General features: G+C 64.8%; 36 protein-coding genes and 1 pseudogene (1 of these 37 running past the window's edge). 25 read left to right on the top strand and 12 right to left on the bottom strand.

The features are described 5' to 3' along the window. Both U1H99_RS07935 and U1H99_RS07940 read right to left on the bottom strand, forming a co-directional pair. Window positions 1-576, bottom strand: partial view of a beta-L-arabinofuranosidase domain-containing protein gene (locus U1H99_RS07935; RefSeq protein WP_323141149.1) — the 5' portion only. 1,809 nt of this gene lie to the left of the window's left edge; only the first 576 of its 2,385 coding nucleotides appear in the window; it begins with the start codon at window positions 574-576; its stop codon lies beyond the left edge, outside the window. 96 nt (window positions 577-672) lie between these two features. Beyond that, window positions 673-1,416, bottom strand: a complete 744-nt coding sequence (locus U1H99_RS07940; RefSeq protein ID WP_323141150.1) for a helix-turn-helix domain-containing protein — start codon at window positions 1,414-1,416, stop codon at window positions 673-675. A 169-nt stretch (window positions 1,417-1,585) separates the two neighbouring features. Here U1H99_RS07940 and U1H99_RS30100 point away from each other — a divergent pair, with 169 nt between their 5' ends. The 5 genes and pseudogenes from U1H99_RS30100 to U1H99_RS07965 all read left to right on the top strand — a co-directional run bounded on the left by U1H99_RS30100 (window position 1,586) and on the right by U1H99_RS07965 (window position 7,763). After that, complete coding sequence (locus tag U1H99_RS30100; RefSeq protein WP_375341586.1) at window positions 1,586-1,759, top strand: hypothetical protein; 174 nt, start codon at window positions 1,586-1,588, stop codon at window positions 1,757-1,759. Further along, window positions 1,756-3,498 (top strand): DUF885 domain-containing protein, encoded by a 1,743-nt coding sequence (locus tag U1H99_RS07950; protein WP_323141151.1) that lies wholly within the window; start codon window positions 1,756-1,758, stop codon window positions 3,496-3,498. Before U1H99_RS30100 ends, U1H99_RS07950 begins: the two co-directional genes overlap by 4 nt. Window positions 3,499-3,724: 226 nt before the next feature. Then, window positions 3,725-5,287 (top strand): annotated as a pseudogene (locus U1H99_RS07955) (APC family permease); the annotation flags it as partial. Between the two features lie 112 nt (window positions 5,288-5,399). Next, window positions 5,400-6,326 carry a 4-hydroxyproline epimerase gene (locus U1H99_RS07960; RefSeq protein ID WP_323141152.1) on the top strand — a complete coding sequence of 309 codons (927 nt, stop codon included), beginning with the start codon at window positions 5,400-5,402 and terminating at the stop codon, window positions 6,324-6,326. Window positions 6,327-6,392: 66 nt separating this feature from the next. Beyond that, window positions 6,393-7,763, top strand: coding sequence for an NAD(P)/FAD-dependent oxidoreductase (locus tag U1H99_RS07965; RefSeq protein WP_323141153.1), 1,371 nt, complete (start codon window positions 6,393-6,395; stop codon window positions 7,761-7,763). A 156-nt stretch (window positions 7,764-7,919) separates the two neighbouring features. Here the strand turns inward: U1H99_RS07965 and U1H99_RS07970 are convergent, their stop codons facing one another. After that, entirely contained in the window at window positions 7,920-8,870 is a 951-nt protein-coding gene (locus U1H99_RS07970) for a dihydrodipicolinate synthase family protein (RefSeq protein ID WP_323141154.1), read from the bottom strand. 499 nt (window positions 8,871-9,369) lie between these two features. Between U1H99_RS07970 and galB the strand changes: the two genes are divergently transcribed. Together galB and U1H99_RS07980 are read left to right on the top strand one after the other, a co-directional pair. Further along, window positions 9,370-11,931 carry a beta-galactosidase GalB gene (gene galB, locus U1H99_RS07975; RefSeq protein ID WP_323141155.1) on the top strand — a complete coding sequence of 854 codons (2,562 nt, stop codon included), beginning with the start codon at window positions 9,370-9,372 and terminating at the stop codon, window positions 11,929-11,931. A 215-nt stretch (window positions 11,932-12,146) separates the two neighbouring features. Beyond that, the gene (locus tag U1H99_RS07980; RefSeq protein WP_323141156.1) at window positions 12,147-12,881 is read left to right on the top strand and encodes a 3-keto-disaccharide hydrolase; all 735 of its coding nucleotides are present in this window, start codon (window positions 12,147-12,149) and stop codon (window positions 12,879-12,881) included. Window positions 12,882-12,963: 82 nt separating this feature from the next. On the opposite strand, the gene U1H99_RS07985 is transcribed toward U1H99_RS07980, so the two are convergent. Next, on the bottom strand, window positions 12,964-14,325 hold the full coding sequence (locus U1H99_RS07985; protein ID WP_323141157.1) for a Gfo/Idh/MocA family protein: 1,362 nt from the start codon (window positions 14,323-14,325) through the stop codon (window positions 12,964-12,966). A 168-nt stretch (window positions 14,326-14,493) separates the two neighbouring features. Here U1H99_RS07985 and U1H99_RS07990 point away from each other — a divergent pair, with 168 nt between their 5' ends. Both U1H99_RS07990 and U1H99_RS07995 read left to right on the top strand, forming a co-directional pair. Further along, a complete protein-coding gene (locus U1H99_RS07990; RefSeq protein WP_323141158.1) occupies window positions 14,494-16,029 on the top strand; it encodes a TolB family protein in 1,536 nt (511 codons plus the stop codon). A gap of 391 nt (window positions 16,030-16,420) precedes the next feature. Continuing rightward, the gene (locus tag U1H99_RS07995) at window positions 16,421-17,041 is read left to right on the top strand and encodes an NF038120 family PEP-CTERM protein (protein WP_323141159.1); all 621 of its coding nucleotides are present in this window, start codon (window positions 16,421-16,423) and stop codon (window positions 17,039-17,041) included. 132 nt (window positions 17,042-17,173) lie between these two features. On the opposite strand, the gene U1H99_RS08000 is transcribed toward U1H99_RS07995, so the two are convergent. The 7 genes from U1H99_RS08000 to U1H99_RS08030 form a co-directional block, all read right to left on the bottom strand. Then, window positions 17,174-18,205, bottom strand: coding sequence for a hypothetical protein (locus U1H99_RS08000; RefSeq protein WP_323141160.1), 1,032 nt, complete (start codon window positions 18,203-18,205; stop codon window positions 17,174-17,176). Then, a complete protein-coding gene (locus U1H99_RS08005; protein ID WP_323141161.1) occupies window positions 18,202-20,412 on the bottom strand; it encodes an FAD-binding protein in 2,211 nt (736 codons plus the stop codon). Before U1H99_RS08005 ends, U1H99_RS08000 begins: the two co-directional genes overlap by 4 nt. 6 nt (window positions 20,413-20,418) lie before the next feature. Beyond that, entirely contained in the window at window positions 20,419-20,781 is a 363-nt protein-coding gene (locus U1H99_RS08010; protein ID WP_323141162.1) for a DUF805 domain-containing protein, read from the bottom strand. 88 nt (window positions 20,782-20,869) lie between these two features. Beyond that, window positions 20,870-23,242, bottom strand: coding sequence for a putative bifunctional diguanylate cyclase/phosphodiesterase (locus tag U1H99_RS08015; protein ID WP_323141163.1), 2,373 nt, complete (start codon window positions 23,240-23,242; stop codon window positions 20,870-20,872). After that, window positions 23,229-25,346: a putative bifunctional diguanylate cyclase/phosphodiesterase gene (locus U1H99_RS08020; RefSeq protein WP_323141164.1), complete on the bottom strand. Its 2,118-nt coding sequence runs from the start codon at window positions 25,344-25,346 to the stop codon at window positions 23,229-23,231. The genes U1H99_RS08015 and U1H99_RS08020 overlap by 14 nt, the downstream gene beginning before the upstream one ends. Continuing rightward, a complete protein-coding gene (locus U1H99_RS08025; RefSeq protein ID WP_323141165.1) occupies window positions 25,346-25,897 on the bottom strand; it encodes a YfiR family protein in 552 nt (183 codons plus the stop codon). The genes U1H99_RS08020 and U1H99_RS08025 overlap by 1 nt, the downstream gene beginning before the upstream one ends. An 11-nt stretch (window positions 25,898-25,908) precedes the next feature. Further along, entirely contained in the window at window positions 25,909-27,915 is a 2,007-nt protein-coding gene (locus U1H99_RS08030) for a TonB-dependent receptor plug domain-containing protein (protein ID WP_323141166.1), read from the bottom strand. Window positions 27,916-28,340: 425 nt separating this feature from the next. Here U1H99_RS08030 and U1H99_RS08035 point away from each other — a divergent pair, with 425 nt between their 5' ends. From U1H99_RS08035 to U1H99_RS08090, 12 genes are all read left to right on the top strand, one after another. Beyond that, entirely contained in the window at window positions 28,341-28,715 is a 375-nt protein-coding gene (locus U1H99_RS08035; RefSeq protein ID WP_323141167.1) for a hypothetical protein, read from the top strand. A gap of 138 nt (window positions 28,716-28,853) precedes the next feature. Beyond that, window positions 28,854-29,426 (top strand): hypothetical protein, encoded by a 573-nt coding sequence (locus U1H99_RS08040; RefSeq protein WP_323141168.1) that lies wholly within the window; start codon window positions 28,854-28,856, stop codon window positions 29,424-29,426. 22 nt (window positions 29,427-29,448) lie between these two features. Then, window positions 29,449-30,780 carry an MFS transporter gene (locus tag U1H99_RS08045; protein ID WP_323141169.1) on the top strand — a complete coding sequence of 444 codons (1,332 nt, stop codon included), beginning with the start codon at window positions 29,449-29,451 and terminating at the stop codon, window positions 30,778-30,780. Between the two features lie 5 nt (window positions 30,781-30,785). Beyond that, on the top strand, window positions 30,786-32,039 hold the full coding sequence (locus U1H99_RS08050) for an SLC13 family permease (RefSeq protein WP_323141170.1): 1,254 nt from the start codon (window positions 30,786-30,788) through the stop codon (window positions 32,037-32,039). 122 nt (window positions 32,040-32,161) lie between these two features. Continuing rightward, on the top strand, window positions 32,162-33,619 hold the full coding sequence (locus U1H99_RS08055; protein ID WP_323141171.1) for a sensor histidine kinase: 1,458 nt from the start codon (window positions 32,162-32,164) through the stop codon (window positions 33,617-33,619). Beyond that, window positions 33,604-34,971, top strand: a complete 1,368-nt coding sequence (locus U1H99_RS08060) for a sigma-54-dependent transcriptional regulator (protein ID WP_323141172.1) — start codon at window positions 33,604-33,606, stop codon at window positions 34,969-34,971. Before U1H99_RS08055 ends, U1H99_RS08060 begins: the two co-directional genes overlap by 16 nt. 69 nt (window positions 34,972-35,040) lie before the next feature. Further along, window positions 35,041-35,865 (top strand): ubiquinol oxidase subunit II, encoded by an 825-nt coding sequence (gene cyoA / locus U1H99_RS08065; protein WP_323141173.1) that lies wholly within the window; start codon window positions 35,041-35,043, stop codon window positions 35,863-35,865. Between the two features lie 11 nt (window positions 35,866-35,876). Further along, window positions 35,877-37,853: a cytochrome o ubiquinol oxidase subunit I gene (gene cyoB, locus U1H99_RS08070; RefSeq protein WP_323141174.1), complete on the top strand. Its 1,977-nt coding sequence runs from the start codon at window positions 35,877-35,879 to the stop codon at window positions 37,851-37,853. Then, complete coding sequence (locus U1H99_RS08075) at window positions 37,850-38,479, top strand: cytochrome c oxidase subunit 3 (protein ID WP_323141175.1); 630 nt, start codon at window positions 37,850-37,852, stop codon at window positions 38,477-38,479. The genes cyoB and U1H99_RS08075 overlap by 4 nt, the downstream gene beginning before the upstream one ends. Next, on the top strand, window positions 38,476-38,868 hold the full coding sequence (locus U1H99_RS08080; protein ID WP_323141176.1) for a cytochrome o ubiquinol oxidase subunit IV: 393 nt from the start codon (window positions 38,476-38,478) through the stop codon (window positions 38,866-38,868). The genes U1H99_RS08075 and U1H99_RS08080 overlap by 4 nt, the downstream gene beginning before the upstream one ends. Before the next feature lie 333 nt (window positions 38,869-39,201). After that, window positions 39,202-41,547, top strand: a complete 2,346-nt coding sequence (locus tag U1H99_RS08085; protein ID WP_323141177.1) for a putative bifunctional diguanylate cyclase/phosphodiesterase — start codon at window positions 39,202-39,204, stop codon at window positions 41,545-41,547. Window positions 41,548-41,875: 328 nt separating this feature from the next. Further along, entirely contained in the window at window positions 41,876-43,702 is a 1,827-nt protein-coding gene (locus U1H99_RS08090; RefSeq protein ID WP_323141178.1) for a putative bifunctional diguanylate cyclase/phosphodiesterase, read from the top strand. A gap of 61 nt (window positions 43,703-43,763) precedes the next feature. On the opposite strand, the gene U1H99_RS08095 is transcribed toward U1H99_RS08090, so the two are convergent. Further along, window positions 43,764-45,503, bottom strand: a complete 1,740-nt coding sequence (locus tag U1H99_RS08095; RefSeq protein ID WP_323141179.1) for an extracellular catalytic domain type 1 short-chain-length polyhydroxyalkanoate depolymerase — start codon at window positions 45,501-45,503, stop codon at window positions 43,764-43,766. Between the two features lie 338 nt (window positions 45,504-45,841). On the opposite strand from U1H99_RS08095, the gene U1H99_RS08100 reads away from it, so the two are divergent. The 4 genes from U1H99_RS08100 to U1H99_RS08115 all read left to right on the top strand — a co-directional run. Further along, window positions 45,842-46,411, top strand: coding sequence for an acyl-homoserine-lactone synthase (locus U1H99_RS08100; RefSeq protein ID WP_323141180.1), 570 nt, complete (start codon window positions 45,842-45,844; stop codon window positions 46,409-46,411). A gap of 165 nt (window positions 46,412-46,576) precedes the next feature. Further along, window positions 46,577-48,973: a penicillin acylase family protein gene (locus U1H99_RS08105; protein WP_323141181.1), complete on the top strand. Its 2,397-nt coding sequence runs from the start codon at window positions 46,577-46,579 to the stop codon at window positions 48,971-48,973. Between the two features lie 13 nt (window positions 48,974-48,986). Then, window positions 48,987-50,714: a cyclic peptide export ABC transporter gene (locus U1H99_RS08110; RefSeq protein ID WP_323141182.1), complete on the top strand. Its 1,728-nt coding sequence runs from the start codon at window positions 48,987-48,989 to the stop codon at window positions 50,712-50,714. Then, window positions 50,711-56,830 (top strand): non-ribosomal peptide synthetase (locus U1H99_RS08115; protein ID WP_323141183.1); only part of this gene is annotated, 6,120 nt, incomplete at its 3' end. The genes U1H99_RS08110 and U1H99_RS08115, both read left to right, overlap by 4 nt.

Raw genomic sequence — 56,830 nt, forward strand, 5'->3', positions numbered from 1 at the left:
CTTGTGCCAGTTGTAAAGCGGCACCCAGCAACCGTTGAGGTCGAACCCGGCGGAGCGGATGTCGCCCGCCATGATTTCGGGGAAGATTTCCTTGCCATCGACGATTTTGCCATCGCGACGCTTGCGCATGAAGCCGCCGACGTAGCCGTCGCCCTGCGCTGCCTGCACGCCCGCGAGCTCGTTGACGATGTAGTCCACACGTTCACGGAAGACCGCTTGCCCGGTCTGGGCGTACATCAGCGACAAGGCGGACAAGTAGTGCCCAAGGCCTTCGCCGGCGATGGTATCGGCTTCCCAGCCGCCATACAGTGCGCCCTTCACCGGCAGGCCGGCAAACAGGTGATAGTTGTGCAGGAAGCGGTCGGCGCTGAGGCGCAGCAGGTATGCCCCGTTGGCACGCACGGCGTCGGCGTAGGCCGAGGGCAGCAGGCGAACCGCGGAGAGCGGCACAGGCGTCACGGGCGCCGGTTTCCTGGCGATGGCCGCGGCGCCGCCGGGGCCCCAACCGGACAGCAGTCCAAGGCCCATGGCGCCTTGTTTGAGCGCCCGGCGGCGGGAAAACGAATATGAAGCCACACCTACTCCTCGGCGATTTCGACTCCATAGTTTATGCAGCGCCGGCGCGCTCGTCTTGCGGCCTGCGGGTGCCGGCCCTGCCGAAATCGGCACAAGTCAGGATTCAATGCACTGGGTGCGATATTCGATAGGGCTCATGCCGGTGTGGGCCTTGAACTGACGCGAAAAGGCGCTGTGATCGGAGTAGCCGCATTTGTCCGCAATGCACCCGATGCTGGTGCTGGGACGCGTTTCAATCAGGGTCATCGCCGCGTTCAGTCGCGCGGAAAGCAGGAATTGGCGCGGTGAGCAGTGGAAGACGCGCCGGAACATACGTTCGACGCGTGACAGCGACAGGCCGGCGTCCTCGACCAGGTCGGTGACGCTGATATCCTCGAAACAGTGTTCGCGAATGTGCGTGGCGATCTCGGCGACCTTGCGGTACACCGGGTGCTGATCGTCCGGCAAGCCAAGGTCTTGGGAGGTTCCCATCAGGCCGATGATTCTGCCGCCGATATCACGCAAGGGCGTTTTATTGGTCAAGCACCATCCACGATCGCGTGTTGGATATACGTGCAATTCCAGGTGCGTCTTGATGGGCAGGCCACTGCGAATGACCTGTTGATCTTGTGCGGTGTAGGTCTGTGCCAGCAGTCGGGGCAAGACATCCAGGGCGCGCTTGCCGATCAGATCTTCCTTTTTGCGCAAACCGCAACGACGCACCATGGTGTGGTTGACGGCGACGTAGCAGCCTTCGTTGTCTTTGACGAAAAAAGCAACGTCGTTGAGCGGATCAAACAGCGCCTCTACTGTAGGCAAGTCAACGATGGATGCTGCGGGGCCGACGTATGCAGTTTTCATGTGTGCAATCCTCCTGTCATGATTCTAGAAGAGGATTCGTTGATTGTGGTCAAAATTAAGTGAGCGACAAGTCGACTCGGTCGGCGCCCAATGCACAACGTTGTGCGTGACTCGATCATGTTTCCAGCGAATACGGTACAAGCGCGCCACACGGCGGCATCCTTCCGCCATGATGTCGATTCCCGCCGTCTGCATCATCGTCGCCGTGACACCGTTCCAGCCGGATTGGGCAAGCAATGTAGCGTTGGAGTTTTCCAACACCACGGCGCTGTGGGCCAAGACCGCTGATCGCACAACCAGGAAGAGCCGGCACGGCTTTTTCACCCTATTGGGATTTTCATGAAATTCATGCTCGCGGCCGTGGCCGCCGCCGTCACCTTGTCGGGCAATGCCGCCGCCGCCAGCGCGGACGCGCACTTCAAGTCCATCTACACCCGGGAATGGCAGTGGCGCCTGGCACAGCACATCGAGGACAACGACGACGATAGCGAAGGCATCAGCCCCGACCTGCCGCACGTCGATGCGAAGACCCAGGCCGAGCGTCTCGCGTACTGGCAAAAGGTGATGAAACAGCTCGACGGTATCCGGCCCGCCGACCTGTCCGCGCCCGAACGCGTGAATTTCGCGGTGTACCGGGCGCAGATCGCGGCACTGGCGGAAGCCCAGCGCTTCCGCCAGTACGAACAGCCGGTCGCCGCGGACAACGCGTTCTGGAACAGCTTCACCGACGACGCACGCAGGACGTTCAGCACGGTGGCCGACTACCGCAACTACATCAAGCGAATGAAGGCCATGCCGGTGTTCTTCAGCGAGGAAGTCGCGAACATGCGCGCAGGCCTGGCACGCGGCTTCACGCCGCCGAAAGTGGCCCTGGCCGGACGCGACGTGCCGCTGGCATCGATCGCGGACGCGAAGACGCCGGAGGAGACGGTGTTCTATCTGCCGTTCAAGAACATGCCGGCGACGATCCCGGCCGCCGAGCAGGAGGCGCTGCGGCGGGAGGCGATGGAGGTGATCGGCGAGTCGGTGCAGCCGGCACATGCCAGCGTCCTGCGCTTCATGCGCGACGAGTACCTCCCGCACACGCGCGAGACACTGGCCGCCGAAAGCCTGCCTGACGGGAAGGCCTACTATCAATCGAAAATCGTGGAATTTACGACGACGACGATGACGGCGGCCCAGATCCACCAGGTGGGCTTGAACGAGATGGCCAAGATACGCGCCGAAATGCAGGCCGCGATCGCGCAGTCGCAATTCAAAGGCGATTTCGCGGCCTTCCTGCAGTTCCTGCGCACCGATCCGCGCTTTTATGCGCGCACGCCGGAAGAGCTGCTGATGCGTGCGTCCTACATCGCCAAGAAGTTCGATGGCAAGGCGGACCAGTATTTTGGCTACCTGCCGCGCCGCCGCTTTGCCATCAAGCCGGTGCCGGACGACCAGGCGCCGTTCTACACCGGGGCCAGCGGCGGGCCCGGCATCTACATGCTCAACACCTATATGCTGCCGGCCCGCCCGCTGTACAGCCTTCCCGCGCTGACCTTGCACGAGTCGGCGCCGGGCCATGCGTTCCAGATGCCGATCGCGCTCGAGCAGAAAGGCGCGCCGCCGTTCAGGCGCGCTTACATCTCGGCCTATGGCGAAGGCTGGGCCCTGTATTGCGAGCGGCTGGGCAGCGAAATGGGGATCTACGAGACGCCGTACGAAACGTTCGGCATGTTGAGCTATCAGGCATGGCGGGCGGCGCGCCTGGTCGTCGACACCGGCATCCACGCGCAGGGCTGGACGCGGGCGCAGGCGCAGGCCTACCTGCACGACAATACGGCGCTGGCCGACCATGAAATCGAAACCGAGGTGGACCGCTACATCGCATGGCCAGGCCAGGCACTCTCGTATTACATCGGCGAGATGGCGATCTTCGAGGCGCGCCGGAAAAGCGAAGCGGCGCTGGGGCCCAGATTCGATATCCGGGCCTTCCACGATACCGTGCTGCAAATGGGGGCGGTGCCGCTACCGGTGCTCGCCGAACGCATCGACGCCTTTATTGCCGGCGGCGGCAAGGGGCCGTATCCGGACGTGAAGTGACTTCATTTGGAACCGTCATGGATCACAGGTTCGACGCCGTCACAGGGGGTTGAAACTATGCTGATTTCGTCATGCCGGACATCGAAAAGCATCCATCGATTTCGATGTTTTGCCCGCATCCTATCGCCTTCATGACGCGTTGCAAAAAACGATACAAAACCACCGCGGTGGGCACGCCGCTCGCTCTTGCCTGCATGTGCGCGATCAATCGAACGAGGGAGACACCATGCCAAGTCAAGGCAAGTTCAAGCAGCATCTCTCGCTGCTGGATGTAACATTCATCGGCCTCGGGGCGATCTTCGGATCCGGCTGGCTCTTTGCAGCGAGTCACGTTTCCGCGATCGCCGGTCCAGCCGGTATCCTGTCCTGGGTGCTTGGCGGCGTCGCGGTTCTCTTGCTAGGCATCGTCTACTGTGAACTGGGCGCGGCGCTGCCCCGTGCAGGTGGCGTGATCCGCTATCCGACTTATTCCCATGGCCCTCTGTTCGGCTACCTGATGGGATTCATCACGCTGATTGCATTCTCCAGCCTGGTCGCGATTGAAGTCGTGGCGTCACGGCAGTACGCCGCAGCCTGGATCCCCGGACTGACAAAGACGGGTTCGAGTGATCCGACCTTGCTAGGGTGGGGCTTTCAATTCGCATTGCTGTGCATGTTCTTTGTGCTGAACTATCGCAGTGTCAAGACGTTTGCGGTAGCGAACAACCTGATCAGCATTTTCAAATTCATCGTGCCGCTGCTCGTCATCGGCGTGCTGCTTTCGTTTTTTAAGGCTGAGAATCTCATGGCAGGCGGCTTTGCGCCGTTTGGCCTGTCGGGTGTCGAAATGGCGGTGTCTGGCGGCGGCGTCATCTTTGCCTACCTGGGACTGACGCCCATTATTTCGGTCGCGAGCGAGGTGAAAAACCCCCAGCGCACCATTCCCGTTGCCCTGATCCTGTCGGTGCTGCTCTCGACGGTGCTCTACGTTCTGCTGCAGCTGGCCTTCCTGGGCGGCATTCCCGCAACGATGCTGGCCGGAGGCTGGAGTGCGGTTGCGAAGCAATTGTCGCTGCCGTATCACGATATCGCGCTTGCGCTGGGCGTTGGCTGGCTGGCGTATCTGGTGGTCGCCGACGCGGTCATTTCTCCCAGCGGTTGCGGCAACATCTATATGAATGCGACGCCGCGCATCATCTACGGCTGGGCGAAAACCGGCACGTTCTTCCAGATCTTCACCCGGGTTGACGAAACCTCCGGCATTCCCCGTCCAGCCCTGTGGCTGACCTTCGGTCTGTCCGTCTTCTGGACCCTCCCGTTTCCGTCATGGGAAGCGCTGATCAACGTAGTGTCCGCCGCACTTGTCCTGAGCTATGCGGTGGCGCCCATCTCCGTCGCGGCGCTACGCCGCAATGCGCCGGATCTGGACCGTCCATTCCGGGTCGCATGGATGGCCGTACTGGGACCCGTCTCGTTCATCGTCGCCGCGCTCATCGTCTATTGGTCCGGCTGGAGCACGGTCTCCTGGCTGCTGGGGCTGCAAATCGCCATGTTCGTGGCTTACATCCTGTGCGGCCGTTTTGTGCCTACCTTTCACCTTTCGCTGAAAGAACAGGTCCGGTCTTCCGCATGGTTCATCGGCTTTTATGCGATCACGATGGTTTTGTCCAAGCTGGGCAGCTTCGGCGGCGTCGGCATGTTAGCCCACCCATTCGACACCGTGGTCGTGGCGGTCTGCGCTCTCGGTATCTATTACTGGGGCGTGTACGCCGGCACGCCGGCGCACAAGCTGCGCCTTGAAGATGACGAAGGCGAGGGCGTCCGCACCAATCCGGATGAGACCCCCGTCGTCGCCAGCGCGCGCGCCTGGTCTTGACCCCTTCGTCAGCAATCCTTGAACGGACTATTTGGAGAATTGATTCATGAAGCATCTGCACGTCATCGACTCCCACACCGGCGGTGAACCGACCCGCCTCGTCATGAAGGGCTTCCCGGCGCTCGCCGGGGCGACCATGGCTGAACAGCGCGACGACCTCAGGAAACACCACGACAAGTGGAGAAAAGCGTGCTTGCTGGAGCCGCGTGGTAACGATGTGATCGTCGGCGCCTTGTACTGCGAACCAGTTTCGGAAAATGCAACCTGCGGCGTCATTTTCTTTAATAATGCCGGCTACCTCGGCATGTGTGGTCACGGTACGATCGGCCTGATCGCATCGCTGCACTACCAAGGGCTGATTTCTCCGGGCGAACACCGCATCGATACGCCGGTAGGGCAGGTGGGTACGTTCCTGCACGACGACGGTTCGGTCACCGTGCGCAACGTGCCGGCCTACCGTTATCGCAAGCAGGTCGCAGTGGATGTCCCGGGTCATGGTGTCGTTGTCGGTGACGTCGCATGGGGTGGCAACTGGTTTTTCCTGGTGAGTGAGCACGGCAAGACACTCGAGATGCGCCACGTCGAAGCGTTGACAAGCTTCACATGGACGATATTGCGCGCTCTGGCAGCGCAAGGCATCACCGGCGAAGGCGGCGCACTCATCGACCACGTCGAGTTGTTCGCCGACGACGAGGTCGCCGACAGCCGCAATTTCGTCCTGTGTCCCGGGAAGGCGTATGACCGTTCTCCCTGCGGTACCGGGACCAGCGCCAAGCTGGCCTGCCTGGCCGCCGACGACAAGCTGGCGCCGGGTCAGATCTGGGTCCAGGCCAGCATCACCGGAAGCCAGTTCGTCTGTTGTTATGAGTGGGAAGGAAGCCGTGTCACACCGTTCATCACCGGCAGCGCCTACATGACTGCCGACAGCACCTTCCTGATCGATGATCGGGATCCGTTCGCCTGGGGTATCTGACCTGTCCTCGATGCCGCGGCAGGCGCAGTCGGTTGCAGCGCGGGTAGAAACCACTTGCCCGTTTCAATGCTGCGCCAGATCGCATCGCAGGCGCCGGGGTTTTTTTCAATCACCAAACAGATCTGGATAGCGGCATGCCCGCTGCTCCAGGCGGGAAATAGAAACTTGCAAAAATCTTTTGCCTCCAACGCCGCCGCACATGTCGTTGTCGTCGGTGCCGGGATCATCGGCGTGGCCTGCGCACTGCAGCTTGCGCGCACGGGCCGCAGCGTAACGGTTCTGGACCGGCAGGCGCCGGGATCGGGCGCCTCGTATGGTAATGCGGGGCATCTGGCCACGGAACAGGTCTTCCCCATTGCGGATATGTCGATTCTGAAGCGCATCCCGGCAATGCTGCGCGATCCAATGGGGCCGCTACGGCTGGACTGGCGCTACCTTCCTCGCGCAATGCCATGGTTCGGCCGCTTGCTGCTGAACCTGCAGCCGTCGCAGTATCAACGCACCGTCGCCGGCATCCGTGCCCTGAACGAAGCCAGTTTCGACGCCTGGATGCGGTTGTTGAGAGATATCGACGGCGAGGCGCTGCTGAAGAAAGACGGTTCGCTACTGGTTTACGAGCGTGGTGAATCGTTCGAAGCGCTTGGCGCACTCCAGGCGCGCATGGCGCGACAGGGTATCGATGTCGCGTTCTGGCAGGCGAATACTGTTCGCAACGAGGTCCCGCAACTGAACCATGACATCCGCGGCGGGCTGTTCTTCCCAAAGACAGGGCACTTCATCGACCCGCACCAGGTCGTGTTGAAACTGGTCGATGCCGCCAAGGCATGCGGTGTCCGCTTTGAACAGCGCGACGTGCTCGATGCGAAAGTAACCGGGCATGGCGTGCGCATCTTCACGTCGGACGGTGAACTGGCGGCTGACCGCATACTGGTTGCGTGCGGCGCACATTCCGCTCGGCTCACCACCGCATTGACGAGCAAACGCGTACCGCTGGATACGGAACGAGGGTATCACCTCATGTTGCCGATGGAAGGGGGACGTCTTCCTTTTGCGGTGACATCTTTCGAACGCAAATTCATCATGACGCCCATGAGCGGCGGGCTGCGGCTGGCTGGTACGGTCGAATTCGCGGGCCTGAAGCGCCCGCCGAACATGGAGCGCGCATGGCAACTTCACAGGTTGAGTGAGGGTCTCTTCCACGATTCGCTGAATACGGCGGGGGCGACGCCCTGGATGGGATTCCGGCCGTCCATCGCGGATTCGCTGCCGGTCATCGATTCGGTTTGCGATGGCAAGGTCATGCTGGCGTTCGGGCATCACCATCTCGGGTTGACGCAAGCGGCGGTGACGGCTGAAATGGTTGCCCGGTTTGACGCGCAGGCCTCCCCCGGGAATGGCCTGCCGGAGGCAGCCGCATACAAGCTGTCGCGCTTTTGACGGGCCGATGACGCTTGGCCCGACAAGATGCAGTTTTCGGGCCGGGCATGCGGCGTCGCTATGCCGCCTCGATGACGCCGCCGTCCGGCGGCAACCGTATCAGTCGAGGCGGTCCGGCTTGTCTCCGGTCTGCCTCGAGGATACGGCGTAGGTGCTTCAGCCCCAGTGAGCCACTTCTTTCGACCAGTTGGCGTACCACTTGCGGAATTGCTCATACTGCGTCTCTGCATAACGCCGTTGGCTTGCGCTGAGGACGTCGGTTTCGTTGAAGTGCAAGGTATATTCCTGGTCGCCGTTAAGGACCATCAGGTATTTGTAGTAAAGGACGAGATCAGTGCCTTCGTCGAACGAAGACAGGACCGCGAGTGCCGATTCCAGCTCGAGCGCCTGACGCCGCGCCACCACGTCCCCTTTGACAGCCTTGCGGCACAATTCAACCAGGTGCAGCACTTCGCGCGGCAGTGCGTTACCGATACCGGTGATCGCGCCGGTTGCGCCGCAGTTGACGAACCCATGGAAGACTTGGGTATCCACACCCGCCATCAGGGTGACGTTCTCGTCCTGGCTGGTGATGTGCTCGGCAGCGTAACGCATGTCGGCGGCACCGCCGAATTCCTTGAACCCGATCAGGTTCGGGTACTTGGCGCGCAGTTCGAAGAACAGGTCCGCACGTGTCGCGAAGCCGTAGTACGGGCTGTTGTAGATGACGCTAGGCAGTTCGGGGGCGGCTTCAAGGATGGCGGAGAAGTGCGCCTTTTGTGCGGCTGGCGACGCGCCACGTGACAGGACGCGCGGAATGACCATCAGACCGCTTGCCCCCACCTTGCCTGCGTGAGCAGCGTGTGAAACCGCTTCTTTGGAATTCACCGCACCGGTGCCGACAATCGTTGGAACACCGGCGGCAACCAGCCGCGCCACGCCTTCCTGGCGTTGGGCTTCGCTGAGCAGGGGCCAGTCGCCCATCGAGCCGCAATAGACCACCGCGGACATGCCCACGTCGATCAGCGCGCGGCCTTTGGCGACCAGCGCATCGTAGTCAGGCGCGCGCTCGGCGGTACACGGGGTCATCAAGGCCGGGATAGTACCGGTGAAGATATTGTTGGTCATCGTATTTTCTTTAGATGTACAGTGGGTGGTTGGGGACGTCCAGCATGGGCCCGGTTCCAGCATGGAGGTCACAGGCGTAGCTTCGGTTTACGCAATACGTAACAGGGTAGCTATCTTGTCAGTAAAAGATCGAATGGGATTGATGTTTTTCGATGTTCGGAACGACGAAACTGGCATAGCGCAACGCCGCCAAGGCGGCCTCGATAGCAGCTCCATGTGAGGCGTGCTGTAAGCGGCTGCAGTGCGAATTCAGCATAATGGCCAGGCTGACTTGGGTGCCATGCTACGAGCTCGGCCAGTCGGTAGCTGCGCCGTCGGTGCGCACCAAAGCGCGTTCGGGTTGTTCGTATCAATCGCGGCATCATCAACGCACCAGGTGTCGGCGTGCGGCCGAAATCGGCGTGTTTCCTAGCGTTTCGAGACAAGCCGCGCGGGGCGCGCCGCAGCAAAATGGCGAGGGGAGTCTTCCCCTGCAACTACGCCAGAAACCACACAAAAAATGCCACGCCACTGCCGCTTCTTTCTCTTGTTCTCCGCCGCCGTGCTGGTCATGGCCGGCGCGCAGGCCGCCGACAAGTTCGCCAATCCAGTCCGTGAGCGCCTGCTGTTCGACGCCGACTGGCGCTTCAACAAGGGGGACCCGGTCGGCACCGCCGCCCCGGCGGCGGCCGCGATGGCAAGCTGGAACACGCCAGCCGCAAGCCCGGATTTCGCTGACGCCCGCTGGCGCAAACTGGATCTGCCGCACGACTGGGGCATCGAAGGGCCGTTCAAGCAGGAATATCCCGGCGAGACCGGCAAGCTGCCCTGGTGGGGCGTGGGCTGGTACCGCAAGCATTTCACGCTGCCGGCCGCCGACGCCGGGCGCCGCATCTTCCTCGACGTCGACGGCGCCATGTCGCACGCGGCGGTCTGGATCAATGGCCATTATGTGGGCGGCTGGCCCTACGGCTATGCGTCCTGGCGCGTCGACCTGACGCCGTACGTCAAGGCGGGCGCGCCCAACGTGGTGGCGATCCGCCTCGACAACCCGCCCGATTCCTCGCGCTGGTATCCGGGCGGCGGCATCTACCGCAACGTCTGGCTGGTCAAGACGGCGCCGCTGCACGTGGCGCAGTACGGCACGTTCGTCACCACCCCGCGCGTGAGCGCCGACGCCGCCCTGGTGAACGTGCAGGCGACGCTGCAGAACGACGCCGCCAACGTGGCCGGCGCGCAGGTGGCGACCGCGATCTATGCGCTGGACGGCAACGGCCGCCGCAGCGGCGAGGCGCTGGCGCGCCAGGAAGCATCCAAGGCGGCGAAGGTCGGCGCCGGGCACCAGGCCGAGATCAGCCAGACCTTGCGCCTGCCGCACCCGCGCCTGTGGAGCGTGGACAGTCCGCAGCGCTACGTCGCGGTGACAACCGTCAGCGTCGACGGGCGCACGGTCGACGAAGTCGAGACGCCGTTCGGCATCCGCACCATCGTCTTCGACCCCGAACGTGGCCTGCTGCTCAACGGCCAGCGCGTGACCATCCAGGGCGTCTGCATGCACCACGACCTGGGCGCGCTCGGTGCGGCAATCAACCTGCGCGCACTCGAACGCCAGCTCGAGATCCTGCGCGAGATGGGCGTGAACGCGATCCGCACCAGCCACAATCCGCCGGCGCCGGAACTGCTCGACCTGGCCGACAGCATGGGCTTCCTGGTGCTGGACGAAGCCTTCGACGCCTGGGCCGAGGAAAAGACGCCGAACGACTACCACACGCTGTTCGTGGCCTGGCACGAGAAGGACCTGCGCGCGATGATCCGGCGCGACCGCAACCATCCGAGCGTATTCGCCTGGAGCATCGGCAACGAGATCCCCGAGCAGGACAGTCCGGAAGGCTGGAAGCTGGCCGCCCGCTTGGCCGAGATCGCGCGCGGCGAAGACCGCACCCGCCCCGTCACCTCGGCCAACAACCGTATCGACTCCGGCTACAACGGCTTCCAGGAAGCGGTCGACCTGTTCGGCTACAACTACAAGCCGCAGGAATACGCAAAGCTCCATGCGCACGCGCCGCACATCCCGATGTTCGGCAGCGAGACCGCCTCCACCGTCAGCTCGCGCGGCGAATACATGTTCCCGGTCAGCGACGACAAGTCCAAGGGCCTGGCCGATTTCCAGGTCAGCAGCTATGATTTGTCGGCGCCGCCATGGGCAATGCCGCCCGACGCCGAATTCCGCGGCCAGGACGACAACCCCAACGTGGCAGGCGAATTCGTCTGGACCGGCTTTGACTACCTGGGCGAGCCGACGCCGTACAACAGCGATACCACCAACATCCTGAATTTCACCAACCCGGCCCAGCAGCAGCGCGCCGCCAAGGAACTGGCGGCGCTGAAGCAGATCGCCATCCCGTCGCGTAGCTCTTACTTCGGCATCGTCGACCTGGCCGGCTTCAAGAAGGACCGCTTCTACATCTACCAGGCGCGCTGGCGTCCCGAGCTGCCGATGGCCCACCTGCTGCCGCACTGGAATTGGCCGGAACGCGTGGGCCAGGTCACGCCGGTGCACCTGTACACCTCGGGCGACGAGGCCGAGCTGTTCCTGAACGGGCATTCGCTCGGCCGCAAGAAGCGTGGCCCGCGCGACTATCGCTTGCGCTGGGACGACGTGGTCTATGCGCCGGGTGCCCTGCATGCCGTGGTCTACAAGAACGGCAAGCCATGGACCGAGGATACGGTGCGCACCACCGGCAAGCCGGCGGCATTGCAGCTGGTGGCCGACCGGTCGACCCTCCACGCGGATGGCACCGACCTGGCGTTCGTGACGGTGACGGTGGCCGACAAGGATGGCCGCACCGTGCCGCGCGCCAGTGACCGCGTCACCTTCAGCCTGAACGGTCCGGGCGACATCGTCGCCACCGACAACGGCGATGCGACCAGCCTGGAATCGTTCCAGTCCCCTTCGCGCAATGCCTTCAACGGCATGGCACTGGCGATCGTACGCACGCGCGTGGGACAAGCCGGCAAGTTGATACTGACGGCAAGCGCGCCGGGATTAGGCAGTACCGAGATAACGCTGAATGCCAATTGAGCGTTGGTGCGCGTGTACGCAGTGCGCTGGCAGGGCAGCCGTTGAAGCGCACCGTGACATGGCCGCCGATCGACAGTGGATGGATTGCCTGTGCCGGTAAATGTAGAGATTGCCTTTGCCTGCATCCGTGATTTATGTCATGTTGCGATAAACCCCAAAAAGGAGACTTGCGAATGACCTTCACCTATCGCGCGCGCACAGCCGGCCTGTTGGCCATGTTGCTCTGTTCCGTCAGCGCTCAAGCACAAACCAAACCAGAGGAGACCGAAGTCTGGAGCCCGGAACCGGCGCGTGTGACCCCGGCCACGGCCACGCACGCGCCGTCGGATGCGGTGCTACTGTTCGACGGCGCCAACCTGAACGAGTGGGTGTCGACCGCCGCGCCCGACAAACCCGCCCCCTGGACCGTCGCCAACGGCGTCTTCACCGTTCGCCCCGGCAGCGGCAACATCCAGACCCGCCGCCAGTTCGGCGATTACCAGTTGCACCTGGAGTGGCGCATCCCGGCCGACATCAAAGGCACGGGCCAGGACCGCGGCAACAGCGGTTTGTTCCTTGCCTCCACCGGAGCGAACGACCGCGGCTACGAACTCCAGATCCTCGACTGCGTGAACAACAAGACCTACGTGAACGGACAGGCGGCCAGCATCTACAAGCAGTCGATCCCGCTGGTGAACGCGTGCGCGGGCGCCGGGGAATGGCAGACGTATGACGTGATCTGGACGGCGCCGCGCTTTGCCGAAGACGGTTCGCTGGCGTCACCCGCGTATGTGACGGCGCTGCACAACGGCGTGCTGGTACAGAATCATGTGGCGCTGCGCGGGGAGACCGTGTACATCGGCAAGCCGTCGTACACCAAGCACGGGCGTGCGCCTATCAAGCTGCAGGACCACCGGCATCTGGTCAGCTTCAGGAATGTGTGGGTGCGGGAGCTGGAAACGGCCAACTAGCAGCGCATCCGGGCAGTGTAGCGCCCACCAGGCGTGGTGGGCGTGCAGGATTCGACGCCGCGGTTCCGACGCTGTGGTGTCGTCAACCCGCCAGCTTCATGTTCACCGGATCCCATAACACGATCTTCTGCTCGAACAGGCTCTTGTTCGACGCCAGCCCCGCGGCGGCCGCGCGGAAACCGAAGGCTGCATCCTCCTTCACCTTGCCGCCGGTGCGGATCGCATTGTAGAAATTGGCGTGGTGGTCGAAATGGTCGCTGTAGCCGGCCGGCGCCTTCCATTCCGAACGGCTGGTCTCGTTCTTCGATGTCTGGCCGGCGTAGTGCTGCTCGTACCAGGCCTTGAAGTCTTCCTGGTTCTGCTTGTCGAAGGTGGCGTAGCTGTCCCAGCTGCCAAAGCCCGGCGCCTGCGCCATCTTGCTGCGCATGACCTCCACCGAATTGCCGCGCACGATCATCTTTCCCTCGGTGCCGACGAGCGCAATCTGCTCGCCGCCACCGCCGCCATCGATGAAGTTCACCCGCACCTGCAGGTTGAACGGGCCGGATTTATCGGTCGCCGGATAGTCGTACACGCCGGCCATCACGTCCGGCACGTCGCGTCCATCCTTCCAGTAGCGCGTGCCGCCGGACGTGTAGATGCGCGTCGGTCCGAGCGAGCTGGTAATCAGGTGCAGGCCCGAGAACAGGTGCACGAAGAGGTCGCCGGCGATGCCGGTGCCGTAATCCTGGTAATTCCGCCAGTGGAAAAAGCGTTCGGCGTCGAAAGCGCGGCGCGGCGCGTCGCCGAGGAAGCGATTCCAATCGACCGTCTGCGGTGAGGCGTCGCGCGGAATCGAGTATTGCCAGGCGCCGTTTGCCGATTGGCGGTCCCAGAATGCTTCCGCCATGACCAGCTGGCCGATCGCACCCGCCTCGTACAATTCCTTGGCTTTCAAATAGGTGGCCGAGCTGACGCGCTGGCTACCGACCTGGCAGATGGCGCCCGTCTGCTGTTGGGCAGCGACCATCGGCAGGCCTTCTTCCAGCCGGTGCACCATGGGCTTCTCGCAATACACGGCCTTGCCCTTCTTCATGGCGGCGATGGCGATCTTGTCGTGCCAATGGTCGGTCGTCGAAATGATGACCGCATCGATCGATTTGTTGTCGAGGATGTCTTCGAAGTGCGGGGTCGTCACCAGGTCGTTGCCGTAGACTTCCTTCGCGCGTTTCAGGTGCCCCGTGTAGAGGTCGCAGGCGGCGACCAGTTTCACGCCGGGCACCTTGACCGTGGTGGCGCAATTATTGAAACCCATGATGCCCATGCCGATCGCGGCGACCTGGATCCGGTCGTTCGCGGCGCGAGTTTGCGCGAGCGCGGCATAGGGCAGGGCGGACGCCAGCAGGGCGCCGCCTGCCTGTCCGAGGAATCGTCTGCGGGAATAGGTCCTGGTGTCGCTGCTCATGTGTCTCCTCGCGTTGTGGTTGTTGTGGCAGGCTCGGCACATTCTAGCGCCGGCCGAGGCGCCAAAGTGTCAGGAAATCGGATGAGTTTGTAATGAAATCGGCAAGCGGCATCCACATTGCCGAATTCGTTCTACGATTGCCTCCTCACCCCAGGCCACGGAGACCCGATGCCAATATCCCTTTCCGCGCTCGCCGCGACCGGCGCGCTGCTGGTCGCCGGCATGGCCTCGGCCGAATCCATCGGCCAGTTCGCCGCCCACCAGGACATCGGCGCCGTCAAGCGCACCGGCGCCGCAGGCTACGACGACAAGCGCCAGCAATACCGCATCAGCGCGTCCGGCAAGAACACCTGGTTCGCCGACGACCAGATGCATTACGCGTACAACCAGATGCAGGGCGACTTCATCGTGACCGCGCGCGTCGCGTTCGAGGGCAAGGGCGCGGACCCGCACCGCAAGATCGGCTGGGACGTGCGCGCCACCCTGTCGGACAGCGCGGCGCACGTGGTGGCGGCCGTCCACGGCGACGGCCTCGCGTCGCTGCAGTTCCGGGAAAAGGACGGCGCCGACACGGAGGAATACCGCATGGGCGTCAATGCCCCGGACGTCATCCAGCTGGAGCGCCGCGGCGACGTGTTCATCATGAGCGCCGCGCGTTTCGGCGAACCGTTCCAGGTGACCAGCGTGTCGCACGTGAAGCTCGGCGACAAGGTCTACGTGGGCCTGGCCGTCACCGCGCACAATCCCGATGCCTACGAGACCGTCACCGCTTCGAACGTGCGCATCGTCGTGCCGGCCTGGAGGGGCCTGGTGCCATACCGCGACTATCTCGGCAGCGACATCGAAATCATGGATATGGACACGCACAATCGCCGCATCGTGCTGCGCTCGCCGGATTCGCTGCAGGCGCCGAACTGGACGCGCGACGGCAGTGCCCTCGTCTACAATGCGAAGGGACGCATGCACCGCTTCGATATCGCGAGCGGCAAGACGTCCGTCATCAACACCGGCATCGCGACCAACAACAACAACGACCACGTGCTGTCCTGGAACGGCAAGCTGCTCGGCCTGTCCAGCCACGTGAAGCGCCCGGACGGCAGCAATTATTCGACGATCTACACGGTGCCCGTCGAAGGCAGCGACAAGGCGACGCTGATCACCGACACCGACCAGGGCCACTCCTACCTGCACGGCTTCACGCCCGACGACACCCGCATGATCTTCACCGGCCAGCGCGACCCGGCCATGCGCGCGCAGCAGCCGAAGGTGCTGAACCTGTACACGATCGACATCGCGACGCACAAGGAAACCCAGCTCACGAAGACGCAGGCGCTGGATGACGGCGCTGAATATAGCCCGGACGGCAAGAGCATCTACTTCAATTCGAACCGCACCGGGCTGATGCAGCTATGGCGCATGTCCGCGGATGGCAAGAACCCCGTCCAGCTGACCTTCGATCGTTACAACAACTGGTTCCCGCACGTGTCGCCGGACGGGAAAAAGATCGTGTTCATCACCTTCATGGACGATGTCGACCCCTATGACCACCCGTTCTACCACCACGTCTACCTACGCGAGATGCCGGTCGAAGGCGGTGCGCCGAGGGTGATCGCCTACTTGTATGGGGGGCAGGGGAGTTTCAACGTGCCGAGCTGGTCGCCGGATGGGAAGCGGATCGCGTTTGTGAGCAATACGAAGGGGTGAGCGGGTGACAGCAGTGCGTGCCCGGAGCGAAGGAAAACGGGGTGCTGCTGTTTAACCGTCCAGATGCATCCTGAACCAGCCATTTAGACCGGTTAAATACCGTGATTGCCAGACGTAGTTTTGCTAATCTTTCCCCGTAAACAAATATGTTTCCAATATTAAATATAAATGGGCAAGCTGTCGAGATTCCTTGCGCATACATATCGATACAATATTGAAACACTTATCAATAAAAGATATTTATGTATTAATTCAAAATCGGAGGCTTGAATGAAGATTGCAATTTATGGCTAATCTTTAATATTCAATTGATGAAGCGTACATCACCGTCCGCATATGGTTTGTTAATAGTCGCCATTTTACGAAGAAAGTAACTATGATCCGAAAAGTAATGATCGCCATTGCAGCCGCCTTGTCAACAAATGCCGCGGTGGCGGCCACGATTGACTTTGAATCTCAGTACGGTGGCTACGGTTATTCCGACTATAGCTTTATCGAGGATGGGTTCAGGGTAAGTTATTCGCCGATCAGTCCCTTCGGATTTTATATTGTCGATGATCCTGCCGACCATCTAGGCATGTGCAGTCCCGCATGCGCTTCCAACGGCACGACCGCGTTTTATTCTTTCAATGAAAGCAGCGTCACGATCGATCTCGAGAACAAAGGCTTGTTCTCCTTGACGTCATTGGATGCTGCCAAGACCTTTCTTGGGGACGGTCGGCCCTTGACCATGACGCTGACTGCGATGGGCGTGAATGGCGTCATAACGAACACGATTTTCTTGGAAGAAAATCTGGCTGAAACATTTTCGAATTTTAATTTCAAAGACTTCGTCAACATTTCGTCCTTGACCATCACGGGCGGACAAGACTTTCCTGAATTTGCAATTGATAACGTGGTCCTCGCGACAGCCGAGGTTCCAGAACCTGCATCCTGGGCAACGCTGATTGCCGGCCTCGGCATAATTTGCGGCGTTCGCCGCCGGCGCTTATCCAACGGCCTCGCCCGATAGCGGCGTGGGTAAGTACCCAAATGAGCTATGGGTAGCGGCGTTGTTGAGGCACCGGTCATCCGGCATGGATTCGCCCCTTTCGCCTACCGCGATGGCCGTCGATGCCCGCTTCAGCCAGCGACGCATACCTGATCAGTAGTCATACACATGCTCGACCTTGACGTCTGCCGCATCCGCGCGCAGCAGGAAGGAAGACAGGGCGGCCACCGGCAGCACGATCGCCACGCGCTTCTTGCCGGGCATGGTCAGCAAGGGCTGCTCGAACAGGATCCGTCCGCCGGTCCCGGGCAGTGGCTGATCGGCGTTCACCCAGACGGTCACCAGGATCACGCCCGCGTTTCCGGCAATATCCTGCAAAGTAGCGCCAGCCCGTGCCAGCTGCAATGCGGCGATACGGAACCCGTAGTAGCGCGGCAGGTCCAGCAGCGCGCGCCCGTCCGGCAGGGGGCGTACCAGCTTGACGCCGCCCGGCAGCTGCGCAGGCGCGTGGTCGACCACGGCCTGGGTAGTCATCAGGGCCGGATCGTAGGCGGCGCGCGTGGCAAGTTCGATCAGCTTGCCGTAGACCGCCTTGATCGCGTACTCGGTCGTCAAGGCATACCGGCGCTCCCATTTACGGATCACGTTGGGACCCGACGCCGGCATCGTCGTCCACAGTCCCTTGAGACGGACCGTGAAATCGAACAGGTACCACGGCTCGCGCCGGATGAAGTCGACATAGTCCTGCGCGGCCTTGGCGCCGTACCTGTCCTCCGGCGTGAGCGCGCCGTTCGACATGGCCCAGCTGAGCCGCCCGATCGTGTTTTCGTAGGCCCAGCGCAGGCCATATTCCACGGAGGTGCTGCCGGCGATCACCATGATCATGACGTGGTAGCCGACGTTGGATGGGTAGTGCCGGCGTACCTGTTCTCCGGTGACCGCCGCATAACTCGACCAGATCTGGCGCGTGTGCCCGATGAACGGGAACGCGTGCGCCGGCTGGGTGGCGACCAGGGCGGCATACTCGGCCGGACTGTGGACCAGGAACCATTCCGGGTAGGTCAGGAAGGTCTGTTCGACACCGCGCCGCTGGTCCGGGGCCACGGGGCTGTCGGCCGCCTGCGCGCTTCCCGTGCACAGCAGCAGGAGCAGGGCCACACGCAGCATGAAGATACGGGGGCTCATGCCGGGGCCGCGTTGCGCGTGAATGCCATCAGCAGGTTGTCCGACGGATCGCCCGGCTGCAGCAAGCGCGCCCCGGTATGCGTGAAGCCGGCGGCCTCGATCTTGCCGATCCAGTGATCGGCGCTGTCGAAGTACCGCAGTTCGGCCGCATTGGTCTCCCAGCGCTCGCCGAGTCCGGCGTTGAACACGCAATGGGCGAGCGACACGAAGTCGTGCATATGGGTGCTGGTGACGTCGTGGTCGCGCACCACGAAATAGCCGCCGGGCCGCAGCACCCGCGCGATGGAACGCAGGAAGGGATCGAGCCGTTCGGGCCGCATGTGGTGCAGGCCGATGAAGCAGGAGACCAGGTCGACGCTGTGCGGCGGCAGTGCGAGCGGCGCGTAGTCGTCCAGCGGCACGAAGGTGCCGACATTGCCGAGCTGGCCGCGCTCGGCAATGTCGGCCGGCGAATTGGTCGGCGCCTTGTCGTGCACCAGGGTGACCGCCCCCGACAGGTCCAGGCGCCGCCTGAGCGCGCGGACATAACGGCCGGTGGAGCCGATTTCGACATACCCGCGCAGCGGCCGCGGGCCGATCAGCTGCGCCGTCTGGCTCCCGATTTCCTTCTTTTGCAGCGCCAGCGCCGGCAAGGCATAGCGCAGCAGCGACAAGGGCGGCGTGATGGAGGGCAGGCGCGCCTGGATATCGCGATAGATGGCTTCGTCGTCCGCACCGTGTGCGGCCGCGTCCTTGATCAGCGCGTGAAAACGGTCTTCCGGGTAGAGGTGGAAGATGTTCTGCAGGAAGGCGTAGAAGCGGTCGGCCCAGGCGGCATCGCGGTACACGGCGTGGAACAGCGATGGCCGCGCGGCCGGGGCCACGGGTTCGGCGATGGTCGGCATATAGTATTTGTCCCACAGTGCGCCACGCAAGCGGTATCCAGGGTCGAGCGCCCCCTTCAGCGCGAAGAGCTGCGCAGCGCGCGGGTAGGCGCGCCGGAACTGCTCCTGCGTGGCGTGAAGTTGATAGGGCAGGTAATAGGTGCCGCCGCAAGCGATGACGGCATCGATCAATTCGCGCGTCCAGACCGCGACGCGTTCCCGGGCGTTATTGCGCGTCCTCTGTTTGTAATACAGGACGAAGGCGAAGGTCTCGCCGCGCGCCCATGCCATCAGCGTGCCCGGATCGGCGAGTGCATGCCTGATCGAGATGTTGATGATGTTGGCTTTGTGGCGGTTGAGGATCGCGGCCATGCGTGGCACGAACTCCATCAGCCGCTCGCAGGGCACGAAATACTCCTGCAGTACATAGGTGCGCAGGCGGCGGCCCATCGGCTCCAGTTCGGCCACGTCGTAACCTGCCTCGAAATTGCGCCAATGGACCTTCTTGCGCAGGAAGAGCAAGGGATCGATCAGGTATTCGCGCCGCAGTTTGCCGAACGGCGTTTCCGAAATCGCCCACAGGAAGTACTTCTCGACCGCGTACAGGCTGTGCAAGGGTTGCAGGCGCGCGCTGCTGGTAGCGGGGCGCTCGGTACGCCGCCAGGTGACGGCCCGGGCGCGCGCGTAGTGCGGCGGGTAAAGGTCGGCGTTATGGAAAATCGCGTCGCGGTCGTCGCGCACCTGCGTCTTGAACCAGGCGGCGTAGTCCTTCGTTGCCATCTTCCGGTTAGTGCGTTCGACGCGCACGTTGTCGGCCAGGTCGAGGTCGACCTCCGCGATGATGCCGATCGCCCCGTAGCCGCCGATCGCGGCGTAAAAAAGCGCTACGTTCTCGCTTGGGCTGGCATGCTTCGCAGTCCCGTCGGCCAGCACCAGCAGGATGGCGCGCACGGACAGCACGACCGGGCCCAGTCCCATGTAACGTCCGTGTGCATTCACCGACAGCGCGCCGCCGACCGTGAAGTTGGCGTAGGTCTGCATGATCTTCACGGCCAGGCCGTGCGGATCGACCAGTCGCTGGATGTCGCACCAGCGGATGCCGGCCTGCACCCTGATCGTCCTGGCTTGCGGGTCAAAGGCGAGCACCGCGTTCATTTGCCGCAGGTCCAGATGCAGGCTTCCGGGCGAAGCGGTGTGGCCGCCCATGCTGAAGTGGCCGCCGCCGATCGACACGGGTAGCCGGGTGTTGCGCAACACGTCCTGCAGTTCGCCCGTGGAGCGCGGCGTGGCGATCCCCAGCACGTCGATGGGATTGATCTGGGTGACGTCGTTTACCGTCGGCATGGGCCCTTACCTCGCGATGTCAACTTGCAGGTAGTCGCCGCGCACGGCCGGATTGTCGCCAAAGGCATTTGTGCCGGCGTCGCCCCGCCGCACGAGCTGCCAGGCTAGCCAGAGCGGCCCGATCACGGGGACCAAAAACAGCAACAGGCACCAGCCGGAGCGGTCGCGATCGTGCAACCTCTGGGCCGATAGCGCCGCGGCGGACCACACGAACGCGAAGGCGCAGGCGGCAGCGCCGGCGCTGCCGAAGGCCCATTCAGCCAGCATGCCGAACGCGGTGCAGGACAGCGCCAGCACGAACATGCGGCCGAGCCAAATCCTGCGCGAAATCCTGCCGAAGCGGACGGTATAGGAAGTGAGTAATTGCATAAGCTTTCAAGGGTTGCAGCGATGCTAGCACCCGTTCATGCCTATAAGCAACTGTCAGCTTCGATAGTCGATGCTCGACAACACCGATTCAAGCGAGCGCATTCGCCACAGCGTTGTCATTCGTACCGACGGCAAGGACATCGTCGAGCCGCGTTGACCGTTGTGTCTGCTCCAGGTGCGCAAGTACCTGCTCCAGGGGCAGCGGCCGGGCAAACAGGTAGCCCTGCATGGCAGGCGCGCCGTTGGCGGCGAGGAAGCGCGCCTGTGCCGCCGTTTCGACGCCTTCGGCGACCACTTGCAGTCCCAGGTGACCGGCCATGGCGATGATCGACTGCACGATGGCGCGCCCATTGGCATTGCCGTGGTGCTTGCTCCCGTCATCGGTGGCGGTGTCGGCGATGAAACTGCGGTCGATTTTCAGTTCGAACAGGGGCATGCGCTTGAGGTAGGCCAGGCTCGAGTAACCGGTGCCGAAATCGTCGATCGACATGCGAATGCCGAGCGCGGCAAGCTCGTGCATGCGGCCGATGACGCTGTCGTGCGAGTCGACAAACAGGCCTTCGGTGACCTCGAAGATGAGTTGGTCGGCCGGCGTCGCCGTGTCGTGCAACAGCGTTTTCACCTGGTCGATGAAATCGGGATGGCGGAACTGGGTCGGACTGACATTCACCGACAAGGGCAAGCGATGCCCGGCATCGTTCAGGCAGTGCCAGGCGGCGCAGGCGTGGCGCAGGGCGAACTGGCCGAGCGTGACAATCAAGCCGTTTTCCTCCGCGACCGGAATGAACAGGTCGGGCGGCACGCTGCTGCCGTCGGCGCGGCGCCAGCGCATCAGCAGTTCGGCGCCGACCGGCTTGCCTTCGGCATTCACCTGCAACTGCAAGTGCATGCCGAGCTCGCCATTATGGAGGGCTGCGGCGAGGTCTTCCTGCAAGGTCAGGCGGCACGCCATCTCGGCCCGCATCGTGGTTTCGAACAGGGCTACCCGGTTGCGCCCGCCGGCTTTGGCATGGTACATGGCCGTGTCCGCTTCGCTCAGCAGGTCCTGTACCGTGTTGGTGCGCACACCCATCAAGGTGATACCGATACTGGCGGACGACTGATAGCCATGTCCGTCGATGGCGAATCCCTCGGCCACCGCATGGCGGATCGTTTCAGCGAGCGCAAGCGCGGTGGCGGTGGCTTGCTGCTCATCATGGCCTAACGTGGCCAGCAAGACCACGAATTCATCGCCGCCCAGGCGCGCGACGGTGTCGTGCGGCCCGACCAGGCGGCACAAGCGTGCGGCGGCGTCGGTCAGCAGATCGTCACCGGTAGCATGGCCGCGCACGTCGTTGACCACCTTGAAGTTGTCCAGGTCGATGAACATCAGCGCACCGATGCCGGCGTTCGCCTTGGCCAGCCGCGCTTCCAGCCGTTCCATCAGCAGGCGGCGGTTCGGCAGTCCTGTCAGGACGTCGTAAAATGCCAGATTATGGATGTGCGTCTCGGATTTCTTGCGCTCGGTGATGTCATGCGCAATGCCCACCCAATGCGTCTGTATGCCACCCGCATCGGCAAAGGGTTTCAGCTCGAATTCGATCCAGTAGGCGGCGCCGCTCTTGGTGTAATACTCCAGCTCGCTGGACACCGCGACGCCTCGGTTGATGGCGGCGCCGATCCGTGCCAGTTCAACGGAATCGGAATTGGGGCCAAGCAGCATGCGCCAGCTGCCGCCCATGACCTCCGCGCGGCTGTAACCGGTGCGCCGCTCGAAAGCATCGTTGACGTAGATGATCGGCTGGTCGGCGTCAGGACGGTCGACGATCCGCGCGATCACGACCATGTCGCTTAGGCCTGACAGCGCCGCGGCGGCCAGACTCAGCTCGGCGTTGACTTCATAGAGCTCGAGCTTGCCCTGCTGCAGTGAATTGGCAGTCGCATGCAGTTCTACAAAGGCATCGGCAAGCCGTTTCAGCAAAAATGAACACGATAAAGTCATACCCGTGGCAAGCAAGCCGTAGGTAATGGTAATCAGCACGGCGTAGCCCATGCCGCCTTGTGCAATGCCTTGCAACTTTACGGCGCCGATCCCGCTATAGCAGATGATAAACACTGCTGCACTGCCAATTGCGGTCGTCAACAAGGCCATGCGGGTACTGAGCAGCAAGGTCGCCATGATTGGTCCGGCGAGCAAGTACACCTGGCTGCTCGCGCCGACCGTTATCATCAAGCCACAGCCGAATGCAATGTTCATGGCCAGAAACTGTATGACGCGCACGCGGAACGAGATGCGCTTCGCCAAGAGCAGAGCGGCTACCCAGCTCAGTGAAATGCCATCGAGGGCGAGAACTTCCTGGAAGTTATCGCCTAATAAATACAGGCTTGGCGCCGCTGCCAGCAGGCCTAGCGCCAGCGTAATCGCCAGAATCTTGTCAAATAACTGCGCACGCCATCGCGCAAGATTTTCAAACGAGTTCATGTGGAAGCCTGCTGCTTGTGGCCGCTATGTCGACAGGCTTGATCAATCGCGCCAACTTGCTGATTTCATCGGCATTGACCGGCGGGCTGTATAGATAACCCTGCCCACTGTTGCAGCCGTCGGCGGATAACACGACCTCCTGCCGGTCGGTTTCGATGCCCTCGGCGATGACACGCATCTGCAGGCTATGGGCCATCGAAATGATTGCCTTGGTAATCGCTTTATCCTGGGCGCTGTCCGGCAAGTCACGCACGAAGCTGCGGTCGACCTTGATGGTATTGATCGGGAAGCGCTTCAAGTAAGACATCGAGGAATAGCCGGTGCCAAAGTCGTCGATGGCCAGCATGATGCCGGCCTGGCGCAATGTATCGAGCTTGGCGATGAATGCTTCGCCGGCATCCATCAGCATGCTTTCCGTCAGTTCCAGCTCGAGCATCCTGGGATTGACCCCGGTGGTGCGGACGATGTCCAGCACCGATTCGACAAACGTATCTTCCGCCAATTGACGTGCAGACAAGTTGACTGCCATGTGCAATTGGGTATAGCCCTCGTCGTGCCACGCTTTCAATTGGAGGCAGGCACTCTTCAATACCCAGGCCCCGATCGGTACGATCAAGCCGGTTTCCTCGGCAAGCGGAATGAATTCCATCGGACTGATCAGGCCCAGGTCGGGGTGGGCCCAGCGGATCAGCGCCTCGACGCCGAAAATCTGACCCGTGACCAGGTCGATTTGCGGCTGGTATTGCAGTACGAACTGGTCACGCTCGAGCGCGCGCCGCAAATTGCCGTTCATGGCGAAGCGCTTCTGTGCTTCCCCTTGCATGCTGCTATTGAAGACGCGATAGGTATTCTTGCCGGCGTTTTTCGCGTAATACATGGCGGTATCCGCAAACTTCAACAGCGCATTGATATCGACCGCATCGTCAGGGCAGCTGCTGAGGCCGATGCTGCCTGATATGTAGATTTCATTGCCGTTGATGCGCACCATGCGCGACAGGGCATCGATGCAGCGTTTCGCAACCGTCTCCCCGGTGACGCCGTCCGCGACGTTTTCCAGGATGATGGCGAATTCATCGCCGCCGAGGCGGGCAACGGTATCACCGGCGGGCACGGCGTCCCGCAAGCGCTGCGCCACCACGCGCAGCAGTTCGTCGCCGACGTCGTGGCCGAGCGTGTCGTTGACCGCCTTGAAATTGTCCAGGTCGAGAAACATGACGAAGGTGCGCTGGTTGAGCGCTTGCGCTTGCGCGATGGCGCTACCCAGACGGTCGTGGAAAAAATAGCGGTTGTGCAGTCCGGTCACGCTGTCGAAGTGCGCCAGGCGGTCGAGCTTGACCTCGACACGCTTGCGCTCCTCGATCTCGCACTCCAGCTCGATTTCGCGTTTTTCGATCCGGTCAAGCATGGCATTGAAGGCTTTTGCCAGCATGCCCAGGTCTTCCGAGGCATCGACGGTGGCGCGCAGCGACACATCGCCCTTTTCGGAAATCGCTGTCGACGTCTTCGCCAATGCGAGCAGGGGCGCCGTCACGAATTGTTGAAGGCGACGCAGGACCATGTGGGCAATGGTGAGGCAAGCCAGCATGATGAGCGATATCGACAGGGCGTACCAGCCGATGCGGCGGTAAGTCGATGCCAGGTCGGTGTCGATGTGCACCGTGCCGATGGCCTTGCCTTCATAGTCGATGGGATGCGACACCCGGAGCCGATGCAGCGAAAAATCGTAAGCATTGCCGCGCAGATCGCCCTGCGTGTCGGCGCGCATATCGTGATGGGCGGCTTTCGCATAGTCGCTGAAGATTTTTTGTTCAGCATCGAATACGCTGGCATGCGCAACGTCGTCGAATGCTTTCAAGGTGCCGAGGATTTCCTTGGCCGAAGCGTGGTCCTTGAAAATGATCGCCGCCGATATATTGTTGCCTACTACTGCCGCCTCGGTCCGGGCCTGCTCGAGAAGCGCCATGCCGGACAGGTAAGCCTGTAAAGCCAGGAGCAGCACGCCGGCCAGGAAAATCACGATACCGCTAGTGAAGAGATTTGCCAGCTTGAGCTTGGTGCCAACCGTTTGCCGGTCGATCCACTGGAATCGGCGTTTGGAGTTCATCAATATACCTTTCTTGCCAGTCGCAGCAGCTTCGAACTGACTTCGATCCTGGCGCGGCCCGCGCTCTGCTGGTTGAACGCAAAGCCGACTCGCTGGTTTTCGGTCGTCAGCTCGACGATGACGCCCTGACGCGCGGCGCCTTCCTTGTCGGCGATCGTCATCACGCCATTCGCAAGGCGGACTTGCTCCGGTTGCAGCAAAAAGTTATCCATCTCCGCATCGGCGATGAAGATGATTTGACAGATGCTGAACGCTTTATCGGCCTCGCGAACACGTTTCACGACAATATGGAGCGGCCCGACTTCCTTGTTGTCGATCGTGTCGAGTGCGCTCCCGAACGGGTCCCTGCCGAGGACGCACAGATTCAGCGCTTTATCCGGGCGGTCGCCCCAGTTCGTGAATCGCGCGAAGTTATAGATGAAGGCTGCCTTCAGTGCGTACTCGGGCGTCGCGGCGGTCTGTGCTGGCGCCGAGGCCGACACCAGCGCGAACAGTGCGCCCGCAGCGGCGGCACGGCCCGTCACGCGCCACCACAAGGCATGCAGGAACAAGTGCCGCGCCATCAGAATCGATAAGTGAGATTGACACGGACGACGCGTCCATTCTGGCGGATCGACTGCAATTCCCGCGGCGGGGTACTGTTGTCGACGTGTTCGTCGCCGGGCGGATCCGCATAATTTTTGTTGAGCACATTGAAGATACTCGCGCCCAGTTCCAGGTTCGGCGTCAGCTTGGCGTTGGACAGCGTCAGATTGAGCACGGAAAAACCACCCACGTGGCCGCCGGTGACGGTGCTTCTCTTTCCGGTAAATTGCCCTTCCAGTCCGATCCGGGCGGATTGGTGCATGAGCGGGCGGCTGTAGTTCAGCTTGGCGATCTGCGTCGGCGAGTTGGTCAGGCGCGCGCCGGTTGCGCCATCCCTGGTGAACTGGAATGAAGCGCTGCCTTTCAAGCGGCCGCCATCCGCGCCCAGGAATTCCGCTTCTACCTCGACACCGTGCGCCGACGCTTCGTTCACGTTTTTGTAAAAAAGCAGTCCGTCACTGGGATCGGTGGCAAGTGAAATCAGGTTGTCCATGCGGTAGGCGAATACCGAGGCACTGCTACGGAAGTCCTGGCGCGGAAAATACTCGGCCACGAATTCGTAGGTCTTGATGCGTTCGGGCTTCAACCCGGGCCCGGTTTTGAAACGGCCCGCGTCGGTCACATAGTAGTTTTCGAGTGCATTGGCTGCACGGAACGCGGTACCGTACAAGAGCTTGGTCGTCAGGTCCGGCGTCAGCCGGTAAATGAGGCCAAGACGTGGGCTGTTCGTGTTGCCGCTTTCCTTGCCGTGGTCGTGGCGCAGGCCCACGTTGAAAATCAGTTTATTGCCGAGCTCGATCTCGTCCTGCAGGTAGACCGCGTAGCCATGGGTTGGATTATCGGTATCCAACATCGATTCATAGGGACCGACGTTGAAATTTTCCTGCCGCCGCCTGGTGGCGTCGGTGACTTCGATTCCATAGATTAGCTTCTGCTTACTGAAACCCCGATGCAGGAATCGCACATCGCCGGTGACGACGTCGCTGTAGCCGACGTCTCGATTCAGGCCATCGGCATCGGGGCTGTAAGCGTAGTCGCCCATGTACCGGTAGCGTTGGAAATTCAGGCTGGCGTACAGTTCCAGGGTCGTCGACACGGCATGCTGGAACACCGCGCTCGCACCCAGGTAGCGATCCTGGGTGGCGCTGCGCGGGTCGTTGAACTGCTGGCCGAACGACGCCGTCGGCACGCCTTTTTTCCGGTCGCCGAAGAAGGCGGTCAGTGTCAGGTCTTCGAACGCATATTTCATGAACAGGCGCTTGTAGCGATCCGTGTCCAGGCCCGTCGCGAGGCCATGATTGCTGGCGGCGTCGTCATACTCCGGAAAATAGCGATCGGTACCTGCGGTACGGCTGCCCGAGATGCTCAGCATGCCCTGGCCGCCATTGGCGAAGCGCTTGCCGGTGACCAGGGACGCTGTGCGTTCATGGTAGCTCGCCGCTGCCGCGCTGACGCTGGTGCCGTCGAACGCCTGCGCTTTCCTCGTGATGATGTTGATGACCCCGAAAAATGCATTGCTGCCGTACACGGCGGAGCCAGGCCCCGGCACGTATTCGACCCGCTCGATCAGTTCGACGTCGATCGGGAATTCGGTGCCGACAGAACCTTGGCCAAATATGCTGTCGTTCAAGCGCTGCCCATCGATCAGGACGAGCAGCCTCGAGTTGTAATCGCCCGGCCTGCCGGCGCCGCGCGTCCCGACATAACTGTAGTTACGGTCGTAGGAGACGTAGACGCCGCGCATGCCGCGCAAGATGTCGGCGAGGGTACGGTAGCCAAAGGCCTTGATGTCGTCCGCCGTCACCACGGAGACGGAGGAAGGCGCCTCACTGACTTTCTGGGGAAACTTCGATGCAGTGACGATTTCGACCGTCAGTAACTGGTCGAGCGGCAGTGCGGTGAGGTCATCCGCGCGCGCGGCGCCGCCAATGATGCACACGATGCCTGTCGCGAGCGATGTAAGAACGGTACGGCCTGTCGGCATGCGTGTTTTCTATATCTGCGTTGAGAAAGCGCCCCGCAGACAGGCCATCGAGCCTGAGTTCAATTGGGTGACTTGGACGAGGAATCGGGCGTCCAGCGGCGTGCGCGAGGTTCTCGCCGCCTTCCTCTTTGAGTAAATTGACGAGAGATAAGCAATATTACAGCATGGAAATTTTATTGATGTGAAATCATGTACAAATGTTGTTTTTGGAGCCGTAAAACAAAAGAATTTGTTCTGAATATCCACTATGCATAATCGCCAGTGCCAAGCAGGGTCAGCCACTGTGTCCGAAAACGAGACACCGCCTGTCTCAAGAGCGGACTGATCCTTGGCTTCATGCGTGGCGGATAAGCGGTTTTTCCCGGCAAAAGCGGTGGCCCGCTTTTTGCTGTTACCTCATTAGAAACTTTTTAAGGAGGTTAATCATGTCATTAAAACAATCTTTCATCGCCGCAATGGGTCTCGCCGCTGCACATGCGGCCATCGCGCAATCCACCATGGCGCCACCGCCACCACCGGCGGACGCGCCGCCGCCGGTAACGGCGCCGGCATCGCCGCCACCACCCATGGGTCCGGGAAAGGATGCCGGCCACGCCATGCCGCCCGCGCCCGAAGCCGGTCCGGCCAAGCGGCCGGCACACATGCGGCCGGCTCCCGAGGCGGCGGGCAAGCGCGCGCCTGCAGCCCGTCGTCCAGCCGGTCCGGACGCGCGCCCGCCAGTACCGCGCGCGCCCGCCGACGGCCGTCCACCGGCACCGCCAGCTCCCGCACCAGACGCGCCCGATGCGGCGATGAAGTAACCGGCTGACGGGGAAGGGCAGCGCGACCACCGCCGCCAGACGGCGCCGCATGCGTGTCCGTCCCTGTCGACACGCCCTGGCACGACGGGTGTCGATCCAGGGCGCATCCATCCACCAATCAAGCATTGAGAATCCGATATGAAACACGATCCAGCCAAAGGCAAGCACCACGACAAGGACCACGATGGCGACGTCTGGTCGATCGAAGGCGTGTTCAAGCACGTCATCTACAGCCCCAAGGGCGGCATCGAGGGCGTCATGATCGAGGCCGATGGGATACCGGCGCAATTCGTGTTCGGCCACGGCAATGACGATGCATCGCACTTCCAGCATCTGTCGCCGGGCCAGCGCGTCACGCTGGAAGGCACCGAAGCCAGGCCCTGGCCCGAAGGCGACGACGCGCACGCCGTCTACCAGTTCAAGCGCCTGGTCGGCATCGACGGCGAGGCCGCGCAGGACGCCGCCAAGCCCGGCCGCGTCGAGGGCAAGGTGGTGCGCATGAACTACGCCCGTCACGGCGAGGCCAACGGCGTGGTGCTGGATTCGGGCGACTTCGTCCATATCCGTCCGGACCGCTTCGCACCGCTTGCCCTTGTCCTGGGTGGCCAGGTGCAGGCCAGCGGCCCAGGCCGTCCCCTGGCCGACGGCAGTGGCCGCGTCATCGAGGCGGTCGAGCTGAACGGCCAACGCCTGGACCCGAAACCGGACTGAACAGCACGCCGAGGAGCACGCCTTGACGATTCCCATCCAATCCGACAGCGCCGCCGGCGCACGGTCCGGCGCGGCCGGCGGCGCGCAGGCGCGCGGCAGCGGCAGTATTACCTGGCTGCGGGCATTGAATTTCACCCTGGCCGACGTCCAGAACGGCATGGGGCCCTACATGGCGCTGTTCCTGCAATCGGCCGTGCACTGGAATCCGGCGCGCATCGGGATCGCCCTGGCCATCGGTAACATCGCCCAGGTGGTGACGCAGACGCCGGTCGGAGCACTGGTCGATTACCTGCGCGCCAAGCGCGCCTTGCTGGCGGTCGGCATCGTCATGATCGCCGCCGCCTGCATCGTGACGCCCCTGCATCCGAGTTTCCCGGTGGTCGGCGCGGCGCAGGCGCTGATCGGCGCCGCCGGCGCCATTTTCCCGCCCACGCTGGCGGCGCTCGCGCTGGGGATCGTCGGGCGCAAGCGGCTGGATGCCGTCCTTGGCGGTAACCAGGCGTGGAACGCCGCCGGCAATGTCGCCACCGCTATCGGCCTGGGCGTGGTCGGCGTGATGATCGGCCTGCCGTGGATGTTCGCGACGGTGGTCGGCCTGGCCGCCGTCTCGCTCCTGATCCTGACCCGCATCAACCCCGACGACATCGACCACGACATGGCCCGTGGCGGCGACAGTGCGAAGGATACAGGAGACGGCAAGGCCCCGGACCAGGACGGCACGCCGATGCAGGCTTTCCATGGCCTGTTGCCGGCGTTCCGCGACCTGATCCGCCAGCGGCCGGTCGCCGTGTTCCTGGCATGCGCCGTGATCTTCCACTTCGCCAACGCCGCGATGGTGCCGCTCGTGACCCAGATGCTGGCGCGTGGCCAGGGCGTGCGCAAGGCCATCATGCTGACTTCGGGCTACATGGTGGCGTCGCAGCTGGTGTTCGTCGTCGTCGCGGCACTCGCAGGGAAGCTGGCCGGCCGCGTGGGCAGGAAGCCGCTGTTCCTGTTCGCCTTCGCCGCGCTGTGCCTGCGCGGACTGCTGTACAGCGTCTGCACGTCGCCCCTGGCCCTGATCGCGGTCCAGTGCATGGACGGCCTGGGCGCGGGCGTGTTCGGCGTGGTCGCCACGCTGATCATCGCCGACCTGACCCGCGGGACCGGCCGTTTCAACGCGGCGCAGGGGGCGGTCGCCACCGCGGTCGGCGTGGGGGCCCTGCTGAGCAACAGCGTGGCCGGTTTCCTGGCCCACCACGCCGGGACCACGGTCGCCTTCCTGGCGCTGGCGGCCATCGCCGCCGCCGGCTTCGTGCTGTTCGCGTTCGCCATGCCGGAAACCCTGGACGCCGGCGAAGGCAAGTGCGGCTGATGGGGATGGCAACGCATGCAAACTGGGCCATATGGACGATCGTCGCGCTGTCGACGGCGCTGGTGCTGATCCGTCCGCGCGACTGGCCCGAGGCGATCTGGGCCGTCGGCGGCGCGGCGCTGCTCCTGGTGCTGGGCCTGCTGCCGGCCGGTGCGGCCTGGCACGCGGTCGGGCAGGGCAACGATGTCTACCTGTTCCTGACCGGCATGATGCTGCTGTCCGAGATCGGCCTCGAAGCCGGCCTGTTCGACTGGGCCGCCGCGTTCGCCGTCGTGCATGCGCGCGGCTCGGGCTGGCGGTTGTTCAGCGTCGTCTACGGCGTCGGCGTCATCGTCACCACCTTCATGTCGAACGATGCCGCTGCCGTGGTCCTCACACCCGCCGTGGTGGCCGCCGCCAGGAAGGCCCGGGTCGATCCCTTGCCCAGCCTGTTCGCCTGCGCCCTGGTCGCGAATGCCGCCAGTTTCGTGCTGCCGATCTCGAATCCCGCCAACATCGTGCTATACGGTAACCACACGCCCGCACTGGGGGCCTGGCTGCGCAGCTTCGCGCTGCCATCGCTGGCCGCGGTCGTGGCCACCTACCTGGCGCTGGGGTGGACCCAGCGCCATGCGCTCGCCGCCCGCTGCAGCACGGACGTGCAGCCGCCGGCGCTCGACGCGCGCGGCCGCCTCGCCCTGGCCGGCATCGTCGCCACCGCCATCGTGCTGATGGTGGTGTCGAGCCGGGACATGCCACTGGGCCTGCCGACTGCGCTGATGGGCGGGCTGACCGCCGCCGCGGTCTGGCTCAAAGGGCGCACCTCGCCGGCGGCCACCATCAAGTCGGTGAACTGGACCGTGCTGCCGCTGGTGGCCGGCTTGTTCGTCCTGGTCGCGGCCTTGCGCGCCACCGGCATCGTCGACACCCTGGCGGCGGCGCTCGCCGCACTGGCCCGCGGCAGCGTGCAGGAAGCGGCGGCCATCGCCGGCGCCGCCCTCGCCGTCGGCAGCAACCTCACCAACAACCTACCGGCCGGCCTGGTCGCCAGTGCCGTGATCGAGCGCCTCCACCCCGACAAACGCATCGTGGATGCCTTGCTGATCGGCGTCGACCTCGGTCCGAACCTGTCGGTCACCGGTTCGCTGGCCACGATCCTCTGGCTCGCCAATTTGCGCCGCGCCGGGCTGGAGGTGTCGTTCTGGCAGTTCCTGAAGGTCGGCATGGTGGCGATGCCGGCCGCGCTGGCTGTCGCCATCGCCACCCGCGCCCTGATGTGAGCCGGTTCGGCCACGGCCGGCGCCGCGATCGACCGCCTAGCCGTGCGGGGTACTCATCCATAAAACGGCTAGACTGTCGTGATGACACGCCATTCGAGGTACCCACACGGCAAGGCCGGCCGATGAAATCGCTACGCGGACAGCTGGGGCTGTTCTGGACCTTGCTGTTCGCCATGTGCGTGTCGCTCGCTGTCGTGATGTTCACCCTTTACCGCAACAGCGCCGGCGCGCACATCTCGACCGCACGCGCGGCGACCGAGCGCACCTGCCAGTCGATCGCGACCCGCTATGCCCACTCGCTGCTGCCGGGCGCCCCCGCCGTCCCCGACGTCGACTTGTTGCGCACGGTATTGAACCTGGTGCTGGTCGACGCACCGCAGGTCGAAGGCGGCATCTGGCAGGCGGGCGCCGGCCAGCTGGCGTACGCCTACCCGACCTACGAGGGCAGCGGCGTGAAGCGCGACGTGCCGCTGGCGGAGCAGCCGCTGATCGTCGACATGGCGGCGCGCGCGGCGCACACGCGCTGGCTGCAGACCGACGTGGTGCGCGGCAGCCGCGAAGCCCTGGTCGTGACCGCCTGCCCGATGCGCGTGGCGGGCCAGGATCTCGCGGTCTGGACAATGACCCGGGCCAGCGGCGGCGTGCTCGACGCGCAGGGCAGCCTGCGCGCGGGGCTCGGCGTGCTGCTGGCGCTGGTACTGGTGTCCGGGCTCTGGTTCGTGTCGATACTGCAACGCGGCCTGCGCCATGTGCGCGCGCTCGAAGCGCAGCTGGCCGGCGCGCAGTCGGATGCCGATACCATGCCGGTACTGTCGCCCACCGGCGTGCGCGAACTGGACCGCATCGTCGACGGCTTCAATCGCTACCGCGTCCGCTTCGACGAGGCGCATGCGCGCCTGCACCTGGCGGCGCAGCAGCGCAGCCGCGACCAGCGCCTGGCGGCCCTGGGGCGGATGAGCGGCAGCATCGCCCACGAAATCCGCAACCCGATCGCCACCATGCGCCTGAAGGCCGAGAATGCGCTGGCGGCCACGCCGGAGCGCCAGCGCGCCGCGCTGCAGGTCATCGTCGGCCAGATCGACCGGCTGGACGGCCTGGTCGAAAGCCTGCTGGGCCTGGTGCAGCCGATCACGCTGGCGCCGCGGCCGGTGCCGCTCGCGCCCTGGATCGACGAGCGCCTGGGCGCGGTCGCCCACCGGGCCGAGGCCGCCGGCGTCGCCGTGGTGCCGCTCCATGCCGGGGCCGATGCCGCCGTGTTCGACCCGGTCCATCTCGGACGCGCACTCGACAACCTGCTCGACAACGCGGTGCGCCATGCGCCGCGCGGCGGCAAGGTGGTGCTGAGCGTGCAGCTTGCCGACGGACGCCTCGTGCTGCGGGTCGACGACGACGGCCCCGGGGTGCCGCCATCCCTGCTGGCCAACCTGTTCGAGCCGTTCAACACCGGCCGTGCCGAAGGTACCGGACTGGGCCTGGCGCTGGCACGCGAGGTCGCGCTGGCGCACGGCGGCGACCTTCACCATGCCGCCCTGGCCCCGGGCGCGCGCTTCACATTGGAACTGCCATGGCGCACCTGCTGATCGTCGACGACGACGACGCCTTCCGCGACACCCTGGCCGAGACGCTGCAGGGATTCGGGCATGAGGTCGCCGCCGCGGCCGGCGGGGCGCAAGCGCTGGTCCTGCTGGCATCGGCGCCGCCTTTCGACGCGATCTTCCTCGACCACCGCATGCCCGGCATGGACGGCCTCGAGACGCTGGCCGCGCTGCGCGAGGGTCCGTTCCCGGCCCCGCCCGTGATCGTGCTGACCGCGTTCACCGGCGCCGCCAATACGATCGAGGCGATGCGCCTTGGCGCCTTCGACCACCTGGCCAAGCCGGTGCGCCGCGAGACGCTGCGCGCTGTGCTGGACAACGCACTGCAGTGCCGCGCGGCGCCGGCCAGCGAGACGGCGGCGCCGCCGCAGGCCGGCGACGGCGACCTGGTCGGGCACAGCGAGGCGATGCGCGAGGTGCACAAGCGGATCGGACTCGCGGCCGCGAGCGCGCTGCCGGTGCTGGTACTGGGCGAGACCGGTACCGGCAAGGAAGTCGTGGCGCGTGCGCTGCATCGGTATTCCGGACGCGCGCGCCGGCCGTTTATTGCCGTAAATTGCGCAGCGATCCCGGGCGAGTTGCTCGAAAGCGAATTGTTCGGTCACGTGCGCGGCGCGTTCACCGGGGCCGCCGCCGAGCGCGAAGGGTGCTTCCGCGCGGCCGACGGCGGCGTCCTGCTGCTCGACGAAATCGGCGACATGCCACTGGATGTGCAAGCCAAGATCCTGCGCGTGCTGCAGGAGGGCGAGGTCGTGCCCTTGGGCAGCAACAGGGCGGTGCGGGTGGATGTCCGGATCGTCGCCGCCACCCATCGCGATCTCGGTGCCGCCGTGCGCGACGGAAAATTCCGCGCTGACTTGCTGTATCGCCTCGACGTGCTGTCGATCCGCCTGCCGCCGCTGCGCGAGCGGCCGGACGACATCATCCCGCTGGCCGAACTGTTCCTGCGCCGGGCAGCCGCGGGCGGCCCGTCCAAGCTGCTCGGGGCCGACGCGGCAGCCTGCCTGTCGCGCCGCCCCTGGCCGGGCAACGCGCGCGAACTGCGCAACGCCATGGAGCGTTGCCACGCGCTGGTCCGGCACGACGTGATCGGCGCCGCCGACCTGGATGCCATCCTCGACGCGCCGTCGTTCGGTGCCGGCCAGGAGCCGGCAGCCGGCTTGCCGGACGACTGGCTCGCGCAGCCCTTGCCGCTCGCCGTCGAACGCCTGGAGCGGCTGATGCTCGAGCACGCCCTGGCGCAGGCGCAGGGAAACCGCGCCGAAGCGGCGCGCCGCCTGGGGATCCATCGGCAACTCCTGTACCGCAAGCTCGCGCAATACGGCATCGACGGATGAACGCCGGCGGACCGCAAAAAATTATCTGAACTGAAACGAATCGGGGGTAGGGCACTTTATACTGGGGGCATGAAAGAATCTGTCTTCACCATGGCGCCCGACCTGGTCACCGGGGTCCTCGATCCGCGCGGGCCGGTCGCCGCCGACGAATACCAGCTCCTGCAAAACGCCACCGTGGTCATGCTGGCACTGATCGTGCCGATCATCGTATTGACCCTGGCGTTCGCGTGGTGGTTCAGGGCCGGCAACCGGCGCGCCAAGCGCAGGCCCGACTGGAGTTATTCCGGCGCGCTCGAAGTGGTGAACTGGATGGTGCCGCTGATGATCATCCTGTTCCTCGGCGGGATGGGGTGGGTGGCGTCGCATGCGCTGGACCCCGCCAAGCCGCTGCCATCGCAAGCGCCGCCCTTGAAGATCCAGGTCGTGTCGCTCGACTGGAAATGGCTGTTCATCTACCCGGATGGCGGGGTCGCCGCGGTCAATCACCTGGTCGTGCCGGCCGGGCGCGTGCTGCAGCTGCAACTGACCTCGGGGTCCGTCATGAACAGCTTCTTCGTGCCGCAGCTGGGCAGCCAGATCTACACGATGGCCGGGATGACGACCACGCTCCACCTCCAGGCCGACCGGCCCGGCACCTTCCCCGGCCGCTCGGTGCAGTTCAGCGGCGACGGCTTTTCCGACATGCGCTTCGAGGTCGACGCCGTCACGCCGGCCGAATACGAGGCCTGGCTGGCGCGCACGCGCGCGGGCGGCACCGGGCTGGACGCCGGCGCCTACGCCGCGCTGTCCCGCCCCGGCACCAGTGCCCCGCGCGCCTACCGGCTGGACGAGCCGCGGCTGTTCCAGCACATCCTGGCGGCGTCGATGGCACCGTCTTCATCTTCTTCTCATTGAAAGCGTCTTCCATGCTGGGCAAACTAGACTGGTCCGCGATTCCCACGGACCAACCCATTCCCTTGATCGCCGCCGGCATCGTCGCGCTCGGCATGCTGGGCGTCGCCGCCTGGATCACCAAGCGCGGCTGGTGGACCTACCTGTGGAAAGAGTGGATCACCAGCGTCGACCATAAAAGGATCGGCGTGATGTACGTGCTGCTGGCGCTCGTGATGCTGGTGCGCGGTTTCGTCGATGCCCTCATGATGCGCTCGCAGCAGGCGATCGCGGTCGGCGCCAACCAGGGCTTCCTGCCGCCCGAGCACTACAACCAGATCTTTTCCGCGCACGGCACCATCATGATCTTCTTCGTCGGCATGACCTTCATGGTCGGCCTGATGAACTTCGTGGTGCCGCTGCAGATCGGCGCACGCGACGTGGCGTTCCCGACCCTGAACTCGGTCAGCTTCTGGCTCACCGCCTCGGGGGTGCTGCTGCTGAACCTGTCGCTGGTCATCGGCGAGTTCGCGCGCACCGGCTGGCTGGCGTATCCCCCCTTGTCCGAGCTGGCCTACTCGCCCGGCGTCGGGGTCGACTACTACTTGTGGGCGATCCAGATCGCCGGCGTCGGCACGCTGCTGTCGGGCATCAACCTGACCGCGACCATCCTCAAGATGCGCACGATCGGCATGGGCTACATGCGCATGCCGATCTTCTGCTGGACCGCGCTGACGGCCAACCTGCTCATCATCGCGGCGTTTCCGATCCTGACCGCGACGCTGGCCATGCTGACCCTCGACCGCTACCTCGGTTTCCACTTCTTCACCAACGATTTCGGCGGCAACGCCATGATGTACATAAACCTGATCTGGGCCTGGGGCCATCCGGAGGTGTACATCCTGATCCTGCCGGCCTTCGGCGTGTTCAGCGAAGTGATCTCCACCTTTTCCGGCAAGCCGATTTTCGCCTACCGCTCGATGGCCGCGGCGGCGCTGGCGATCTGCGTGCTGTCCTTCATGGTCTGGCTGCACCACTTCTTCACGATGGGCGCCAGCGCCGACGTCAACGGCTTCTTCGGCGTCATGACGATGATCATCGCCGTGCCGACCGGCGTCAAGGTCTTCAACTGGCTGTTCACGATGTACGGCGGGAGCGTGCGCTTTTCGGTGCCGATGATGTGGGCGCTCGGCTTCATGGTCACCTTCATCATCGGCGGCATGACCGGCGTGCTGCTGGCGCTGCCGCCGGTCGACTTCGTCACCCACAACAGCCTGTTCCTGGTGGCGCACTTCCACAACGTGATCATCGGCGGCGTCATTTTCGGCGCCTATGCCGGCTACAACTACTGGTTCCCCAAGGCCTTCGGCTTCACGCTCCACGAAGGCTGGGGCCGCGCCACCTTCTGGTGCTGGCTGGTCGGTTTCTACCTCGCCTTCATGCCTCTGTACCTGCTCGGCTTGATGGGGGCGACACGGCGCATGCAGCATTATTCGGAGCTGGAGTGGCAACCCTTGATGATCGTCGCCCTGTGCGGCGCGCTGTCGATCTGCGCCGGCATCGGCTGCACGATCGTCCAGCTGGTCGTCAGCATCCGCAGCCGGGCGCAACGGCGCGACCTGAGCGGCGACCCATGGGACGGACGCTCGCTGGAGTGGGCCACGCCGTCGCCGGCGCCGGCCTTCAACTTCGCGACGCCGGTGCAGGTGAACGGCCTCGACGCCTTCTGGACCGCCAAGCGCGCCGGCTTGCCAGCGCCGGGCTGGCCCGAGATGCCGGCGCCGTCCGTCGTCGAGGTGCCGGTACGCACCGGCACCGGCTTCTTCATCGCCTTCTTCGCGGTCGGATTCGGATTCGGCATGGTATGGCACATCTGGTGGATGGCGATCGCCAGCCTGCTGGGTATCCTCGGCGTGGCATTGGCGTTTGCCTGGCGCCGGGTCGACGAGCACGATATCGACGGCGATGCCGTGGCGGCCATTTACGCGGCGCCGGCCAGGGAGGCCGCATGAGTGCCGTGATGGACGAACCGATGCAAACGGTCGAGCGGCCGATACCGCGTTCGCAGCGCGGACCGGTGCCGACGCACGTCACCACCAGCTATGGCATGTGGCTGTTCCTGCTCAGCGATATCGTCATGTTCGCCGCCTTCTTCGCCGCCTTCGTGGTCTTGCGCGACCACACCGCGGGTGGGCCGGCGGGCCGCGACCTGTTCCATCGCCAGACCGTGCTGATCGAGACGGGATGCCTGCTGTTGTCGAGTTTCTCGTGCGCGCTGCAAGGCATCGGCGTCGAGTACCGCAACAAGACGGTGACCTATATCGCCGCGGCGGTGACGCTGGCGCTGGGCGCCGCCTTCATGTTCCTGGAACTGTCCGAGTTCACGCAGATGATCGCCGATGGGGCCGGCCCCGGCCGCAGCGCCTTCCTGTCCGGCTTCTTTGCCCTGGTGAGCTTGCATGGCCTGCACGTGGCATGCGGCATGCTGTGGCTGGTCGTCATGCTGGCGCAGGTCGCCACGCTCGGCTTTTCGCCCAAGGTCGTGCGGCGCCTGCAGTGCTTCAACCTGTTCTGGCACGCCCTCGACATCGTATGGGTGGGTGTGTTTACCGTCGTGTATCTGGGAGCTTTCACATGAAAACGGAAACGGCGGCAAGCCGCGACGACGAACGCCCCGGCGCCGAGGGCGAGCTGCGCACCAAGCTGCTGAAATACACCGGCGGCCTGCTGCTGTCGATCCTGCTGACCGGGGTGTCGTTCTGGGTCTCGGCGACGGACGCCGTCTGGCCGCGCGGGGTGCCGGTGCTGCTGGCGGCGCTGGCGATCGCGCAGATGGGCGTGCACCTGCTGATGTTCCTGCACGTCTCCAGCGGACCGGAGAGCACCAACAACATCATGTCGCTCGCCTTTGGGGTGTTCGTGGTCGCGCTGGTGATCTTCGGATCGATGGTCATCATGCACAGCCTGGATACGCGCATGAACGACATGCCCGTCGATGCGCACCGCATGATGATGACGGCGCCGTAAACGGCGCGGCTACGGAACCATGTGCCTTGGGCTGGCTGTCCAGCCCAGCCCTGAGCCGCAAGATTGGGCTTGGACAGCGAACGTCCTGGTTACATTTATACGACATATAATTGAATATGGGCAATAAAAATTGCGCCATTGGACTTTATTTGTTACTTTAGGTAGCCGCCAAGCTTCCTCGCCAGCGCATCTTCGACCTTTCGCGTGCCCCGCCCCGCACGCACCGCGCCCTGCCCACGATGCTTGCCATGCCGAGCATCGCCTCCCAGGGCGCGCGATCCATTCTTCTTCCCATTGTCCCAACGCTCACGCAGGCCCATGCCCGTCAACGCCATGTCCCACAACACCTCCTTGCTCACGAATGCCGTATGGTCTTCCCATGCTGACGGCACGCTCGACTTCCTGCTGGAAGATCATCCGGGTCTGCTGGGCATCGGTGTGGGGCATCGCCTGCAGGACTGGCTTGCCGACGCCGGTGCCGGGCAAGGCGGCTTATCACCGTTCGCCGCGACCGGGTGCCGGCCGTTTCGTATCGATGCCGACATCAAGGATAGCGCCGGGCTCGGCCGCCGGGTGCTCGTCACCGGCATACCGAAAGCCGCCGGGACCGGCAGCGGTTACAGCGGCGCCATTGTCGACCTGAGCGGTCAATGCCAGGCGCAGGAGGAGGCATTGCGCAAGGCGCGGGAACACAGCCTGATCATCGACTACAGCGACGACCTGATCGCGCACAGCGGACCGGATGGGTGCTACCTGCACGTGTCGCCTTCGTACACGCGTCTGATGGGCTGGCAGCCGGAGGAGATGCTGGGCCGTCCCGTGATCGAGTTCCTGCATCCCGACGACCAAGCCTCCGCGCAGGCGGCGCTCGCTTACCTGGTCACGTCGGATGCGCAGCCGCTGGTGACCGAAGTCCGCAAACGTAACGCGTCGGGTGCCTATGCCGCCCTGGCAACCAAGGCCTGTCCAGTCATCGATCCGGCGACCGGACGCAGCCGCGGCGTGGTGATGGTGTCGCGCGACATCACGTCGGAGCAGGCCATGCGGCACCAACTGCGCGACCTGGCGAACGAAAAGCTGGCGCTGGTCGACAGTATCGAAGACGGCTTTTTTTCGGTGAATGCGGAATGGCAGATCACCTATGTCAACCAGCGTGCCGCGGCCTTCGTCGGCGCGACCCGCGACGCCGTCCTCGACAAACCGGTCTGGGACGTGGCGCCGGGCCTGGCGGAATCCATGGTCGGCGCGCACCTGCGCGAGGCCATGACGACGCGCGAGAGCGTCAGTTTCGAAGCATTCTACGAACCGATGGGCGTATGGTTGAGCGAACGCATCTACGCATACGCGGACGGCTTGTCCGTATTTTTCCATGACATCAGCGAACGTAAGGCAGCGGAAGCGAAACTCGAGGAACTCGCGACGCGCGACAGCCTGACCGGCTTGCCGAACCGTGCCTGGATCAACAGCCGCGTCGACGAGATGCTCGGGCGCGCGGCGCCGGGCGGCGTGGCCACCATCTTCTTCATCGACCTGAACCGTTTTAAGGAAATCAACGATTCGATGGGACACGCGACGGGCGACCTCTTGCTGCAGCAAGTCAGCGAACGTTTGTGCCAGTGCATGCGGCCTGGGGACGTGGTGGCCCGCCTCGGTGGGGACGAATTCGTGGTGGCCGCGACCTGCACCGGCCCCGAAGCAGCGAGCGCCATCGCGCAGCGCTTGCTGGCCCAATTGAAGACGCCGTTCTATGCCGACGGCCTGGAAATGTGCGTGGGCGCCTCCATCGGCATCTCGCTCGCTGCGCCGGGCGTAACGACGCAACAATTGTTCCAGAGCGCAGACACCGCGATGTACAAGGCGAAGGCGTCGGGCGCGGGCGGCTTCGCTTTCTTCGACCCATCGATGTGCGTCGAGGCGAAGCGCACGCTGAAGCTGGAAATGGCCTTGAACAAGGCGCTCGAACTGGCGCAATTCGAGGTGTACTACCAGCCGCGCATCGACCTGCGCAGCAAGCGGATCCTGGGACTCGAGGCGCTGCTGCGCTGGAATCACCCGGAGTTGGGCCAGATATCGCCGCTCGAATTCATTCCGCTGGCCGAGGAACGCGGACATATCCAGGCGATCGGCGCGTGGGTGCTGGGCGAAGCCTGCCGCACGATCAAGATGCTCAACGCCCGCTACCGGCTCGACCTGCGCGTGTCGGTCAACGTGTCGGCACGCCAGTTGCGATCGCAGTCGTTCGTGGACCATGTGCTGCATGCCCTGGCCGAATCGCAGGTGGACCCGGCATCGATCGAGCTGGAAGTCACGGAAAGCGCGCTGATCGTCGACCTCGGGCAATCCGCCGATATGCTGCGGCGCTTGAAGGAGGAAGGTGTGCGGCTGTCGCTGGACGATTTCGGCACAGGATATTCGAGCATGTCCTACTTGCGGCAGCTACCGGTCGACATACTCAAACTCGATCGTTCCTTCGTCAACCAGGACGCCAGCGGATTCGGATTCGTCGCGGCACTGGTCGATATGGCGCACGCGCTGGGACTGTCGGTGGTTGCGGAAGGCATCGAGACCCCCGAGCTGATGGGCAAGCTCGAGGGGATGGGCTGTGACGAAGGGCAGGGCTACCTGTTCGCACAGCCGATGCCGCTGCATGCGCTCGAGGATTACCTGGTACGCGCGTGAGCGTGTTCGGACAGCGTGCGATAAAGGACTTGCAGCTTTGCCGGCAAGGCAATTCCGCCACATGCGCGGCCATATTGCGTAACTATTTGTTGCTTTATATAAATAACATATGCGAACATGCAACATCCGAAGACTTGATAAAGCTTCTGCGCTTCAGGTCGAGCTAGCTTAACCGGCAACGGATATTGCAACCCGCACTTGGTAGCCTTAACGGCAGTAAACAGATCGGCCTCGCGCCTGTATTGACATGGTTTCCTACTTCCCGACATGTACTGTGGCGCCCGCGGCGCACACGGGCGCTGCCGATGAGCCGGCGCGGCTGGCCGCGTTGCACGCCACCAGGCTGCTCGACACAGGGCCGGAGGACACCTTCGACCATCTCACGCGGATGGCTTGCGATGCGCTGGCGATGCCGATGGCGCTGGTATCCCTGGTCGACCAGGAGCGGCAATGGTTCAAGTCGCGCCAGGGGCTCGACGCCGCGCAAACCCCGCGCTCCTCGTCGTTTTGCGCTCACGCGATCCAGCGCGAAGGCATGATGGTGGTGGAGGACGCCTGGCGCGATCCGCACTTTGCCCGCAATCCGCTGGTGACCGGGGAGCCTCATATCCGTTTCTATGCCGGCGTGCCGATAATCGGTGCGGAGGGGCACAAGATCGGCACGCTGTGCGTGCTGGACCGGGTCCCGCGCAAGCTGACCGACGGCGAGACGCGCATCCTGTACGGCCTGGCGCACATGGCGCAGGAACTGATCCGGTTGCGGCAAGTGGCGCTCGCGGCCACCGCGCTCCTGTATGCGGACGACGAGCAGCGGATGTCGACGTTTACTGGCGAACTGGCCGGCCTGTTGACGCGTGACGCCCTGACCGGACTCCCCAACCGTATCCAGCTCGAGGAACGGATGCGGCACGCCATGCCTGTCTGGCAGCGCGAGGAGGCGCTGGCGACGGTGGTCCTGATCGATGTCGACAACTTCAGTGGAATCAACAGCGCACTGACCCACCGTGCCGGCGACGCGCTGCTGGTGGAGTTGAGCCGGCGCCTGCGCGGCGCGGTGGGCGACGGCGACCTGGTGGCACGCTTCGGCGGCGATACCTTCGTGGCCCTGCTGCACCACGGCCACGCCGGGGACGACCTGGCGGTCCGTCTCGACCGTCTATGGCAGGTCGCGCAATTCAGCCTGCAACTCGGCGAGCGGACAATCCATGTCACCAGCGGCATCGGCTTTTCCCGCTTTCCGGCGGACGGCAGCGACATGGACACCTTGCTGGACGCCGCCGGCATGGCGGTGCGCCAGGCCAAGCGGGCCGGGCAGGGCGGGCTCCAGCCTTTTTCCGCCAGTGCGACGGGACGCGCCAGGGATTACCTGCTGGAGCACGACCTCGCCCGCGCCGTCGAGAACGGCGAGCTCGAGTTGCATTATCAACCCAAGCTCGACTTGGCGACCGAACGGGTGACCGGCGTCGAGGCGCTGGTGCGCTGGCGTCATCCCACGCGCGGTCTGATCGGACCGGACCAATTCATTCCACTGGCCGAACGCAATGGCCTGATCGTCCCGATGAGTTTCTGGATCATCGATCGCGCTTGCGCCGAGCTGGCGCGCTGGCGGACGCTCGGCATCGAGTCGGTGACCATGGCCGTCAACTTGTCGAGCCGGCTGTTCACGACGGTCGGGCTGGTACAGACGATCGCCGACACCCTGCGGCGCCACGCGATGCCGGGCGGGCTGCTCGATCTCGAAGTGACCGAGAGCGGGTCGATGGCGGATCCGCTGCTGGCGGTGCGGCTGATGAACCAGCTCAAACTGCTGGAGGTCACCATCAGCATGGACGATTTCGGCACCGGCTATTCGAGCCTGAGCCATTTGAAGGACTTTCCGATCGATACCATCAAGATCGACCGTTCCTTCGTGGCCGGCATGCTGGACAGCGACGGGACCCTTGCGATTCTGCAGGGCATGTTCGACACCGCGCGCCGCCTGGGGCTCAAGACCGTGGCCGAAGGTGTCGAAACGGCTGCCCAGCGCGATCTGCTGCGGCGCGAGCGATGCGACGTCGTTCAGGGTTTCCTGTACAGCCGGCCGCTGCCGGCGAATGCCTGCCTGGCCTTCCTGGCCGACAACCTGGGCTTATCGGACGTGCACGAGCTGCCTTGAGGGCGCAGGGGCAGAAATCGGCTGATGACCGGGGCTGTGGGCCTGCGGATTTGACTTTCCCTTATGGGCAATTGCCGATGACATAGTAGCCAGCTGCCGTCTGCGCCAGCGTCGCCGTATAAAAGGTGTTGTCGAGGCCCATGTTCTGGTTCGAGCCGTTCGCCAGTGCATAGCCGCCGCTGTCGTGGGCACGTCCTGCCTGCACGTGGGCGTAATTGCTCGACGTGGTCGCGGTGCACGTGAAACCGGACGCCGTGCTGCCCGTCACCGTCGCCGAGCGTGCGCTTTCGACGCCGCCGTTGCCGACGGCCGCGACCTGGTAACCGTAGCTGGTGGCTGCCGCCAGCCCGGCATCCGTATAGCCCGTCGAAGTAATTGCCGCCGCGTTCACCTTCGCCCCGTTACGATAGACGTTGTAACCGGTGGCGCCGTTCGACGCGTCCCAGCGCAGGGTGATGCTGGCGGCGCTCGACCCGGCGACCTCCAGGGCTGCCGGGGCTTGCAGCGCCGGGGCGGTGCCGACCAGGAATTGCGCGATCGCGCAGGCGTTAGAGGTCAGGCCGGTCGTGTTGTCGGTGGCGCTGACGCTGCCGCTGTAATAGCCATCGGCGCGCGCCGCATAAGCCTTGCTGAAGCCGGCGCCGCTGCCGGCCGCGGCGTCGTCCACCGGTGTCGGTCCGTTCAGCGCCACGCGATAGCTGCCGATGACGGCGCCGCTGGCCGCGCCGCTGACCGTCACCGTCGACCCCGCGACGCTGGCGCTGCACGAGGCCATCACCGGCGCCGCCACGCGCGCCACACGCAGGTTGTTGGTGAACCAGAAATCGGTCACGAAGGCCGGGTAGTTCACCTTGGTGGCGTCGACGTAGTTGCCGTTCTGGCCGCCGCTGCCGGCCGGCCAGGCGTGGCCCATGCCCGTCACCGTCATTTCCGAGGTGCGCACCTTGCCGTTGGCATCCTTGTAGGGGATGTTACTGCCGCCGGTCGGCACGCTGGCGGCCGCGCCTTTCGTGAAGCTGCCGCCGTAGGCGACCCGCATCGCTGCCGCATCGAGCGGGCCGTATCCCTGGGCCACCGTATAGTCGCCCGTGCCCCAGACGACGCCGGCGACCTGGGTGGCGAAGGCCGTCGCATTGGTGCCGGCCAGGTTCTTGCAGTTTTTGCCGGCGCTGGTGGCGCTGGTCCCGGACGGCACGCTGCCGATCTGCGCCGTCGTCACGCCCAGGGCCGGGCCGGCGTTGATACCGATGCCGGCAAAGATGTCGGGTGCCAGGCAACCCATCACCATGGTCTCGGCGCCGCCCGAGGACAGGCCGGCCACGTACACCTGATTCGGATCGATCGCGTACTGCGGGTTGCTGACGAAACGGTTGACCAGGTCGAGCAGTACCGCCGAGTGGCCGGTCGTGCGGCTGTGGGTGGATCTGGCCCAGTCCCAGCAGTGGCTACCGTACAGGTTGCCCGTGGCGTTCGGCGCCAGGATCACGGCGCCGTACTGGTCGGCCACGGCTTTCCAGTTGTAGCCCTTGTCGCCGGTGCCGTCGATGACGTCGCCGGCGGCGGTCTGTGCGCAGCCGTGCAGCACCAGTACCAGTGCGCGCTTGCCGGCGAGCGCGGGCGCCGTCGATGGCCAGTAGTAGTAGCCGGTCAGGGCACCGCCGTTGACGCTGTCGCTTGCCCAGGTCTGGTTGCCGATCCAGGTGCCGGGGCCGGCCTGCACCTGGGCCTGGGCGCTGGCCCAGGGGACGAGCGCGAACAGCAGGATTGCCCGGCGGGCTGCCTGTGAGAAGGATGATGCCATCGTGGCCTCCGTTGCGGGCGGAATGATGGCCATGGCTTGTCTCCTGTTGTGGTTATGATCGCGACGGGAAATCGCCAGCGTATTTTAGGCCTGGAACCGCTGGGCACAAGCCGCTTCCGAGCACGGTGCTTGTGCAGGTTTGCACACCTGTGGCATTTGCGCACACGGGGCGGGGGAGGGGCACGGACACCACAGCCCCATGCTGCCGGTCGGACCGGCGACGGGCAGACGTGCGCCGCCGCCACATCGACTGACAAACATGACAGTGTTTCCAAAAACAATAAAAACGTCTAATGCTCCCATCTACAAACCCTAGTGCACATCGGAGCGGAGCAGAAATGAACGTTATCGCAGGTAATAGCAGGGCTTTTTCTGAATCCAAGTTTTCCCAAGTCGCCAGCTACCGCTACAAGGTCTTTATCGAGACTCTCGGCTGGGAGCTGCAGACCAAGTACGGCGAAGAGCTCGACCAGTTCGATCGCCCGGACACGGTCTACGTTGTATCGCAAGACGATCAAGATCAGGTCAATGGCTGCGCCCGCCTGCTGCCCACCAGCCGTCCCTACCTGCTCGGCGACATCTTCCCGCAACTGCTGAACGGTATGCCCCTGCCGTGCAGCGACGAGGTGTGGGAGCTGTCGCGCTTTGCCGCAGTCGATTTCAACAGCCCCACCGCTACCTCCGCACTGTCGCAGTTCTCGTCCGAAATCGCGGTCACCCTGCTGCGCGAATCGATCGCCTGCGCCGCGGCGCATGGCGCCAAGCGCCTGATCACGGTGTCGCCGGTCGGTATCGAGCGCCTGCTGCGCCGTGCCGGCTTCCACTGCCACCGCGCCGGGCCGCCGATGATCATCGACGGGCACCCGATCTTCGCCTGCTGGATCGAAGTCGAACCGCAGCAACGCTAATCCGCAGCCTGCGCCGGTATGCCGCCGGCCGCCGGACCGCATCCCGACCTCACCGCACGCCGCGCCGCCGCCTCACCGCGGCGTGCCCGGCCCGCCCCACATGAACGAGGATTGAACGTGTTTCGTGCCTATCCATTGTTGTTTCGATTTCTCGCGTGGGTGCTCTTGCCCCTACTTGTGCTGGCTGCCGCCGCGGCGTGGTATTTCCAGTCCAGCAAGCCCCAGGTCAACGGCACCGTGTGGACCAAGGGACTGGGCGCGCCGGTCACCATGACGCGCGACGTTCATGGCGTGGTGCACATCAAGGCAGCTTCGGAGCGCGATGTGTACTTCGCGATGGGCTACGCGCACGCGCAAGACCGCTTGTGGCAGCTGGAATTCCAGCGTCGCATCGCACAGGGACGCTTGAGCGAACTGTTCGGACGTAAGGCGGTGCGCCAGGACATCTGGCTACGCACGCTCGGCCTCTACCGCTCCGCCGAAAGCGCCTGGCCCGCCCTCAGCGAAGAGGCGCGCGCCTCGCTGACCGCCTACGCCGACGGTATCAACGCCGTGCTGGAGGCCGGGGCGCCGTTGCCGCCCGAGTTCGCCCTGCTCGGTACGCGTCCCGAAAGATGGCGGCCGATCGATTCGCTAGCCTGGATCAAGGTGTTTGCACTGAACCTCGGCGGCAACCTGAACCAGGAAATCGAACGCTACCTGGCCGGCCAGACGCTCGACGCCAGCCGGATGCAGGCGCTGTTCGGCCCGTATCCCGCAGGGGCGCCGACCACCGTGCCCGACCCCTTCGGCGGGGCGGACAAGGCGCGCACCGGCAAGGCGCTGGCCGGGCTGCTCGACCTGCGCCAGCGCATGGAGCAGGATATCCAGATCGGCGGTCGCTTTGTCGGCAGCAACGCCTGGGTCACCGCCGGTCGGCTGTCCGAGGGCGGCAAGCCGATCCTCGCCAACGATCCCCACCTCGGGCTGCAGATGCCGTCGCTATGGTATGCCGTCAGCCAGCAAGGTGGGCGCCTGCAGGCGAGCGGCATGTCGCTGGTCGGCCTTCCGATCGTTCTGTTCGGCAAGAATCAGCACATCGCATGGGGTGGCACCAACATGATGGCCGACGTCCAGGACCTGTTCGTCGAACAGGTCGACGTGGGCGACCCGGGCCGGTACCGCAGCGCCGGCGGCTGGAAGCGCTTCGCCGCCCGCGAAGAGATCGTGAAGGTCAAGGCCGCCTTCCCGGCGAGCCTGCACGAGCCGCTGGCGCCCCTTAGGATCCAGGTGCGCGAGTCCGAGCACGGGCCGATCGTCAGCGACATGCTGAATGTGTTCGACCAGCCGGTAGCGCTGCGCTGGACCGCGCTCGACGCCGGCGACACCACCTATGAATCCTTCTTCCGCCTGAACTACGCCGGCGATTGGGCCGCGTTCAAGGCCGCCCTCGCACTGCACGTGGCGCCGACGCTGAACATGCTGTACGCCGACCAGGCGGGCAACATCGGCTACCTCGGAGTCGGGCACGTCCCGCTGCGCGCCAGCGGCAATGGGTCGCTGCCGGTGGCCGACGCCGGCGCGCACGGCTGGACCGGCTTCATTCCCGCGGCCGCCATGCCGCAGAGCTTCAATCCGGCGCGCGGCTACATCGTCTCGGCCAACAACAAGGTGGTCGGTCCGGATTACCCGTATTTTATCTCGAACGACTGGGCGCCACCGGCGCGCGCCGAGCGCATCGAGCAGCTCCTGGGCCAGGAGATCGCCGCCGGCCGCCCGATCAGCCTGGCCTACATGGAAAAGATGCAGTCGGACCTGCAGAACCGCGAGGCGCAGCAGTTGCTGCCGATCCTGAACGCCTACCCGCCGCGCAGCCAGCGTCAGCGCGACGCGCTGCGCTACCTGGCCGGATGGGACGGCAACATGGGGCTGGACAGCCAGGCCGCGTCGATCTACATGTCGTGGACGCGCCACCTGCGGCGCCAGCTGTTCGGCGCGCACCTGGCCGGCTACTGGAACCAGGAGGGCAGGGAGAGCTACCTCGATTCGGTGGTCGCCAACACCAGCGCCGACACGCTGCGCACCGCCTTGACCAGCGGGCGCGGTGCATGGTGCGGGCAGGCCGGGGCGGCGCCATCCTGTGGCGTCGCGCTCTCGGCCTCGCTCGACACGGCGCTCGACGAGCTCACCCGCCTGAAAGGCAGTGACATGGACGGCTGGCGCTGGGGTGCGCTGCACACCACTTTGTTCAAGCACACGCCGTTCAGCGACGTGAAGCTGCTCGACATGGTGTTCACGCGCAAGCTGGCCAGCGGCGGCGCCCCGGCGACGGTCAACGCGGCCAACGCCAGCTTCGTGGAATCGAAGGGCTACGTGCAGGGCTTCGGCGCTGCCTTCCGCCAGATCATCCAGCCCGGCGCCGGCCGCCACCTGTACATCAATTCGACCGGCCAGTCCGGCCATCCGCTGAGCGCGCATTACGACGACATGGTGGAACCGTTTGGGCAAGGCCGCTATTTCAACATGGCCAGCAGTGCGCCGGCGGGCGTGGAAGCCGTGCTGACGCTGGCGCCGCTGCGCTGAACAAGGAACCCATATGAAGCTGTTCGATGCCTTCAGCCAGAAAGCGCCCAACAAGGTGTTCTTCTCGATAGTGCTGGGCGCCCTTGCCGGTGTCTGCTACGCCTTCCTGATACCTACCGTCCTCGACAGCCTGGCGCCCGACCCCGGGCGCTTCGCCACGGTCGACAGCGGCATCGAGACCGTGTTCGCGGTCGAGGTGGCCCACTACCGGCTGGCCGCGGTATTCCTGCTGACCTGCGCGTTCATCCTGTTCGCCCGGTCGTTCTCGCAGATCATGCTGCTGCGCGTGTCGATGGACGTCGCCACCAGCCTGCGCATCCGGATCTACCACCGGATCGCGAACGCGCCCATCGTCGACCTCGAACGCATGGGATCGCCGAAGCTGATCGCCGCGCTGACCACCGATGTCGCTCGCATCGTCATGGGGGCGCGCATGCTGCCCGACCTGTTGATCAGCATCGTCACCCTGGTCGGCATGCTCGGCTTCCTGCTGTACATGAACGCGGCGGTATTCTGGTTCGTGATGGGGGCGATCGTGTTCGGCGTCGTGAGCTACCAGATTCCGATGTACTTCGGTAACCGCTACTTCGTGCGCTCGCGCCACATCGCCGACGACCTGCAGGAGTCGATCCGGGCGCTGATCTACGGCGCCAAGGAACTGAAGCTGAACCAGAACAAGTGCGCCAGCTTCTTCGACGAGCTGCTGATCGAGCACGAACGCAAGATCCTGCAGTACGACAAGCGCGGCTTCACCATCGTGCGCGCCGCGATGAACTATGGCGACCTGATCAGCTTTTTCGTGATCGGTGCCGTGACCTTCGTGTTCGTCAATTATCACAGCGTCAGCAGCACCGAGCTGCTGGGCGTGATCATGGCCCTGCTGTACGTGACCGGTCCGGTCAGCAGCATCCTGAACTTCATTCCGCAGGTGATCGTGGCCCGCGTCTCGCTCAACAAGGTGACCCAGATCCTCGACGAGCTGCCCGAGGAAGAGGCCGAGCGGCGGCAGCCGCCGCTGGACTTCGACTGGCAATCGATCGTCTTCAAGGACGTGTGTTACCGGCACCCGCATGCGGGCGACGGCGGCGGCTTCCAGGTCGGGCCCGTCAGCCTGGAGCTGGAACGCGGGCAGGTCACCTTCATTGTCGGCGGCAACGGCTCCGGCAAGTCCACCCTGAGCAAGCTGATGACGCTGCATTACCTGCCGCAGTCGGGCAGCATCCGCTTCGGCGACGTCGAGGTCGATCCGCGTACCCTGGTCAGCTGCCGCGAGCAGATCGGCGCGATCTTCACCGACTACTACCTGTTCGACCGCCTGCTGGGGCTGGGCGACGCGCAGGTGGAAGAGCGCATCGCCGGCTACCTGGTGGCGCTCAAGCTGGACCACAAGGTGACGATCAAAGACGGCCGCTTCTCCACGCTGGCGCTGTCGGACGGGCAAAAGAAGCGGCTGGCGCTGCTGGTCGCCCTGCTCGAGGACAAGAACCTATACCTGTTCGACGAATGGGCCGCCGACCAGGACCCCGTGTTCAAGCAGGTGTTCTACCAGACGCTGCTGCCCGAACTGCGGGCGCGCAACAAGGCGGTGGTGGTCATCAGCCACGACGACCGCTACTTCGACGTTGCCGACAAGGTGTTGGTCATGGAAGAGGGCAGGCTGGCGCGGGTCGAACTGGTTTCCGGCGCCACCCGCGCTGTCCATCCATCGCACCAACATCACCAGACTTCGAGGTTTGCATGAGCACCATCCACGCCCGTTTTCCACTGACGCTGAGCCAGGCCGACATCTATTTCGACCAATTACATCATCCAGCCAGCCCGCTGTACAATGTCGGCGGCTACATCCGCTTCGGCCGGATCGACGCGGCGCGGCTGGCCGACGCCCATCGCCGCCTGGTCCTGGGACACGACGGCTTCGGCATCCGCATCCTTAGCGATGGTCCCCAGCCGGCCCAGGCCATCAGCGTCGATCGCAGCACCGGCCTGCCGTTGACGGATTTCAGTCGCGCCGCGGAGCCGGCCGCAGCGGCAAGGCAATGGCTGGCCGAGCTGTTCGAAACCCCGGTGCCGTTCGAGAACGCGGAGTTGTTCCGCGCCGCGCTTTTGAAGATCGGCGAGGCGGAATACTGGTACGTCGGCTTCGCCCACCACCTGGCGATGGATGGCTGGGGCTTTGCCAACTGGGCGCGCCAGCTCGGCAAGTATTACAGCGACAGCGCCCTGGAGGCGGACGATCCGCTGCCGTGGTCCGCAGTGGCCGCGGCCGACCAGGACTACGCCGGCGGCGAGCGTTTCGCCGCCGACCGCGCGCACTGGCAGGCTTGCCTGGCCGGCGTGCCCGAACGCCTGCTGTCGCCCTTGCCGGGCGGCGCCGCCGTCGCCAGCGCGCGTCATGCGATGGCATTGACTGCGGCCCAGTCGGACGCCGTCGACGCGCTGGCGCGCCGGCTCGGTGTCGGGCGCGCGCCGGTATTCGCGGGGCTGCTGTGCGCCTACCTGTACGGATGCTGCGACCGTACCGACTTCGTGCTCGGCATGCCGGTGCATAACCGCCCGGCGCATGCGCACAAGCAGATGATCGGCGTGTTCACCAGTATCACCCCGGTACGCGTGCAGGCCCACCCGCAGGCGGATTTCTGCGCACTGGTGTGCGCTCTGTCCGAGCGCATGCGGCGCGACCTGCGTCACCAGCGCTATCCGCTTGGACACATCGTGCGCGACCTCGGGCTGCAGGGGGGCAGCCGTGCGCTATACGACGTCGGCTTCAACTATCTCAAGCTCGACAGCAAGCTGGCGATCGACGGTGTCCCGGCCACGCTGGTCTACCTCAGCCACAACCACGAGCCGACGCCGCTGATGGCGACCATCTGGGAATACGGCGGCCAGGCCGAATCGGAAATCCAGCTCGACTACAATCTCGGGTACTTCAGCGCCGCCGATATCGCGCTGGCCGCGGAGCGCCTGTCGCACATGCTCGACACGCTGCCGGCCATGGCCGGCGTGCCACTCGCCACGATCGAGGTCATGCCACCGGAAGAGCGCGCCTGCCTGCTCGACCGCTTTAACCCGGCGTCCGCGGCGCCGCCGGCCCGCTGCATCCACCATTTGTTCGAAGAACAGGCCAGGCGCACACCGGCGACGGTGGCGGTGGTGTGCGAGGGCAGGGCGCTGAGCTACGCCGCGCTGAATGCAAAAGCCAACCGCATCGCCCACCGCCTGCGCGCCGAAGGGGTGGGACCGGACACCCTGGTCGGCCTGTGCGTCGAGCGCTCGGCCGACATGGTGGTCGGCATGCTCGGCATCCTGAAGGCAGGCGGCGCCTACGTGCCGCTGGACCCGGCCTACCCGCGCACGCGCCTCGACTTCATGGTGCGCGACAGCGGGGCCCGCATCGTGCTGACCCAGGCGCGGCTGCTGGACACGCTGGTCCCGGGGGCGGCACTCGCGCTGTGCCTGGACCGCGACGGCGACTTCGCCGGCTACAGTGAGTCCGATCCGGACGCGGCGGCGGTGGGCGTCACGCCGGCGCACCTGGCCTACCTGATCTATACATCGGGCTCGACCGGGGTGCCGAAGGGCGTCATGATCGAGCACCGCAACACGGCGGCGCTGCTGGAATGGGCCCATGCGCACTTCAGCGCGGTCGAACTGCGCGCGGTACTGGCGAGCACCTCGCTCAACTTCGACCTGTCGGTATTTGAGATCTTCGTGCCGCTCAGCGCCGGCCACCGCTGCGTGGTGGTGCGCGACGCGCTGGCCCTGCTCGAGGAGGATTGCGACGTCAGCCTGGTCAACACCGTGCCTTCGGCGATGAAGATGCTGCTGGAGCGGGGCCGGGTGCCGCATTCGGCCGAGGTGATCAACCTGGCTGGCGAGCCGCTGCCGCAAAAGCTGCTCAACGGCCTGTTCGCGGGCACCGGTTGCAGGAAAGTGTGGAATTTGTACGGTCCGTCGGAAGACACGACCTATTCGACCGGTGCCATGTTCACCGGGCCGGTGGCGGGCATTCCCGGCATCGGGCGGGCGGTGTCGCATACCCGACTGCACGTACTGTCGGCGAGCGGCAGGCTGCTGCCGGTGGGGGCGGTGGGCGAGCTGTACATCGGCGGCGCCGGGCTGGCGCGCGGTTACCTGAACCGCGCCGAACTGACCGCCCAGAAATTCGTCGACGATCCTTTCATGCCGGGCGAACGCCTGTACCGCACCGGCGACATGGTGCGCTGGCTGGACGACGGCACCCTGGCCTTCCTCGGCCGCGCCGACGACCAGGTCAAGATCCGCGGCTTCCGCATCGAACTGGGCGAGATCGAAACCCGGCTGTCGGCCCAGCCCGGGGTTGCCGAAGCGGTGGTGGTGGCACATGGCGAGGAGGGCGAGCGCAGGCTGGTGGCCTACGTGGCCACGCGCGAAGCCGGCGCCGACGGCGAGGCGCTGGGGGCGTGCCTGCGCGCGGCCCTGTCCGAGACCCTGGCCGACTACATGGTGCCGGGCGTGTTCGTCGTGATGGATGCGCTGCCGCTGTCGCCGAACGGGAAGATCGACAAGCGCGCGCTGCCGAAGCCGGACCCGCAGGAGAGCGGCGCCTTTGTCGCTCCCACGACGCCGACCGAGCTGGCGCTGGCCGCGATCTGGCGGGAGCTGCTCGAGTGCGAACGCGTCAGCGCCGACGCGAACTTCTTCCACATCGGCGGCCATTCCCTGCTGGCCACCCGCATGACCGCGGCCATCGCCGCCGCGGTGCATGTGCGGCTGGCGCTGCGCGCCGTCTTCGAGCACCCGCGGCTGGACCAGCTGGCCGCCTGCATCGACGGCCACCGCAAGGAGGCGCACGAGAATATTCCGCTTGCGGCACGCGGACTCCCGCTGGCCCTGTCGCCCATGCAGCAGCGCATGCACTTCCTGCATGGGCTGGCGCCGGACGCGGGCCACTACAACATGCCCGCCGCGCTGCGCCTGGACGGCGCGCTCGACGTGGCGGCGCTGCAACGGGCGCTGGATGGCGTCGTCGGCCGGCACGAGGTGCTGCGCACCGTCTACGACGATACCGAAACGGGGCCGGTGCAGCGCATCCTGGCGCCGCATCCGGTCGCACTCGACATGCGCGACCTCTCGGCCGGTACCGTTCCCGCCGCCGAAGCGGCGCGGCTGGCACGCTGCGAGGCGGCGCGCCCGTTCGACCTGGCCAGCGGCCCGATGCTGCGGGCCAGCCTGCTGCGGCTGGGGCCCGGCGCGCACGTACTGCTGGTGACCCTGCATCACATCGCGGCCGACGGCTGGTCGGTCGGCGTCATCGTGCGCGAACTGGGCGCACTGTACGCCGCGTACTGTGCGGACGGCGCGAACGGCTCGGATCCGCTGCCGCCGCTGCCGGTCCAGTATGCCGACTATGCCAAGTGGCAGCGTGGCCAGGCCGAGGGCGCGCGCATGGCGTCGCAGCTGGCCTACTGGCGCGCGCGCCTGGACGGGCTGCCGCGGGTGCACAACCTTCCGCTCGACAAGCCGCGCCCGGCGCAGCAGGACTTCCGCGGCCTGCAGCATGTCGAGCATGTCGGTCCCTCCCTGTTGGCAAGCCTGAAAGCGCTCGCCAGCGCGCACGACGCCACGCTGTTCATGCTCCTCCAGGGCGCCTTCGCCCTGCTGCTCGGCAGGTGGAGCAACGAATCCGATATCGTCATGGGCAGCCCGGTCGCCGGGCGTGCGCACAAGGAGACCGAGGGCCTGGTCGGGCTGTTCGTGAATACGCTGGTGCTGCGCACCGCGATTGCCCCGGGCGAGGATGTCGCTGCGCTGCTGCGGCAGGCGCGCGCGACCCTGCTGGACGCCCATGTCAACCAGGACCTGCCGTTCGAGCAGCTGGTCGATGCGCTCCAGCCCGAGCGCAGCCCTTCGCACGCGCCGCTGTTCCAGGTCATGTTCTCGATGCGCGACGACGATGCCGCGGCACTGCGCATGCCGGGGCTGGAGGTCGGCGCGCTGCCGGTGGAGCACGTGCCGGCCAAGTTCGACCTGGAGCTGACCGCGGCCGCATCCGCGGACGGCCTGACGCTGGCCTGGAACGCGGCCGCCAGCCTGTTCGAGCCCGCCACCATTGCCCGCATGGCCGCCAGCTTCAAGGTCCTGCTCCAGGCCATCGCCGATACGCCGGCCACGCCGGTCGGCGAACTTGCGATGCTGACCGCCGACGACCGCGACCACCTGCGCGGCTGGAACGCCGCTACCGGCGCGGCGCCGCCGGCCCGCTGCATCCACCATTTGTTCGAAGAACAGGCCAGGCGCACACCGGCGACGGTGGCGGTGGCGGTGGTGTGCGAGGGCAGGGCGCTGAGCTACGCCGCGCTGAATGCAAAAGCCAACCGCATCGCCCACCGCCTGCGCGCCGAAGGGGTGGGACCGGACACCCTGGTCGGCCTGTGCGTCGAGCGCTCGGCCGACATGGTGGTCGGCATGCTCGGCATCCTGAAGGCAGGCGGCGCCTACGTGCCGCTGGACCCGGCCTACCCGCGCACGCGCCTCGACTTCATGGTGCGCGACAGCGGGGCCCGCATCGTGCTGACCCAGGCGCGGCTGCTGGACACGCTGGTCCCGGGGGCGGCACTCGCGCTGTGCCTGGACCGCGACGGCGACTTCGCCGGCTACAGTGAGTCCGATCCGGACGCGGCGGCGGTGGGCGTCACGCCGGCGCACCTGGCCTACCTGATCTATACATCGGGCTCGACCGGGGTGCCGAAGGGCGTCATGATCGAGCACCGCAACACGGCGGCGCTGCTGGAATGGGCCCATGCGCACTTCAGCGCGGTCGAACTGCGCGCGGTACTGGCGAGCACCTCGCTCAACTTCGACCTGTCGGTATTTGAGATCTTCGTGCCGCTCAGCGCCGGCCACCGCTGCGTGGTGGTGCGCGACGCGCTGGCCCTGCTCGAGGAGGATTGCGACGTCAGCCTGGTCAACACCGTGCCTTCGGCGATGAAGATGCTGCTGGAGCGGGGCCGGGTGCCGCATTCGGCCGAGGTGATCAACCTGGCTGGCGAGCCGCTGCCGCAAAAGCTGCTCAACGGCCTGTTCGCGGGCACCGGTTGCAGGAAAGTGTGGAATTTGTACGGTCCGTCGGAAGACACGACCTATTCGACCGGTGCCATGTTCACCGGGCCGGTGGCGGGCATTCCCGGCATCGGGCGGGCGGTGTCGCATACCCGACTGCACGTACTGTCGGCGAGCGGCAGGCTGCTGCCGGTGGGGGCGGTGGGCGAGCTGTACATCGGCGGCGCCGGGCTGGCGCGCGGTTACCTGAACCGCGCCGAACTGACCGCCCAGAAATTCGTCGACGATCCTTTCATGCCGGGCGAACGCCTGTACCGCACCGGCGACATGGTGCGCTGGCTGGACGACGGCACCCTGGCCTTCCTCGGCCGCGCCGACGACCAGGTCAAGATCCGCGGCTTCCGCATCGAACTGGGCGAGATCGAAACCCGGCTGTCGGCCCAGCCCGGGGTTGCCGAAGCGGTGGTGGTGGCACATGGCGAGGAGGGCGAGCGCAGGCTGGTGGCCTACGTGGCCACGCGCGAAGCCGGCGCCGACGGCGAGGCGCTGGGGGCGTGCCTGCGCGCGGCCCTGTCCGAGACCCTGGCCGACTACATGGTGCCGGGCGTGTTCGTCGTGATGGATGCGCTGCCGCTGTCGCCGAACGGGAAGATCGACAAGCGCGCGCTGCCGAAGCCGGACCCGCAGGAGAGCGGCGCCTTTGTCGCTCCCACGACGCCGACCGAGCTGGCGCTGGCCGCGATCTGGCGGGAGCTGCTCGAGTGCGAACGCGTCAGCGCCGACGCGAACTTCTTCCACATCGGCGGCCATTCCCTGCTG

The sequence above is a fragment of the Massilia phyllosphaerae genome (assembly GCF_034659755.1).
Taxonomy (GTDB): Bacteria; Pseudomonadota; Gammaproteobacteria; order Burkholderiales; family Burkholderiaceae_D; genus Telluria; species Telluria phyllosphaerae.

Bases quoted from the DNA above. Each gene is read 5' to 3' on its own strand.
- U1H99_RS07940 (WP_323141150.1), bottom strand. From the start codon at position 1,416: ATGAAAACTGCATACGTCGGCCCCGCAGCATCCATCGTTGACTTGCCT.
- U1H99_RS30100 (WP_375341586.1), top strand. From the start codon at position 1,586: ATGATGTCGATTCCCGCCGTCTGCATCATCGTCGCCGTGACACCGTTC.
- U1H99_RS07950 (WP_323141151.1), top strand. From the start codon at position 1,756: ATGAAATTCATGCTCGCGGCCGTGGCCGCCGCCGTCACCTTGTCGGGC.
- U1H99_RS07960 (WP_323141152.1), top strand. From the start codon at position 5,400: ATGAAGCATCTGCACGTCATCGACTCCCACACCGGCGGTGAACCGACC.
- U1H99_RS07965 (WP_323141153.1), top strand. From the start codon at position 6,393: ATGCTGCGCCAGATCGCATCGCAGGCGCCGGGGTTTTTTTCAATCACC.
- U1H99_RS07970 (WP_323141154.1), bottom strand. From the start codon at position 8,870: ATGACCAACAATATCTTCACCGGTACTATCCCGGCCTTGATGACCCCG.
- galB (WP_323141155.1), top strand. From the start codon at position 9,370: ATGCCACGCCACTGCCGCTTCTTTCTCTTGTTCTCCGCCGCCGTGCTG.
- U1H99_RS07980 (WP_323141156.1), top strand. From the start codon at position 12,147: ATGTTGCTCTGTTCCGTCAGCGCTCAAGCACAAACCAAACCAGAGGAG.
- U1H99_RS07985 (WP_323141157.1), bottom strand. From the start codon at position 14,325: ATGAGCAGCGACACCAGGACCTATTCCCGCAGACGATTCCTCGGACAG.
- U1H99_RS07990 (WP_323141158.1), top strand. From the start codon at position 14,494: ATGCCAATATCCCTTTCCGCGCTCGCCGCGACCGGCGCGCTGCTGGTC.
- U1H99_RS07995 (WP_323141159.1), top strand. From the start codon at position 16,421: ATGATCGCCATTGCAGCCGCCTTGTCAACAAATGCCGCGGTGGCGGCC.
- U1H99_RS08000 (WP_323141160.1), bottom strand. From the start codon at position 18,205: ATGAGCCCCCGTATCTTCATGCTGCGTGTGGCCCTGCTCCTGCTGCTG.
- U1H99_RS08005 (WP_323141161.1), bottom strand. From the start codon at position 20,412: ATGCCGACGGTAAACGACGTCACCCAGATCAATCCCATCGACGTGCTG.
- U1H99_RS08010 (WP_323141162.1), bottom strand. From the start codon at position 20,781: ATGCAATTACTCACTTCCTATACCGTCCGCTTCGGCAGGATTTCGCGC.
- U1H99_RS08015 (WP_323141163.1), bottom strand. From the start codon at position 23,242: ATGAACTCGTTTGAAAATCTTGCGCGATGGCGTGCGCAGTTATTTGAC.
- U1H99_RS08020 (WP_323141164.1), bottom strand. From the start codon at position 25,346: ATGAACTCCAAACGCCGATTCCAGTGGATCGACCGGCAAACGGTTGGC.
- U1H99_RS08030 (WP_323141166.1), bottom strand. From the start codon at position 27,915: ATGCCGACAGGCCGTACCGTTCTTACATCGCTCGCGACAGGCATCGTG.
- U1H99_RS08035 (WP_323141167.1), top strand. From the start codon at position 28,341: ATGTCATTAAAACAATCTTTCATCGCCGCAATGGGTCTCGCCGCTGCA.
- U1H99_RS08040 (WP_323141168.1), top strand. From the start codon at position 28,854: ATGAAACACGATCCAGCCAAAGGCAAGCACCACGACAAGGACCACGAT.
- U1H99_RS08050 (WP_323141170.1), top strand. From the start codon at position 30,786: ATGGCAACGCATGCAAACTGGGCCATATGGACGATCGTCGCGCTGTCG.
- U1H99_RS08055 (WP_323141171.1), top strand. From the start codon at position 32,162: ATGAAATCGCTACGCGGACAGCTGGGGCTGTTCTGGACCTTGCTGTTC.
- U1H99_RS08060 (WP_323141172.1), top strand. From the start codon at position 33,604: ATGGCGCACCTGCTGATCGTCGACGACGACGACGCCTTCCGCGACACC.
- cyoA (WP_323141173.1), top strand. From the start codon at position 35,041: ATGAAAGAATCTGTCTTCACCATGGCGCCCGACCTGGTCACCGGGGTC.
- cyoB (WP_323141174.1), top strand. From the start codon at position 35,877: ATGCTGGGCAAACTAGACTGGTCCGCGATTCCCACGGACCAACCCATT.
- U1H99_RS08075 (WP_323141175.1), top strand. From the start codon at position 37,850: ATGAGTGCCGTGATGGACGAACCGATGCAAACGGTCGAGCGGCCGATA.
- U1H99_RS08080 (WP_323141176.1), top strand. From the start codon at position 38,476: ATGAAAACGGAAACGGCGGCAAGCCGCGACGACGAACGCCCCGGCGCC.
- U1H99_RS08085 (WP_323141177.1), top strand. From the start codon at position 39,202: ATGTCCCACAACACCTCCTTGCTCACGAATGCCGTATGGTCTTCCCAT.
- U1H99_RS08095 (WP_323141179.1), bottom strand. From the start codon at position 45,503: ATGGCATCATCCTTCTCACAGGCAGCCCGCCGGGCAATCCTGCTGTTC.
- U1H99_RS08100 (WP_323141180.1), top strand. From the start codon at position 45,842: ATGAACGTTATCGCAGGTAATAGCAGGGCTTTTTCTGAATCCAAGTTT.
- U1H99_RS08110 (WP_323141182.1), top strand. From the start codon at position 48,987: ATGAAGCTGTTCGATGCCTTCAGCCAGAAAGCGCCCAACAAGGTGTTC.